The following is a 57,671-nucleotide window of genomic DNA, read 5'->3' as shown; positions in this document are numbered from 1 at the left end:
TAATCGCTGGCGTCGTATGCAACTTAACCCTGAGTTGCGTGCAGAAGTTACACCAAAAAATATTTTAATGATCGGACCAACAGGGGTTGGTAAAACTGAAATTGCACGTCGCTTAGCGAAACTAGCGAATGCACCTTTCATCAAAGTTGAAGCAACTAAATTTACTGAAGTGGGTTACGTCGGTAAAGAAGTTGATAGTATCATTCGCGACTTAACTGATGTTGCAATAAAAATGACGCATCAACAAGCGGTAGACAAAGTAAAATTCCGAGCCGAAGAACAAGCTGAAGATCGTATTCTAGACATTCTATTACCTCCTGCACGCGATGCATGGGGTAAAAATGAAGAAGGTGATAATGACTCTGGTACTCGCCAATCTTTCCGTAAAAAATTACGTGAAGGTAATCTAGACGATAAAGAAATCGAAGTCGATGTTGCTGCACCTCAAGTTGGCGTAGAAATCATGGCTCCTCCTGGTATGGAAGAGATGACAAACCAACTTCAAGGTATGTTCCAAAACCTATCTGGTGGTGACACAACTAAAAAGCGTAAGATGAAAATCAAAGACGCACTTAAAGCCCTAGCTGAAGAAGAAGGTGCTAAATTAGTTAACCCTGAAGAGCTAAAAGAACAAGCTATTTTCAATGTGGAAAATCACGGTATCGTCTTTATTGATGAGATTGATAAAATCTGTAAAGATTCCAACTCTCAATCTGGTGATGTATCTCGTGAAGGCGTGCAACGTGACCTACTTCCATTAGTAGAAGGCAGCACAGTAAGTACGAAGCATGGTATGGTAAAAACAGATCACATGTTATTTATCACTTCAGGTGCATTTCAAATGGCTAAGCCATCGGATCTTATCCCTGAATTGCAAGGTCGATTGCCTATTCGTGTTGAACTTGAAGCATTAACTGCGAACGACTTTAAACGTATCCTGACAGAACCAAATGCCTCGTTAACAGAACAATACATCGCTTTATTAGCGACAGAAAATGTTAATCTTGAGTTTACTGAAGATGGCATTACTCGTATTGCAGAATCAGCATTCCAAGTGAACGAAAGCACAGAAAACATTGGTGCACGTCGTCTACATACTGTAATGGAACGTCTAATGGAAGAGATCTCTTACGATGCATCTGAAAAAGACGGTGAAAGCCTAACTGTTGATGCAGCTTACGTTACCTCTCGCTTGGGTGATCTAGTCGCAGATGAAGATCTAAGTCGCTTTATTCTATAATGGACGACTAATACTCGTAATTATCAGTTCATTATTACGAGTTAAAAACAAAGCCTCATACATCAAAATGTGTGAGGCTTTTCTTTGCAAAGAATTATTTAAGCAATAATTTCCCAAGAATGCGTCACCTCAATGCCTTCACCTAGCATTAAACACACCGAACAATATTTCTGTAATGAATCAGCGGTGACTTGCTCAACCACCTTAGGATTGAGATTATCGCCACTCACTTCAAAGTGAATATTAATATGAGTAAACAGCTTCGGCGCAGTTTCACGACGCTCACTTGATAGCTTTGCAACACAACCAAGTACGGCTTGATTTGCGGATTTTAGACCATCAACAACATCAACAGAACTGCATCCACCAGCGGCCATTAACACTAATTCCATCGGACTTGGGGCTTTTTCTCCCCCATTACCATCCATAACAACAGAGTGACCTGATTGAGATTGACCTAAGAAAGTAAATCCATCAATCCATTTAACTTCAGCATTCATAAAAGCCTCTTTACTACATAAAAGGAAAACTCGTGATCCATTTCACTAAACTGTGCCCTTGGTCGCACTATTCATACGATCAAAGTCAAGAAATCGGTTGCGAAACAGGGTATGATTTTATCAATTATCTCAACGAACATGCAGCCTTGTTCCGATAACCATATTGTATAGGCCAAACTGATATTTGGCTCAGTTATTTTAAAATGGACATCGCCTACTTGGCAAACGCAGAGGAAGTATAAAGTATGGTTCTAGGTAAACCTCAGACAGATCCAACATTAGAGTGGTTCTTATCTCATTGTCACATTCATAAGTACCCATCAAAAAGTACTTTGATTCACGCGGGTGAAAAAGCTGAGACTCTTTACTACATCGTAAAAGGTTCTGTTGCTGTACTTATCAAAGATGAAGAAGGAAAGGAAATGATCCTTTCTTACCTTAACCAAGGTGATTTCATCGGTGAACTTGGCTTGTTTGAAGAAGGTCAAGAACGTTCAGCATGGGTTCGTGCAAAAAGCCCTTGTGAAGTAGCGGAAATTTCATTCAAGAAATTCCGTCAGCTTATTCAAGTAAACCCAGATATTCTGATGCGTCTTTCAGCTCAAATGGCAACTCGTCTACAAATCACTAGCCAAAAAGTAGGTGATTTAGCATTCCTAGACGTTACAGGCCGTATCGCTCAGACTCTATTGAATCTAGCTAAACAACCAGATGCAATGACTCACCCAGATGGCATGCAAATTAAGATCACTCGTCAAGAGATCGGTCAAATTGTAGGTTGTTCACGTGAAACTGTTGGCCGTATCTTGAAGATGCTTGAAGAGCAAAACTTGATTTCAGCACACGGTAAAACAATTGTAGTTTACGGTACTCGTTAATTTAACGCTTATCTTAAACGAATAAAAACGCAGCTCTTGAGCTGCGTTTTTTTATGCCTAAATTTTAGAATTAACTGTCTGTGCTTTCAAAAATTTTATCAGCAGATGCAGCGACAAAACCGGTATATATTTTTCCATTTGGTAAAGTGTATCGCTTAGCAAATTCATAAAAACCGCCAGGAACGATAAACTCTCCCTCGGTAAAACTGACGGTTACTTTATCCGCCATCGTTGATGACTGCTCTAAGTAAACCTCAGGAGAACCTTTCACTTCACCGCCCACTTCATTCATCGCAAAGCCTGAATCGCGTAAGTGTTGGTTCACATCAACCACCTCATCAAAAGATTCAAGTTGATTGACATAAACCGTAAAGTGATTCGCACCATAACCATGAGCCGCTAACCAAGACGCATACTCGCTCTCTTTTGCCAAGATTTGATATTCATCAAAACTTAAAAACCAAGGGCGACCCGATGAAAGAAAATCATTGGTAGCAAAATAATGCATAGGAACTTGCTCTACGAATGAATGAATAATCCTTTGAGCTTCAACAGATAACTCTTCAACCAATAACTCACTAATAAAGACTAATGGAGCATTAGGAGCTGGGTGTTCAAAATGCTGTGCTTTTAGTTTCTTCGCTTCAAAGTCATACGTCTCACACGCTTTATACCCTATTGCTAAAAATGGAGCAGCGAGAGTCTGTAATCCAACCTTAGGTAGATTAAAGGTACGTAAAGCTATATGATCATTAATTAACTCATCACCATTAGATAATAACTGATGCACCTTACCTGCCGATGGCGACAAGCGAGTGACATAGTCCTGCCATAGTGCAGAAAATAAAGAAGTAACGTTATTCATTCTGACCACCTTATAGAGTTAGACCCGGAGAAATTTGAGCTGGAATTTCACACGCATCGCCTTCCATTGATGCCATTGGGTATGCACAATAATCAGCAGCGTAATACGCACTTGGTTTCATGTTTCCTGATGCACCAGGACCACCAAATGGCGCGTCACCACTTGCTCCAGTCAATTGACGGTTACGATTTACAATACCTGCACGAATATGCTCAACAAAATATTCCCACTCACTATCATCAGTTGAAACAAGACCTGCCGATAATCCATAACGAGTATCATTAGCAAGCTCTACGGCTTCTTCTAATGTCTCGTAACGCACCACTTGTAGTAATGGTCCAAAGTATTCTTCATCCGGCAATTCAGCAACCTTAGTCGCATCAATAATACCGGGTGAAACAAAGGCATGACCTAAACTTTTGGCTTCAAGCAAAGATTCTCCACCCAAGTCTTGTAAATTCTTCTGAGCGTTTAGAATAAACTCTGCCGCTGCAACTGATATTTGCGAGCCCATAAACGGAGCGTTATCAGCAAACGGGTGGTCAACAACAATGCTTTTTGCCACCTCAACAAGGCGAACTAACAATTCATCGCCTGCTTTTCCAATAGGAACATATAAGCGACGAGCACACGTACAACGTTGACCCGCACTAATAAATGCCGATTGAATAATGGTGTAAACTGCCGCTTCTTGATCACCAAAATCTTTTGAAATAACCATCGGATTATTGCCGCCCATTTCTAGAGCCAGCATTTTTCCTGTGTCTCCTGAAAATTGGCGATGTAGGATATGTCCAGTATTCGCACTACCGGTAAATAACAGGCCATCAATACCTTTAGCGCCCGCTAACGCTTCACCTGTTGCACGAGCACCTTGTACTAGATTAATCACACCATTTGGCAAACCTGCTTTTTGCCATAATTTCATGATCACTTCACTGGTACATGGCGTCTGTTCTGAGGGTTTTAACACGACGGTGTTTCCGGCAAGCAGTGCTGGAACAATATGACCGTTAGGAAGGTGCCCTGGGAAGTTGTACGGCCCAAATACAGCCATAACACCTAAAGGTCGATGTCTAAGTACAATTTTATTTCCTGCGGCTTCACGCTCTTTATAGGGCGTTCTTTCATGATAAGCACGAATAGAAATTGCGATCTTACCAACCATCGCACCGGCTTCCGTTTTTGTTTCCCAAAATGGTTTACCGGTTTCTTTAGCAATCACTTCCGCTATCTGATCTGCATTTTGTTTTACTAACTCAGCAAAACGCTCAATGATCACTTGGCGCGCTTCAAAAGGCTGTTTTTTCCACTCAATAAAGGCACGGCGTGCCGCACTAACGGCTGACTCAACCTGTTCTTTGGTTGCGCTGTCCCCTTCCCACACCACTTCACTGTTGTACGGGCTTACTGATTGTATTGTTTCACCATTACCTGAAACCCAATCCCCTGCAATCCAATGTGTCATATCCTTTGTCCTCTATTGAGCTAATAAACGTACGTAATCATCAACATCTACTTGCAGTGCCGTTGCCGCTTCTTGTGTTAAATGAACGGTATCGGTCGCTTTATCATAAGCGGCGGTGGTTGCTGTTGCTCTGAAACTCTCAAACGATGTATTTGAAATTAAATACTGCTGCGAGCTGTTATGCTCCGTGATAATCACTTTGGCTTTGAATGAATTCCGCACCGATTCAATGCTGCGTAAATCACATTCAACCGTCGGGCCTGCATCAAAAATATCGACATAACCACGACACCGAAAGCCTTCATTTTCTAATAGCTTTAATGCAGGCTTAGTGTTGTCATGAACCTTACCGATAACTTCCTGTGCTTCTTTACTTAACAAGCTAACGTAAATAGGTAATTTAGGCATAAGATCAGCAATAAAACCTTTGTAACCAATACCTGTTAGATAATCAGCTTCGGTGAAGTCGATAGAAAAAAAGTGCTTCTGCAGCCACTTCCAAAATGGCGACTCTCCTTCTTTATCTGACACTCCACGCATCTCAGCAAAAATGGTGTCAGAAAAGCGATGAGGATGCTCAGCCATCATTAAAAAACGCGCTTTAGACATTAAACGTCCATTAAGACCTTCACGAAATTCCGGACGTAAAAATAAAGTACAAATTTCAGTACTACCAGTATAGTTACTACCAAAAGTCAGTACCTTCACGACATTATTAACATTGAGCTTACGTGAGAAATGAACGACTTTACTGATGTGATAATTATAAAAAGGTGAATCTAAACCAACCGCAGCTTCAATTCCTGTCGTACCGGTAACCTCACCAGAAACTGAATCTTCACCAACCATTAAGTAACCTTCAGTTCCAGGGACTTGAACCTCTTTTTGAAAGCTACCAATAGAGTGCTCTATTCGATTTCGTAACTGCTCTTCATTCACTGGTAGCGAAGTAAAACCATGACCAGATTCTACTGCACACTGATGAAGTGCAGGATAATCTTCCTGAGTGATAGGACGAATAACAAGCATCAATATTCCCTCCGATGCGATGTTTCATTGGCTGTGCTAAGTTCAATAAATATAACTTCAAGGCTATCTATTGGAATTAACACGGTAGAGTATTACGTTGATTTTTAGATAGATAAAAAGAGGGCAACTCAAACTCCTGAGCTGCCCAAATTCCAATTTGAATCTATTTTTCTAACGATGAAAGTGCTTTATCTAGACGTTCAAACCCTAGAGCTACGTCTTCTTTTGTAATAACAAGAGATGGAGTAAAACGAACAACATTGACACCAGCAACAAGGACCATTAAACCCTGCTCTCCAGCCGCAACAAGAACATCACGAGCGCGACCTTGCCATGCTTCGTTTAATGCCGCGCCAAGTAATAGGCCTTTACCACGGATTTCGGCAAACATATCATATTTTGTATTTAACGCTTCTAGTCCATCACGGAACCATTGCTCACGCTCTTTTACACCTGCCAATGTTTCAGGTTTTGATACCTCTTCCACAACGGCTTCAGCGATGGCACATGCTAACGGGTTACCACCATAAGTTGAGCCATGAGTACCTACTTTTAAATGCTGAGCCAATTCTGTCGTTGTTAACATTGCGCCGATAGGAAAACCACCACCCAATGATTTTGCAGTACTTAGAATATCAGGCGTAACACCTAAACCTTGGTAGGCATAAAAGTCACCAGTACGGCCATTACCTGTCTGTACTTCATCAAAAATAAGCAGCGCGTTGTATTTATCACATAGTGCTCTAACGCCTTCTACAAATTCAGACGTTGGCGAAATCAACCCACCCTCGCCTTGCAGTGGCTCCATCATAATTGCACACGTTTTTTCTGACATATGCGCTTCAAGCTCTGCAAGATTATTGTATTCAAGGTGAGAAATATCACCCGGCTTAGGACCAAAACCATCAGAATACGCCGCTTGGCCGCCAACCGTTACAGTAAAGAAAGTTCGACCATGGAAGCCTTGTTTAAATGCGATAATTTCACTTTTCTCTGCGCCGTGAACATCAACTGCCCAACGACGAGCAAGCTTTAATGCTGCTTCATTTGCTTCTGCACCTGAGTTAGCAAAAAATACTTTTTCAGCGAACGACACTTCCGTAAGCTTTTTAGCTAAACGAATAGCTGGCTCATTGGTCATTACATTACTTAAATGCCACAGTTTCTGAGATTGCTCTTGCAGTGCATTAACCATTACTGGATGGCAATGACCAAGACAGCTCACTGCAATACCACCTGCGAAATCAACGTATTCTTTACCCGCCTGATCCCACACTCGTGCACCTTGCCCTTTAACTGGAATCACTTCCATCGGGTTATAACAAGGTACCATTACATCATTAAAATCTTTACGTTCGACTTGTGAATTGGTCGTCATCACACTTTCCTTCTGCGTATGCCGTATTTCAGCATAATATTTACAAACCATTAACCTTTTCAATAGCACAAAATTCTTTTTTTGAACTAAAAAAGTTCCTTTCTCTATCGATAAATGACTGACAAGTCAGTTTATTAGAATAGTTATAATTCCAAGCTATCGCAGGCAACTAGATAAGTAAACGAATTTATAAGAATAGAAGACCTCAGCCTTATGCATAAATCATCAGATAAAAAACGCACTGAAGAGACAGAAGAAAAAGTAAGAAGGGTGAACTAGATCGCTCTAGGGAATTGAGGATATATTAATTATTTATTAATAAAATTAGCGAGGATATCGTGACCTTGCTCTGTCATTATCGATTCAGGGTGAAATTGTACCGCTTCAATCGGTAATTTTTTATGGCAAAAACCCATAATTTCATCCATATCTCCTACTTCATTTTCCGTCCATGCCGTGACTTCAAAGCAACTAGGTAAGGTCTCTGCTTTAACAACAAGAGAGTGATAACGAGTAACCGTAAGAGGATTATTCAAACCTTGAAATACACTTTGATTGGTATGAATAATTGGGGAAGTTTTTCCATGCATCACTTTTTTAGCACGTACAACATCACCACCAAATACTTGAGCAATAGCTTGATGACCTAAACACACACCAAGGATGGGTAATTTCCCTGCGAAATATTCAATAGCTTGCAAAGAAATTCCAGCTTCGTTAGGAGTACAAGGACCTGGGGAGATAACTAAGTGGGATGGATTAAGTGCTTCAATGCCTACAATGTCAATTTCATCATTACGTACGACTTTTACCTCAACACCTAATTCACAGAAATATTGATATAGATTGTAAGTAAATGAATCATAATTATCGATCATTAAAAGCATAAGAACTACTTAAGAAAATGAATAAGAAATAAAAATTGCCCGTAAGGAAACCCCCACGAGCAATCTATTTTATCAGAGCGAAAGACTATGGGCGAGTAACAAAACCTACCGCTTCAAACGCTTTTTTCAGTGTTACAGCAGCACGCTCAGACGCTTTCTCAGCACCCGCTTTCATTACTGAATCCATGTAAGCACGATCTTCGCGAATACGCTTGTATTCAGATTGGATAGGCTCAAGCATGGTAATAATTACTTCACCAACGTCTTTCTTAAATGGACCGTACATTTCAACACCTTGGTATTGAGATTCGATCTCTTCAAACGTTTTACCTGATGCTGCAGAGTACAGACCCATAAGATTTGAAATACCCGCTTTATTTTCCCAATCATGAGCAATACGTGGTGGCATTTCTGCATCTGTTTGTGCTTTATTAATCTTCTTAAGAATCGACTTCGGATCTTCTAACAACGTAATAACGTTCTTACGATTATCGTCTGATTTAGACATCTTCTTCTTCGCATCTTGCAAGCTCATTACACGCGCATTCACTTGTGGAATGTACGGTTCTGGAACCGTAAATAATGGCGCTTCAGGACAATAGAAATTGTTAAAGCGATTCGCAATATCACGCGCTAATTCTAAATGTTGCTTTTGATCACTACCTACAGGTACTTGATGTGCGCCATAAAGTAAGATATCCGCCGCCATTAATACTGGGTAACCAAATAAACCAACATTAACATCATTTGCATGACGAGCTGATTTATCTTTAAACTGAGTCATACGACTTAGTTCACCCATCTGGGTATAACAGTTAAGAAGCCAACCAAGTTGAGCATGCTCTGGTACGTGCGACTGAACAAATAGCGTGCTCTTCTTTGGATCAACACCAACCGCTAGACAAATTGCCAGTGCATCAAGAGTCGCTTCATGCAGCGCTTTAGGATCTTGACGAACCGTAATTGCATGAAGGTCTACTACACAGTACTGACAATCATAATCGTCTTGCATCTGTTGCCATTGACGTAGAGCACCCAAGTAGTTACCGATACTTAGTTCACCTGATGGTTGAACACCACTTAATACGATGGGCTTGCTCATGGTTATGATTCCTTGTTTAACTGTAAAAATTAAATGATCCACGATGGGATCATTTAATGGTTATTCTATTGTATTGATAGTCTTTATTTGTACTTATCAATGAATACTATCTTGCCACACTCATCACGGCTAATAAATGATTAAATTCATCACTCACCACATCAGGCTGACTATCTGCGATAGGCTCCCCATGGTTATAACCATAAGTTAAACCAAAGCTATGGCAACCGGCTGCTTGAGCTGCTTGAATATCATTTCTTGAATCGCCTACCATCAGCATCTCAGAAGGCGTTAATTGGTGCTTATCAAGCAACCAATTAAGTGCAAATGGATTCGGCTTTTTCTCAACAAAGGTATCGCCACCGATCACATCGACAAAAAGATGAGCAAGCTGATGTTGTTCAAGTAATTCAGGAACAAATTGCGCAGGTTTATTCGTCACTAAAGCTAAAGTGTATCCTTGCTGATAAAGCGCTTCTAGCGTCTCTTTCACATTTGGATATAAATGACTTAACTCATGACCACCATCATGGTAGTGATGATCTAAACGAGCTCGAGCTTGCTTAACCAATTCAGGATCTAAGCCTTCTTGAACCGCAACACTTTGACTTAGTGCCCGAGAAACAAGTACATCTGCACCATTACCAATCCAATGAGACGCTTGTTCTAGCGTTACTCTTGGGTAACCAACATCTTTCATCGCAAGGTCAACCGCACGAGCTAAGTCTGGAACGCTATCAAGTAGCGTCCCATCCAAATCAAAGGCGATCAGTTTGATATTTTCAAACATGGTTCTTAATTACCTTTTACTTTTTCTAGCTCTGCACGCATTTCATCAATCACTTCTTTGTAGTTTGGTTGATTGAAAATAGCAGAACCAGCAACAAACATATCCGCACCCGCTTCTGCGATTTCACGAATATTATCGACTTTTACACCGCCATCGATTTCAAGACGAATATCATAGCCTGACTCATCGATGAGTTTACGAACTGCGCGTAATTTATCTAACGTGCTAGGAATAAATGATTGACCACCAAAGCCTGGGTTCACAGACATAAGTAGAATCATGTCTACTTTATCTAGAATGTAATCAAGGCAAGTTAATGGCGTCGCAGGATTAAGAACAACACCCGCTTTACAACCGTGTTCTTTAATCAACTGAAGAGTACGATCTACATGTTCTGATGCTTCAACATGGAAAGTGATCATTGTTGCACCTGCTTTTGCAAACTCAGGAACAATACTATCAACCGGTTTCACCATTAAATGAACATCGATAGGAGCAGTAATACCATAGTCACGTAATGCTTTACAGATTGGCGCGCCAAACGTTAGGTTTGGTACGTAATGATTATCCATTACATCGAAATGAACAACATCAGCACCTGATGCTAATACTTTTTCAACGTCTTCACCAAGACGAGCGAAATCAGCTGAGAGAATAGATGGTGCGATCAAAAAGTCTTTCATGTTGAGCCTCAGGTTAATTATTTTATTATTTAGATACTGTTATAGTGATATAGCGCAATCGATTAACTCGACCGCGCAATTCTACCTGATAATTTTAAACCTGTCTTAGGCTCTGTTAACCTTTCGAGCGGATTTTTGAGGAGTGGTGTTTAATTTACTCTGTACATTTGGGTGCATAAAACAAAGCCATGAGTTCATCAACTTTATTTCGTCCAGCTCCATTTCGACTAATAGTGCGTTTTACTTTAATCGAATTTAGAGTTGCACCATGGTATAAACGACGAGTTAATATCGTGTCATGATTCGAGATTAATACTGGAATATCTCGTTCAAATGCCGCTTTCTCAGCAACATCTGCAAGAGCTGCCTGATCATCTAGCGAGAAACCATTTCCTGCATATGAGGTAAAGTTTGCTGTTGTTGATAATGGTGCATAAGGTGGATCACAATAAATAACACAACCTTTACGAGCTCGTTTAAAGGTCTCTAAATACCCTTCACACACAAATGTTGCTTTCTTTGCTTTTTCAGCAAAAAAATACATCTCTTTTTCAGGGAAATAAGGTTTTTTATATGAACCAAACGGGACATTAAAACCGCCCTTTTTGTTATAACGACATAAACCATTAAAGCCATGACGATTCATGTATAAAAAAAGCAGTGAACGACGATAAGTATCTGTACATTGATTAAATTCAATACGCAGTTCTAAATACACTTCTTTTTGATTATATTCGGGTTGAAACAACGCTCGAGCATCCTCAATAAAACGCTCTGGTTCACCTTTAAGGTGATTATAGAGATTGATTAAATCAGGATTAATATCGGCAAGAAGATAATGATCGTAATTTGTATTTAAAAATACTGAGCCCGCACCGACAAACGGTTCGATCAGTTTTCTAGCATCGGGAAGATGGCGTTGAATTTCCTCTACTAGGCTATATTTACCGCCAGCCCACTTGAGAAATGCGCGATGCTTTTTCATACGTCTTTTACGCCTTTTTACCTTAGTTCAGAAAGCGGGGGATTGTACCCTATTTTTTTACTAGGGTCTGTTTATCTTATCTCTTATTTTACTGAATCAATTTCACGGTGTACTTGTACTAAAGATTTAGCCCAAGGCCCTAATGTCTGTACTGAACTTGGTAACGTCTGTACTGCACCACGTGCCAATGAAATTGATGCATAGTCACCAAAGGTAACAATATACCAAATAGACCCATTTCGAAGCGCTTGATAAATACGTACTGATTTTTCAATTTTATATTCATCTAAGAACTCTTGAACCGCTTCTTCATTCGTTAATGCTGCTAACTGTAAGATATAATGCTTATCAGAAATAGTCTTCAACTCTTTATTTGCTAAAGTAAACGTTATTGTAGATGCCAATTCACTTTCAAGAGTAGAGCTATCTTTCGCGTTACCTTCTTTAGCAGTAGGCTTCACTTTTACCGATACTATTTGCTCTTCATTCTCTATTTTAGTTGGTTCTTTTTGTTCATTCTCAATAGATGCAGAATCACTAACCAATGAATCTACTAACTCTGAAGGTACAATAACTCGCTTACCTTTTTCTACACTTGTTTCTGCGATTACAGGTGTATCAATAACGTCCGGCGGAATAGTATGAGTATCATCTTCTGGTTCAAAGTGACTCATTGCACTGTCTATTCTCTCATCCATATCAAGCGCTAACTTTGAATCATGCTCTAACGTGGTATCCACAGAAGGAGAAACTGGCGTGGTTGATGATTGATTTAACCACCAATACCCTCCCGCTGCACCCAATAATAAAAGAGAGGCTAACGCTAAAACACCAACAGGTGAATTTGTTACAGAGCGAATAATTACTCGACGCTCGGTTTTCTTTTCGCCTAAAGCAATCAACTCAGCAGGAAAACGCTTCGTTTTCTCCACCAAGTTACGAATCCTAGCTTTCTCTTCTCTACTTGCTGCAAAACGAACCACTAGCATTTCAGAAAACGTCGCCGCTTCTTCTTGAGTTAATGGAACGATATCGATATCAACAGGCTTATTCTCTTGCCCATAAGAAACGCGAGATAACGCAGGTGTTAACTTACCCGCTTCCGAAAAGAGCAAAACATTAATCTGCCAATTAGGTGTCAATTGCGCTTTTTGAACTAAAAGCCATAATTCACTAAGTAATTCAGGAGGCAATAAATGAGCGTCATCAATCACTAAAACTAAATTACACTTTTCTCCAGCTAACATGCGCCCAATACTGTCTACTACAGTATCAAATTCATTGAATAGAGGATCTCGTACAACTTGTTTTAGGATAATACCGCGTTGTTGCTGTATTGATTGATTTGGATGGCACATAAGCAGAGCTTGATTAGCATCATCGCTCCACTTTTCGAGATAGCGCTGAGCAAGCCATGACTTTCCAGAGCCTTTAACCCCTTCAATATGTACTAAATTAGAACCAAAACGAGACACAAATTGAATGCGTGATAACACATCAATTTGGCTTTCTAATTCCAATACAGTTAAATCATGACCAATACTCATATTTTATGCCTTACATTGCTCAATTACTTCAGCAAGTACATCTTCAGAAACACCAGTGACAACTTCGGAACTGCCAATCGATGTTGGTAGAACTAAGCGTAACTTACCTGACAACACTTTCTTGTCACGCATCATGTGCTTCATAAATGCATCTACTGTCATTTCTTTTGGGGCTTTAAGAGGCAATTTCGCTTTTTCTAGTAGAGCACAAATACGCTCTACATCTTCTTGCGAAATTAACCCTTCTTTCTGAGCCGTAATCGCAGCCATTACTGTTCCTGCAGAAACTGCCTCACCGTGAAGCCAGTTACCATAACCCATTTCAGCTTCAATCGCGTGACCAAAAGTATGACCTAGGTTCAAGAGTGCACGCATTCCTGACTCTTTTTCATCTTTTGCTACAACGTCAGCCTTAATTTGGCAGCAACGTGAAATGGCATACACCAATGCATCATGATCGAGTGCATATAGCTTATCCATGTTTTCATCAAGCCAATCAAAAAAGTCACGGTCAATAATAATTCCGTACTTAATCACCTCTGCCATCCCTGCTGCGAACTCACGCTCAGGCAATGTTTTTAGGCAATTAATATCTATAATAACGGCTTTAGGTTGATAAAAAGCCCCTACCATATTCTTACCAAGCGGATGATTTATTGCGGTTTTACCACCAACAGATGAATCGACTTGAGAAAGAAGTGTTGTCGGTATTTGAATAAAATCAACACCACGTTGATAACACGCAGAAGCAAAGCCAACGACATCGCCAACCACTCCACCACCTAGAGCAACAATAGTTACATCGCGACTGTGATTTTCTTCAAGTAGGAAAGTAAGAATATTATTGAAGGTGTCTAAATTTTTATATTGCTCACCATCATCTAATTCCAGTAGTGATACTTGGCATTCAAACGTATGTAAAGTGTCGATGATTTGCTGAGCATATAGCGGAGCAACCGTTACATTACTGATAACGACAACACGTTTTTTGGCAGGTATTACAGATGAAAAATGCGCCGGGTTGCAAAACAACTCGGCGCCGATAGAGATGGGATAGCTACGTTCTGCTAAATCTACATGAATCCTTTCCATGATTCGTTCCCAGTATCTGTCTTAGTAAATAACTTGAATTAACGCTCTTCAAGCATTTGGATGATTTGATTTGCAACTACTTTTGCACTTTGATCATCAGTACGAACAACGTAATCAGACACTTCTTCATAAAGTGCATTACGCTCTTTCGCTAGTGCTTCTAGCACTTCTCGAGGTTCATCAGTTTGAAGCAACGGACGTTTTTTATCGCGTTGTGTGCGAGCTAATTGCTTCTCAATTGTAGTTTCAAGATATACAACGACACCACGAGCAGATAAACGATTACGACTCTCTTTACTAATTACAGAGCCGCCACCCGTCGCAAGTACAATGCCTTGCTCTTGAGTTAAATCGTTAATTACACCTTCTTCACGTATGCGGAAACCTTCCTCACCTTCAACGTCGAATACCCAAGCGATATCAGCGCCTGTACGTTCTTCAATTACCGTATCAGAATCAAGAAACTCCATGTGAAGTTGCTGTGCTAAGTGTCTACCAATTGTACTTTTGCCGGCGCCCATTGGGCCAACAAGGAAAATATTTCGTTTTTCAGCCATTTTTTAGAAATTATGCAAAGTTCATTAACGACATTGCCAACAGTTGTCTCTTCAATAGACATTCTCCTGTGGCACCATATTCCTCACAGATATTTCGTGATCAGACCAAAAATTATCTCAGTTTATAGCTAGTGATTGCAATAGCTAGATGAAAAGTTCAGCATAATTATTTTTTTCAAGTACTATTTTTAACGTATTTTGACCGCTTAGGTAACGCTATCTTATTACTGTATAACAACTTTTGGGGTAACGAAGATTAATAATTCTTTTTTACCTATATTTTCTGAGCTACGACGAAATAACACACCAAGCAGAGGTAAGTCACCTAATAGTGGCACTTTTTCTACACTATTTGATAGTGAATGTTGATAAATACCACCAAGAACGACAGTTTCACCATTATCAACTAATACTTGTGTACCAATACGTTGAGTATCAATAGCCACCGCTTCTCCAGTACCTGTTTTAACCACTTGTCCCGGTCTATCTTGAGTAACCGTCAAATCAAGAACCAAACGATTATCAGGTGTAATTTGTGGTGTCACCATTAAACTTAATACCGCCTTCTTAAATGAAACAGACGTTGCACCGCTAGAAGAGGCCTCTAGATACGGAATTTCGGTTCCTTGCTCTATATACGCAGGCTTCTTATTGGTTGTAATTAAGCGAGGACTTGAAATGATTTCTGCTTTAGATTCTGCTTGCAATGCAGAAAGCTCTAAATCTAATAATAAATTGGACCCCAACTTTGCAACCTGAAAAGCAATACTAGAAGCTGCAGGGTTTGCCAACCCTAAGTTTACATTTAAAAAATCATCCACAGGAAGTCCACCACCACTTGTACCTGAACCACCATCATACAAACCAACGGCAGCTAAATTACTTTCAATGGAGCCTCCCACAGTAGTGCTTCCATTGGTATTCGTAATCCCCCAACGAACCCCTAGTTCATCAAGGTTACCTTCATTAACAGTAACAATTCGAGCTTCAATTTGTACTTGTTTAATCGGAACATCAAGCGTATCAATAATATCTTTAATGACGATTATATTTTCAGGAAGATCACGCAGCAGCAATGAGTTTGTTCGTTCATCTACCGTAATGCTACCTCGGCTTGAGAGCATGGTAATCTCTCCTTCACCAACTAATAACTCAGCAATATCTGATGCTTTAGCGTATTTAATTGAAAGGATCTCAGAAGAGAGAGCACCCAGCTCTGATGCCATTTGAGCTTGCTCTAAAACTTGTTGCTCTTGTGCATCCAACTCTGATTTAGGTGCAATTAACACAACATTGCCTTCCACTCGCTTATCTAACCCTTTGACCTGCAAGATAATGTCTAAGACTTGCTGCCAGGGAACGCCATCTAAACGCAATGTTAAATTGCCTTGAACGGTATCAGCAACAACTAAGTTAAAATCATTATAATCAGCAATAAGCTGCAATACATGTCGGACAGGAATGTCTTGGAAGTTAATCGAAATAGGCTTGCTATCGTCATTCTCATTGCTGATTTTAGCGTTTTTATCTCTTTCTGGTTGAGATGAAATAACCACTTGTAGTGAACGATCTTTCAAAAAATAATCGTATTGATAATCTCCCTTAATATCCACCGAGAGAATAGTACTATTCGGCTCTCTAAACGTTTCAATTCTAGAGACTAACGTTGCAAAATCTTCAACATCTAAAATAACTAATTTATCATCGCTGACTTTTGTATCATGCAATTCAATGATTAATTTATCTGCCTCTTTTTTTAAATCAACCGTAGCAGCAGCGGAAGCGAGATCAACCGTGATCACTCCTTCTTTTTTCTGGCTCAATTGAAAATTCACACTCATCAGTTCATTTAAAGTCACTTCTTCAGCAGAAACGGTTAAATGAGTAGAAAAAAGCACAATAAGCGCACATAGTCGAAGACCGAATTGCTTGATGATTTTCTTGCGTCCTAGCAACATGAGATTTTTCCAATCCTTTTCAAAATTAATGTTTCAACGCCAATTTTACGTATCTTTTTTGCCAGCAACCCATACCATCAGGCAAGGTCTCTTTTAGTGTGATTTGCCTTGATTTAATATCGACAACCTGCCCATTGTTACTTCCCATATATTGCCCTTTACGCACCTTTACAACGCTTCCTTTTGGCGTTTGCACTAATGCAGTAATGTCTGAATCAGCCCCCATGATACCTTTTAACCGTAACCGATTAAGTGAATAGCGCTCTAACGCTCCTATCTTCTTCCGATATTTTGGCTGCCAACAAGTTTTTTTCTTTACTGACTGAGTCGCAATTTCCGGTTGCTTAGGCAACACAAAAGGAGAACGGCCATCCACTTGAGAATATGCTTCAACTTCAAAAGGAAGAACTCGAGAGAGTTTATCTACATCACTTTCTCCTTGTTGCTTTGCTTCAGCATAGAAAGTATCCAGAGGATCTTTGTTTGCCTTACACCCAACCATCACTAAAGCACCAATAACCAATATTAAAAATCGACTACTCATGTTTCCCCCTAAACTGGTAGGTATAAGCCATGACACGAAAGTGTAAGGTACTGCTCTCTCTACTCACTCGTTGAATATCTATATTTTCCAAGCTAACAATACGAGGCAGATCAGCAATCGCTTCTGAAAACGAACCGATATCATGGTATTGGCCCGTTAATTCAATATTTAGCGGTAACTTATAAAGAAATTCCTGATTCTGTTTTTCCCCCCAATCGATTCGGGTGAAGGTTAATTTATTTTGAATACCAACCTGATTAATGCCAGAAAGCATACTTGCTAATTCTTTTTGCGCAGGTAATTGCTGGGCTAAAAACTCATAACGTAAATTGAGTTCATTCAACTGATTTTCCATTTCTGGCATCGCTGCAACTTGGTTGTATTTATACTTCACCGTCGTTTTTAAGCTAATTTCATCTCTCTTTAATTGCTCAGTGTCTTCCATTATTGGTTGCAACCAAAACCAATATCCTGCTGCTTGTACAAAAACACAAAGTAATAAAATCATTAACAGTTGTGGTATCAATGGCCATTCTGTTATTTCATCGAGATCTAACTCTCGCCAATCTGTCATGATTTTTTCTCCTTCGTCGAAGGCAGAAGTCTAAATGACACATCAAAGCTACTAACATCATGACCAAATATCTTTTGTCCTGAAACGATAGAGTGCATCTCTACAGATGAAATAAGTGGTGAGTTCTCTAACTTATCGAGCATGGTGGCAAGGCGAGCATTACTGTCACTAAAACCTTTAATCTCAACTTGTTTCTTATGCAGACGCACTTTATTTAAGTAAATACCTTCCATGATCATATCTGGTAATACATTTAATAATTGTGTAGTGGTATTTCTATTCTGTTGCAGGTCTTCAACAACGTCCAAACGAGTTAAAATAGAATCATGCTGTTTTCCTATTTCGTTCAACTCTTTTAACTCATTGTTTAACCATCCTATATGGCTCTCTAAAGAATGGTTCCGCTCTACTTGTAATGCGCTTTGCTTCTCTAAATACTGTGCAATCCCCCATTGAACAACCACGGAGGCTATAACACCAAAACACAACATTAATATAAATCGACGTTGGTACTTCGCTCTTTCTTCTTCTCTCCAAGGCAATAAATTTATTTGGTAAGCCATTCAACACCTCTTAAAGCAAGACCTAAAGCAGATGCATATTGATTCGCTTGCGCACTAACAGGCATCACTTCTTGGCTCGATATTTTAAATAAAGAAGCAAGATTCAAATCCAAAACAGGTAATGACAATTCATAACTTAATGAATCAGATAGCCCAGGCAGAAGTGAGCCGCCTCCAGTAATCCAAATGCCTTCTATTTTGTGATTATGAATTGAAGAATATAACGTTACTTGACGACGGATATGATCTGATAATTGTGCGATAAATTGAGAATCAGAACCAAAATCAATGACTAATGACGGCTCACTTTTTTTTTCTTGATCCTGCTGTAACGCCCCAAAGACAATATGCTTTGTGTATGAGTTTTGATTTGGAGATGTCACGCAAAAAATAGTTTGTTGATGACCTATATCGACTAGCATCCAATTTTTTTTATCAGGAAATGTTGTTGTACTTCTCTGCCATAAAATAGATAACGCATGTGAGTGAACATCAGCCAATACAGGTGATAACCCTGCTGATTTAAAACACTCTTGTCGTGATTGAACAAGCTCTTTACGTGCAGCAAAAACTTGATAGGTTGTCGTTTTTAAACTACCCACCCCTCGCTGCTTTACTGCAACAAAATCAATATTCAGATCATCAACCAAAAACGAAGATTGCTGTTCAAAAGTATGAGAAATAGAAAACTCAGTTTCTTTGGCATCCAATCCACTATCAACTTGAATAACCTTAGTAATGATACTGCTATCGGGAATGGAAAATGCCACACGTTTTTGACTAAATTTTAGCTTTTTCTTTAAACGAGATAAGTACGGCTTTATTTTTTCAAGATGTAATGTGTTGGCATCTAAAAAGACAGCATCTGATAATAAGATTTCAATACAGCCAACTAACTCTAATTGACCTTTTTTTAACCTTACAGATACTGCTTTAATGCTATGATGCCCTATATCTAACCCCGTGACGGTGGGATAAATCATCTTGATTTAACTCCAAGTAATAAATAAATATCTCAAAATTAAGCGTTTATTTGCGTTATTTTTTGTTGTGTTATATTTATACTACTAAGTTATGGGTTGGAAACGACAATATAGATTAAAGTAAACGGGAAATATCAGGTGAAGTTCATAAAGGCACTGCTTATAGTTACATTGGTTTGCATTATTCTTGGGGTCACAACAATTTTTGGTTTTTACCAATATGTGAAGCCAGAATTACCAGATGTCGCTACATTGAAAGATGTTCAACTACAAACGCCAATGCAGGTATATAGCCGCGATGGAAAACTAATCGCTCAATTCGGTGAGAAACGTCGTATTCCTTTAAAATTGGAAGAGATGCCACCTCATTTGCTTGAGGCAATCATTGCGACCGAAGACAGTCGTTTTTATAGCCACTACGGGTTTGATCCTATCGGCATCACACGTGCTGCTTTTGCTGTCTTAGCATCAGGTTCTGCAAAGCAAGGTGCGAGTACCATTACTCAACAACTTGCACGTAACTTCTTCTTATCTAATGAGAAGAAAATTATGCGTAAGATTAAAGAAATCTTTATTGCCGTTCATATAGAGCAGTTACTGACCAAACAAGAGATTCTCGAACTTTACTTAAATAAGATATATTTAGGTTATCGCTCTTATGGTGTGGGCGCAGCAGCTCATGTTTACTTTGGTAAAGAAGTGAGTCAATTAACCCTTGGTGAAGTCGCTATTATTGCTGGTTTACCAAAAGCACCTTCAACTATGAACCCTATTTATTCAGTTGACCGTGCAACTACTCGTCGAAACGTAGTGTTATCTCGTATGCTTGATGAAGGTTACATCACAAAACAAGAATTTGATGACGCAAGAGCTGAAAAGGTTATATCTCAATATCACGGTGCAGAAATAGAGCTACAGGCACCTTATATTGCTGAAATTGCTCGTGCATGGATGGTAAATAAATACGGCGAAGAAGCTGCATATACTTCAGGTATGAGTATTTACACAACCGTTGACTCTAAAATGCAAGCGGCAGCAAATAAAGCATCGATTGATAACCTACTTGCTTATGACGAACGTCATGGATTCCGTGGTGCTGTTAAAACTGTATGGGAGCCAAAAGCAACTCCGCTTGACGAAGGTGCGATTACTAAACACCTAAGAAATGAACCTTCTTACGGGGAGCTAATACCCGCCGTTGTCACTAAAGTTTCAGGAAAAACAGTCACTGTTGATATTAAAAACAACGGTATAGCTACGATTCCATGGGATGGTTTAAAATGGGCTCGTCGCTTTAAAACAGATAAACGCCAAGGCCCTGCACCTCGCCGAGCATCTGACATTCTTTCAGTTGGTGAACAAATTTACGTTCGTCCATTAAGCGAAGAAACCAAAGATGACATTACGACAATCACTTGGAAATTAAGCCAAGTTCCAGCTGCCAATACGGCATTTGTTGCAATGGACCCAAATGATGGTGCAATTACATCATTAATTGGTGGTTTCAACTTTGTTCACAACAAATTTAACCGTGCAACCCAAGCTGTACGTCAGGTAGGTTCAAGTATTAAACCATTCATTTATTCTGCTGCGTTATACCACGGTAAAACACTAGCAAGCTTAATTAATGACGCACCAATTAATACATGGGATGCTAGTCAAGGTACGGCATGGAGACCAAAAAACTCGCCACCGACTTATGTTGGCCCAGCTCGTTTACGTATTGGTTTAGCCCAATCTAAAAACGTAATGGCAGTCCGAGTTTTACGTGAAGTAGGATTAGATGAAACCATCGATTATCTTACTCGCTTTGGTTTTAAAAAAGACGAGCTTCCTCACTCTGAAACCATTGCGCTTGGTGCTGGTAGCTTAACTCCTGTGCAGATGGCACAAGGGTTCTCTGTATTTGCCAATAACGGTTATTACGTTGAGCCTTACTATATCGACCACATTAATAGCCCATTTGGTGATGAAGTTTACAAAGCAACACCAAAGACTATTTGTCAAAGTGATTGCTCTAACCAAAATGATGAAGACTCTCCTTACGCTAAAAAAGTTATTTCAGCACAAAATGCCTTTTTAGTTAAACAGATGATGTATAGCAACATCTGGGGTGGTGGCATATGGAGTAAAGGAACTGGCTGGAATGGCACAGGTTGGCGTGCTCAAGTGTTAAAACGTCGCGATATCGGTGGTAAAACAGGAACAACTAATGACTCTGTTGATGCATGGTATAACGGTTATGGCCCTAATGTTGTTGCAACCGCTTGGGTTGGTTTCGATAATCCATCACATCACTTAGGTTATACAACTAAGAACGACAACATGACTAAAGAAGAAATGGCCTTTGGTGGTGAAGCGGGAGGTAAGACCGCTATCTACTCTTGGGTTAACTTTATGAAGGTTGCTCTTGATGGTGTCCCACAAACAGAAACTCGCCTTCCTGCTAATATCATCAAAGTAAAAATAGACCGTGAAACCGGTTTGTTAAGTAATAAAAATGATGAAACTAGCATGTGGGAATATTTTGCTGGTGGTACCGAACCAACTGAATACGTCAAAAAAGACTTCCAAGATACTATCTATTCATCAGGTGATGGTGAAGAGGACGAAAGCCTGTTCTAAATCAGTAATCTTGTAAATAAAAAGGGACGCTTAATTTGCGTCCCTTTTTATTTCATGTTGTGACTAAAAATCTAGCTAATAACATCTGTCATTTTAGTTTCTATCTCTTTTGCTAAAGCCTCATAGCGCACTTTTAATGGAGAGCCGGGACGATAAGCTAATACGATTTGACGATGTGGCACAGGCGCTTGTGCAGGCAAATAACAAACCCCATCTCGTTCTTTTTCTTTAGGTACTGACAAGTAAGGCATTAAGGTTATACCTCCTCCCGCAGCAACCATGTTTCTCAATGTTTCTAGACTGGTTGCTTTAAAATGGTCATCATCTTTTGCTCCTGCTGCAAAGCAAAAACCAAGCGCTTGATCTCGCAAACAATGACCATCGCCTAACATTAATACTGATTCACCATTAAGGCGAGACATGTCTATTGACTCTTCTTCTGCCCATTTATGATCTTTTGGAACCGCAAGTACCATGGGTTCATCATAAACAGGAACTTCAATAAAAGAACTCGTCTCATCAACTGATGCCAGAATCATACAATCAATTTTGCCTTCTTCTAACATTTTAACCAATTGATGAGTCTGCGCTTCATGAAGGTATAAATTTAAATCAGGAAATTGAGCCTTCAATGTAGGCACTATCCATGGCAGCACATAAGGGCCTACTGTTGGTATAAAACCAAGATGTAATGGCCCTGTCATTTCCTTTCCTTGTTGATTAGCCAATTCAGAAAATAACTTAACTTCAATCAAAATTCGTTTTGCTTGCTCAACTAACTGCAAGCCTGCTTCAGTAAATAAGACCTTACGACTAGTACGTTCCAATAAGGTTAATCCAACCTCTTCTTCTAACTTCTTGATTTGCCCACTTAAGGTCGGTTGACTAACAAAACAGGACTCTGCTGCCTTACGAAAGTGCTTATGCTCAGCAAGTGCGACCAAGTACTCAAAATCTCGGATATTCATGTATTACACTCCTGAAAGCTTTAAATCTCACTATGATAAGTATTTTAATAGTTTTTAACGATTGAAACGATAACACCAAACGATTAGAACTATCAAGTTAGCTTTTGCATAATAGCTACATCAACCGGGAAGACCCCGAAAAGAAATTCAAAATTACTCAAAATTAAAGGACATCATTATGTTTACATCTAAAGAAGGTCAATCAGTTCCTCAAGTTACTTTTCCAACACGTAAAGGTGATGCTTGGGTTAACGTAACAACAGAAGAACTATTTAAAGACAAAACAGTTATCGTATTCAGCCTTCCAGGTGCATTTACTCCAACCTGTTCTTCAAGCCACCTACCTCGTTACAACGAGCTTTATTCTGTATTTAAAGACAACGGCGTTGATGAAATTGTTTGTGTCTCTGTAAACGATACGTTTGTAATGAACGCATGGAAAGCAGATCAAGAAGCAGAAAACATTACTTTCATTCCAGATGGTAACGGTGACTTCACTGATGGCATGGGCATGCTAGTAGAGAAAAATGACATTGGTTTTGGTAAGCGCTCATGGCGTTACAGCATGCTAGTTAAAAACGGCGTAGTTGAAAAAATGTTCATCGAAGAGAATGTACCGGGTGACCCGTTCAAAGTTTCTGATGCTGATACTATACTGAACTACCTAGCACCTGAACACAAAGAGCAAGAGTCAATCACAGTATTCACTAAACCAGGCTGCCCTTTCTGTATGAAAGCGAAACAGAACCTAATCGATAAAGGTCTAAACTACGAAGAAGTGGTACTAGGTAAAGATGCAACAACTGTAAGTTTACGTGCAATCTCTGGTCGTACTACAGTTCCTCAAGTATTCATCGGCGGTAAACACATCGGTGGCAGCGAAGAACTAGAAGATTTCCTAGCTTAATATCGAACTCGATAGTTAATAAAAAATAGCCCACTACGCTGTGGGCTATCATTTCAAGACTCTTCTTCTAAAATAAATCTACGTGAGATATTAATTATGAAACAAGTCAATGTTGATGTAGCTGTTATCGGTGGTGGTACAGCAGGTTTAGGCTCTTACCGTGCAGCAAAAGCACATACTGACAGTGTTGTCATGATTGAAGGCGGCCCTTACGGTACCACTTGTGCTCGCGTTGGTTGCATGCCATCTAAGCTATTAATTGCTGCAGCAGAAAGCGTTCACCAAATTGAAAAAGCACCTAAATTTGGTATCCACCCTCAAGGTGAAATCGTAATTAATGGCCGTGAAGTAATGGAGCGCGTTAAGTTTGAGCGTGACCGTTTTGTTGGGTTTGTTTTAGAAGGCGTTGATGAAATTCCTGCTGAAGATAAAATCTCTGGCTACGCTAAATTTTTAGATGATAATACGCTACAAATAGACGATCACACTATCGTAACGGCTAAACGCATTGTAATAGCAACAGGCTCTCGTCCTGCTTATCCTGCAGTATGGAATGAATTAGGTGACCGTCTGATCATTAATGACGATGTATTTAACTGGGATGATTTACCAAAATCAGTGGCGGTATTTGGCCCTGGCGTTATTGGTCTTGAACTTGGTCAATCACTTCATCGCTTAGGTGTTGAAACCAAATTGTTTGGTTTAGGTGGTCAAGTAGGCCCAGTAACAGACCCTGAAGTAATGGCGTATGCTAATAAAGCCTTCAACGAAGAATTCTATCTTGATGCTGATGTAAAAGTAGAAAGCATGAAGCGTATCACCACTGAATCTGGTGAAGATCGTGTTGAGATTATATTCATCAATAAACAAGGTGAACTAGAAACTAATCTTGTTGAATATGTATTAGCAGCAACAGGTCGTCGCCCAAATACCGATAAATTAGGTCTAGAGAATACCTCTCTTGAACTGGATGCTCGCGGTGTACCAACGGCTGATCACTACACATTACAAACATCACAACCAACCATTTTCATTGCTGGTGATGCAAGTAACCAATTGCCACTATTACACGAAGCCGCAGACCAAGCCCGTATTGCTGGTGATAATGCAGGTCGCTTCCCTGAAATCCGAGCAGGCCTTCGTCGCTCAAAAATCTCAGCAGTATTCTCTGATCCGCAAATTGCAATGGTTGGCGAAACGTATAAAGAAATTACAACACGCCTAGGTACTTGTGGCTGTTTCGCAACGGGTGAAGTGTCTTTTGAAAATCAAGGTCGCTCACGAGTCATGCTACGTAACAAAGGGATACTTCATGTATACGGAGAACAAGGAACAGGCCGATTCTTAGGTGCTGAAATGATGGGACCAAATGCCGAGCATTTAGCACACCTATTAGCTTGGGCACATCAAAATAAGATGACGATATCAGACATGTTAGATATGCCTTTCTACCATCCAGTTATTGAAGAAGGCGTTCGTACTGCCCTTCGTGATTTAAATGCGAAATTACATTTAGGTCCTGAAATGATTAAACACTGTATGGATTGTGGCCCTGGCTGCTAATTTGTATAACGAACAAAAGTAATAAAATAAAAGTCGATGTGAAAACATCGACTTTTTTATTTCTATCTCACGATTCACTCGTTAAAATAACCGTACTAACCAATTACTTTTAAGTGAACCGCTATGGCTTGCCAATCTTGCCGAACTGATATTTTCAAACAAAAATTAGGTCGCTGTCAGCGTTGCATGAAACAACTCACGTTCTTATCTATAGGAGGATGGTTAACTTGGTTAGAGTTTTTTCAAGCCACTCCTTACCAAATAGAGGCAATAGCCACCTTCATGGTTAGCTTGGCATTTACAGGCTTACTTACTCTGCATCTATTGATGATGAGTTATTATCGCTTCGTAAAACCTTCAAAAAAGAATACGACGTATAAAAAATAAAACCCCAATATCAATCAAGATATTGGGGTCTCTTAGAATCTTTCTAAGAAAAAGCAGTATAAATAAGACTAGTACTTAATCAAAAAGTTCACCACTTTTTCTTTTTATTTCGGATGATTAGCTAACTGCATGCACCGCATAATCATTTTAACTTAAGCTACACTCGCTTTGATAATTACTTGTTCTTGCAGATTTACCTCTAATGCCACTTCATCACACGCATGCTGACGAGGGCATTGATCACAATCTTTCAATACTTTCTCGGGTAACAACGAACGAGAGGTTGGAATAAAGTCTTGTTTCATAAAAAACTCGGGAACACGAGTCAGTACAAACACTTTTTTAATCGCCATCTCTCGTGCTTTTTCTACCAAGTGTTGAACGATCGCTTTTCCTTGACCTTGGCTCTGCCAACCCGCCTCTACACCTAAAGAACGAATTTCAGCTAAACCAGAGTCATACACATACAAGGAAGCACAGCCAGTCACTTCTCCATGATGCTCTGACACGGCAAACGAACCAATATCTCGCACTAACTCATTACGATTACGAGGTAAGTTCTCACCAAGTCCCGCCCAATATGCAACCATGCCTTCTAGCGCATCTAAATCAGTTAAACGTGCAGGACGAACTTTAACTCCTGTTGAATCACGCTCTTGCAAACGCTTACCTGCTTGTTCAACAGCGTGAGCCACTTGCTCAGGAGCAACGCCACCGAGTGCACAACGTTTAGCTAAACAAGATTCAATCGTTAAGATTGCATACACATCATCTTCAATAACATCAGAAAATGCTTTTAATTCCGCAATTGAAAGCTCCTCTAAAGCACAGCCCTTTTCAATCGCCCCTACGACCGCAACCCCCACAATATGGTGTGCTTCACGGAATGGAATACCTTTGGCTACTAAATAATCGGCCAACTCTGTCGAGTTTGCGTAACCTTGTTTTGCCGCTTCAAGTGTACGCTCACTGTTAATTTTAATGTCTTCAAAACAAAGTGCAGCCATCTCAATACAATCAGACCAACTGTCTAACGCATCAAATAGACCTTCTTTATCTTCTTGCATATCTTTGTTATACGCCAATGGCAATGCTTTTACCGTCATCATCATGCCAGCTAATGCACCATATACACGGCCACATTTACCACGAATAAGCTCTAATGCGTCTGGGTTTTTCTTCTGGGGCATGAGTGATGAACCAGAAGTCACCGTATCTGCCAACTCGATAAAATTCGATTCGCCAGAGTTATAAAAAATCATATCTTCAGCAAGACGAGATAGGTGAACCATAGAAATAGACGCTATCGACATTAGCTCCATCACATGATCACGGTCCGATACTGAATCTAAGCTGTTACGAGTCGCACGTTGAAAACCTAGATTACGCGCCAATTTCTCACGATCCATAGGATAAGCGGTCCCCGCAAGAGCACCAGAACCTAACGGACAAGTATCTAAACGCTTAATAGCATCTTCAAGACGAGAATAGTCACGCTCTATCATCTCAACATACGCTAAACACCAATGCGCAAATGTCACTGGCTGAGCACGCTGAAGATGCGTATAACCAGGAAGTACCGTTGCTTGATGCTCACTAGCGACATTAACCAATTGATTAAGAAGTAAATCAAGCGTACGAAGAAGTTGATGTCCTTGTTGACGGCACCATAACTTTAAATCCGTCGCCACTTGGTCATTACGAGAACGACCAGTGTGTAATTTTTTACCTAAATCACCCACTTTGCCAATAAGCTGAGTTTCAACCCAACTATGAATATCTTCAGCATCAGAAAGTAATATTTGCTCAGGATCTTCCATCACTTCTAGCTTTAATTCATTCAATGCTAATTCAAGTTTTTGTTGCTCAAACTCTGAAATAACATTAACTGAAAGCAGTGATTTAGACCACGCAATAGAACCGACAATATCTTGTTCCGCAAGGCGATAATCGATACGAAGTGAATCGTTAAACTGTTTAAATCTTGTGTCTGCTGCCTGACTAAAACGTCCGCCCCATAATGCCATGGTGTATCTCCTAAATGGACAGTGCTCACTGCTTTTTACAAATATTAAGTCTGATTTAATTCAGTATTTTTCTTGATGGTTTAAACTTACGGCAATTCCAGATAAAAATAAAGAATTAAATTCATTATTTTTACATATTTATTCATTCAAAGCCTATTAACTCTATTGCTAATCATCAGGATAAAAAAAATCGAAGTTCATTTAATTATTAAATGAACTTCGATTAGTGTAAATCAAATTGTTTAACAGTTGTTATTAATTATATGCTAGCCACTGATGCCTGTTAGTCATTCACTTGAGTCTACTTACTATTTAGTGCACGAATACGGCTTGATAGTGAATAAAGACGAATGAAACCTTCAGCGTGACTTTGGTCATATACTTCGTCTGCACCAAAAGTAGCAAACTCTTCTGAATATAAGCTATTATCTGAACGCTTCTGAGTTACTGTTGCTTGTCCTTTATACAGCTTAATAACGACTTCACCGTTTACATCTTGAGCTAGCTCTTCTGTTGCCGCTAAGATTGATTTACATAAAGGAGTAAACCAACGACCGTCATACACAAGGTGAGAAGCTTTAATCCCTAACTCCTCACGGAACTCAAACGAGGCTTTATCTAGCACTAATTGCTCAACTGCACGTAGCGCTTCATTAATAATGGTGCCCCCTGGGGTTTCATAACAACCACGAGATTTCATACCCACTAAACGGTTTTCTACGATGTCAATACGACCAACGCCATGTTTAATACCTTTCTCATTAAGATAAACAACCACTTCATAAGGTGTCATTGCTTTACCATCAACAGCAACAACTGCGCCTTTTTCAACTTTTATTGATACTGTTTCTGATTCATTTGGCGCTTGCTCTGGATCAACTGTCCATGCCCAACAATCGTCATTTGGCGCATTCCATGTATCTTCTAGAACACCACCTTCTGTTGAAATGTGCCATGCATTCGCATCACGAGAATAGATCTTAGTAAGCGACGCGGAACAAGGGATATTACGCTCAGCAAGATAATCAAGACACTCTTCACGGCTCACTAAATCCCACTCACGCCATGGTGCAATTACGTGTAGATCTGGTGCTAACGCTGCGAATGCACCTTCAAAACGGATTTGGTCATTACCTTTACCGGTACAGCCATGACAAAGTGCATCAGCACCAACATTACGCGCTACTTCAACTTGTGCTTTAGCAATAATAGGACGAGCCATTGATGTACCAAGCAGGTATTTCCCTTCATAAAGTGCGCCTGTTTTAAGCGTAGGAAAAATGTAGTCTGAAACCATTTCTTCTTTTAGATCAGCGATATAACATTCGGTAGCACCTGATGCGATGGCTTTTGCTTCAATGCCTTCTAGCTCTTCAGCACCTTGACCAACATCAGCGACAAATGCGATAACTTCACAGTGGTAGTTTTCTTTTAACCACGGGATGATCACAGAGGTATCTAGGCCACCTGAGTATGCAACAACAACCTTGTTTACTTTTATTTTCTTGCTCATTCTATTCTCCTTGCTCCGCATACTCGCGGCGACTGTATTCTAAAAACTAAAAATTGAAACTCATTGCCTACTTAGGCTGAAACTGTGTGCCGATACTGTTACCAATAAACAACTCAGCTAATTTTTCTGGTGAGCGCCATGATGCTACCTCTATCGCTCGACCTAATTCTTGTGCCGCTTCTAATGCCGCTTTTACCTTGACAATCATGCCATCCGTAATCACTTCTTGTTGAATTAATGCTTCTGCTTGCTCTGAATCTAAACTGGTGATCAATTGCTTCTTGCTATCCAATACACCAGCGACATCTGACAATAAAACGAGATCAGCATCTAATGCCGTTGCCACAGCCACTGCTGCTTGGTCTGCATTAACGTTCATTAATTCACCTCCAGCAGTAATACCAATAGAACTAATGATCGGAGTTACCTTTGTTGCTAGTACTGCATTTAATATTGTTGCATCACCTACCGTTGCCAAGCCAACATTACCTAGTTCAGGATTAAGCTGTGTGATTTTACATAAACCGCCATCAGCCAAACTTAATCCCATCGCATTCACTCCACTTTTCATTGCTTGGCCTTGTAGCATTTTATTTGCCGTTCCAGCCAGAGCACCTGCGATATAGCCAATTTGGTCTTTTGGTGTCACACGCAAACCTTCTTTTTTAATAGTTTCAAGTTGAAGTTTAGCCATCAATTCATCCACTAAATAACCACCACCATGGACAATGACTAAAGCTCTGTTTGCTTGCTGTTGATAATTTGAAACCGTTTTAAATAATTGTGTTAACGTTTCGGTCGATGATAATACTTCACCACCTAACTTAATCACCAATGGACGCTGGTTCATACTAAACTCCATACTCTATATCAAAGAAGTTAACATTGGGAAACGAAAACGAATATTAATGCATTGCATTGCTTGGCTTGACGCACCTTTTAATAAGTTATCAATCGCAGAAACAACAATCAGATGTTCGCCTTGTACTTTCCAGCCTATATCGCAGAAAGGTGTTTTCTCAACCGATTGTAATTTCGGTATTTCATTCCCCAGTAAACGAACTACAGGTGTATGCGTGTAGGCATCATCAAACGCCTTTTTAATCAGCTCTTCTGTAACACCCTTCTCTAACTTCGTTGTAATCGTCGCTAAAATTCCACGCTTAAAATTACCAAGATGAGGCGTAAAGATAACATCACAGCCTAAATGCGCTGCAATTTCAGGTTGATGACGATGGTTAAATACGCCATAGGGTTGAAGGCTAACTTCACAGAAACTGCTTGTTAAACTCGCTTTACGCCCAGCGCCAGTTACTCCACTGGTTGCATTGATCACTGGCCATTGATTCTTATCTAATAAGTTAGATTCAACTAATGGTTTTAATGCTAATTGTGACGCAGTTGGATAACATCCAGGTACTGCGATTAGCTGTGCTTTTGCAATTGCTTCTTCATTCCACTCAGCTAATCCATAAACCGCTTTATCTAACCAACCTTCGTATTTATGTTCAAAACCATAGAATTCAGAGTAAAAGCCTTCTTTTTGAACGCGGAATGCTCCTGACAAATCAAAAACAACACAACCATTCTCTAAAAAAGTAGACGCTAAATCGTGACTGACTTCATGAGCTGTTGCGAGTAAAACAATATCGCTCTCTTTAGCCACTTGATTCACACTGACTAAAGGTTGTAGGGCATCATCTACAATTCCTTTTAATGAACCATGCAATTCACTGATTGCTTTTCCTTTGTCTAGGCTATTCTCAGAAACATATAAGCCTGATAAAGAAAGGTGTGGGTGCTTAAATACCATCAGTGCTAATTCTGCACCTGTGTACCCGCTTGCTCCGATGATGGTTGTTTTCAACATAAATACGTCCATTTATCTCTTCAACTATTGAAGGAAAAAGCCATTCAGGGTAACTTGAGAGTTACGTATATTAGATATTGCTTTTCCTTTTTAAAATTTAGTTTATTCATTAAAATTAAACTAAACTGTATTTCTATTCACTTTATGTGATTTAATATGTGTTTTACAGGGTTCTCTCTTTTCTGTCAACAGTGGATGTATGAATAAATGAAATTTCCAGAATTTAAAGATTATTACCAGCAACTCATTTCAACCTCTTCTATCAGTTCAACCGACCCGAGTTGGGATGAAGGTAATGCCGAAGTCATACATAAATTGGCTCAATGGTGTGAAGACTTAGGCTGTGAAGTTGAAATTGAAGAAATTGAAAAGGGCAAACTAAATCTATTGGCTAAACTAGGTTCAGGAGAAGGTGGGTTATTATTGGCAGGCCACACTGATACCGTGCCGTACGATCAAGGTCGTTGGAACTACGAACCTCACGCATTAACCGAAACGAATGATCGCTTCTATGGCTTAGGTACTGCTGATATGAAAGGTTTTTTTGCTTTCATCTTAGAAGCAATCAAAAATATCAATTGGAAAGACCAATCAAAACCACTGTATATTCTGGCAACCTGCGATGAAGAAACGACCATGTTAGGTGCTCGTCATTTCGCTTCAAATACACAAATCCAACCGGATTACTGCATTATCGGTGAGCCTACCAGCTTAAAACCTATTCGTGGTCATAAAGGGCATGTGGCTAATGCCGTTCGAGTAACGGGAAAATCAGGTCACTCTTCAGATCCTGCTCATGGTGTTAATGCATTAGAGATCATGAATGAAATCATGTTTGCCTTAATGAACTTAAAAAATAAGCTGGTTAAGGAATACCACAATCCTGGATTTTCCATTCCATACCCAACATTAAATCTTGGTCATATCCATGGTGGCGACAGTCCTAATCGTATCTGTGGCTGTTGTGAGTTGCATTATGATGTTCGTCCATTACCAGGGATCAGCCTTGATGGCTTAGATAATATGTTGCGTGATGCACTAACAGAAGTTGAAGCTAAGTGGCCTGGCCGTATTGATATCACCCCTCTTCATGAGCCGATTCCTGGTTACGAATGTAGCGCAGACAGCCCAATAGTGACTAGTACTGCTGAAATTTGTGGCCAAGAAGTAGAGACAGTGAACTATTGTACTGAAGCCCCTTTCTTGCAAGATCTTTGTCCAACACTCGTTTTAGGTCCTGGTTCAATTGAACAAGCACACCAACCTGATGAATTCTTAGCATTTTCTTTTATCGACCCGACCATCAGTGTATTAAGTAAATTAATGTACAAGCACTGTTTTGAGGTGAAATAAATTTACAAAAAGCGTCAACATCAAAATGAATATTCGATGATCTACGGCAATATATTGTTTAAAAAGTCATCGTTTATTCTTCAATATTTGACGAAGCGCCGTAAATTCGGATAGATTGGTTGTAGAAAAAATTTAGGATGTAACAAAATTACAGTATAGGAAGTATGTATGAATGAAAAGTACGCTGCTTTAAAAAGCAATGTCAGCATGTTGGGTCACTTACTTGGAAACACGATTCGAGACGCACATGGTGAAGAGCTATTAGCAAAAGTTGAAACCATTCGTAAGCTGTCTAAAACAGCACGCGCAGGAAGCGACGATGACCGTAATGCACTAATTGAAGAAATTAAAAGTCTTCCTGATGATCAACTGACTCCAGTTGCTCGTGCATTCAGTCAATTCCTAAATTTAACCAACATGGCAGAGCAGTACCATACTATTTCACGCCATTGTGAAGCGCATGTATGTGAACCTGATGCGATTAGTACTCTATTCTCTAAACTAAGCCAAAATGACGTTAGCAAATTAGATACGGCGCAAGCAGTTCGTGAACTCAATATCGAACTCGTATTAACTGCGCATCCAACTGAAATTGCACGTCGCACCATGATTAACAAGTTAGTTAAAATCAACGAATGTTTATCAAAACTTGAGCTTGGTGATATCTCTTTCTCTGAACGCGATAAAACTGAACGTCGCCTTGAACAACTAATTGCTCAAGCATGGCACTCTGATGTTATCCGCCAAGAACGACCAACACCATTAGATGAAGCGAAATGGGGTTTTGCGGTTGTTGAAAACTCTCTATGGCAAGGTATCCCTGATTTCTTACGCGAATTCGATCAACGTTTAGAAAGTCACCTTGGCGAAGGACTTCCAATTGATGCTCGCCCTGTTCATATGTCCTCTTGGATGGGCGGTGACCGCGATGGTAACCCATTTGTAACTCACACCGTGACTCGCGAAGTGATGCTACTTTCTCGCTGGAAAGCTGCTGATCTATATTTAAAAGACATTAATGAGCTAATCAGTGAACTTTCAATGGTGAAATGCTCTGATGAAGTTCGTGCTCTCGCGGGAGATCAACATGAACCTTACCGCGCGATCTTAAAACAACTTCGTGTACTTTTAGGCGACACACTTGAAAGCCTAGATGCACAAATGAAAGGCGAACGAGCACCTAATAACACAATTCTTACTGATGCTGACCAATTATGGGCACCGCTGTACGCCTGTTATCAATCACTGCATGCTTGTGGTATGGGCATCATTGCCGAAGGTTCTCTACTTGATACCCTTCGTCGTGTTAAAGCGTTTGGTGCGCACCTTGTTCGCCTCGATATTCGTCAAGAGAGTACTCGTCACTCAAACGTACTTTCAGAACTGACTAAATACTTAGGTATTGGTGATTACGATCAATGGAGCGAACAAGATAAGATCTCTTTCCTTGTGAACGAGTTAAGCTCTAAACGACCACTACTTCCTCGTAACTGGGAGCCATCTCCTGAAGTTCAAGAAGTTATCGATACCTGTAAAGTCGTCGCAGAACAGTCTCGTGAAGCATTAGGTTCTTATGTTATCTCAATGGCTCGAACGGCTTCTGATGTACTGGCTGTTCACCTTCTTCTTCAAGAAGCAGGCTGTCCATTCCGTATGGATGTATGTCCACTGTTTGAAACATTAGACGATTTAAACCGCTCTAAAGAAGTAATGGAGCAGCTGTTCTCTATTGATTGGTATCGCGGATTTATCCAAAACCACCAAATGGTGATGATCGGTTACTCCGATTCAGCTAAAGATGCCGGTGTTATGTCTGCAGGTTGGGCGCAATACAGCGCGATGGAAGCATTAGTTGAAGTGTGTGAAAAAGAGAACATTGAGCTTACTTTATTCCACGGCCGTGGCGGTACTATTGGCCGAGGTGGTGCTCCTGCACACGCAGCACTCCTATCTCAACCACCAAAAAGCTTAAAAGGCGGATTACGCGTAACTGAACAAGGCGAAATGATCCGCTTTAAATTGGGTCTTCCTGAAGTCGCAGTAAACAGCTTTAACCTATACGCAAGTGCAATACTTGAAGCTAACCTTCTGCCACCACCAGAGCCAAAACAAGATTGGCGTGATCTAATGGAAGTGTTGTCTGAAGTTTCGTGTGAAGCTTACCGTAATGTCGTTCGTGGCGAAAAAGACTTCGTTCCTTACTTCCGAGCAGCAACACCAGAACTAGAGCTAGGAAAACTGCCTTTAGGGTCTCGCCCTGCTAAGCGTAATCCAAATGGTGGCGTAGAAAGCTTACGAGCTATCCCATGGATATTCTCATGGAGTCAAAACCGTTTGGTTCTTCCAGCGTGGCTAGGCGCGGGCGAAGCGATTCAATATTCAATTGATAAGGGTCACCAAGAACTATTAGAAGAGATGTGTCGTGAATGGCCATTCTTCTCTACTCGCCTTGGTATGCTTGAGATGGTTTACACCAAATGTAATCCACAGATGTCTGAATACTATGACCAACGTTTAACAGATAAGTCTCTATGGCCTCTAGGTGAGCGTCTACGTAATCAATTACAAGCGGATATTAAAGCGGTATTGAACGTAGAGAACAGCGATCACTTAATGGAACGTGACCCATGGGGTTCTGAATCTATTAAATTACGTAATATCTATGTTGATCCACTAAATATGCTACAAGCTGAGCTTCTGTTCCGAACTCGTCAACAAAAAGAGACGTCACCAGAACTTGAAGAAGCATTAATGGTTACGATTGCTGGTATTGCAGCTGGTATGCGCAACACTGGCTAACCATAAGCGTTAAAACAACCTTCCTATAATTCAAAGGTCACCTCGGTGGCCTTTTCTTCTATCTTTTATCTTTTATCTTTTATCTTTTATCTTTTAAATAAATACTGGCATAAAAAAACCGCTACAGTGAGCGGCTCTTTATAAATAATATTTAGAAAAATCTTATCCTTTAGGGCGCACACCTAGAGTATGGCACAGTGCATAAGTATGCTCAGCACGGTTAAGAGTATAGAAGTGGAAATCCTTCACACCTTCACGACTTAGAATACGCGTCATATCAATCGCATGACTTGCCCCTACCATTTGACGGGTCACTGGATCATCATCCAAACCTTCAAACTGTTGTGCCATCCAACCAGGGATCTTCACATTATTCATTTTGGCAAAGCGAGAAGCTTGCTTAAAGTTTGATACAGGTAAAATTCCAGGAATGATTTCTACATCGATGCCAGCAGAGACACAACGGTCACGAAAGCGTAGGTAACTTTCTACATCAAAGAAAAATTGGGTAATCGCACGGTTAGCCCCTGCATCCACTTTACGTTTTAAATTAAGTAGATCTGCCTGTGCACTTTTCGCTTCAGGGTGAACTTCAGGGAATGCCGCTACTGAAATATCAAAGTCATGTTGAGATTTTAACAACTCAACCAAATCAGATGCGTACATATCAGGTACGCCGCCACCAGCAGGAATATCACCACGCAGTGCAACGATATCTTTAATGCCATTGGCCCAATAATCATTGGCGATATCAACAAGCTCTGAACGGCTTGCATCAATACACGTTAAATGTGGAGCCGCAATAAGACCCGTTTGCTCTTTAATCTCTTTGATAATGGAATGTGTACGATCACGTTCACCCGAGTTTGCACCGTAAGTTACCGATACAAATTTAGGTTTCAATGTTTTTAAGCGGTGAATAGAGTTCCACAGTGTTTCTTCCATTTTCTCCGAACTTGGCGGGAAAAACTCAAAAGATACGTTAATATTGCCATCTAACTCAGCAATATTTTGATTCAGTGACTCTAGGTGGCTTGCATGTGAATAGGCCATATCTTTCTCTCCCTGTGTAACACCTAAAATGGGTATTACAAAAAATCTATCATCCATGAGACGTTAATTTAGACGTCTATATGTCTACAGAATGTATGTTATAGAGTTCAAAGTCAAGGATCTGATTATGAATTTTTCTCAAGTAGTAATTGAGTTATTTTCAATATGAAATAAAGAAGATGAAAGAATTAGAGGAGGAATGGTACAGTTTGAAATACGGGTAGTCAGGCAAGCTAAATTAACAGATAAAAAAAACGCCAACACTAAGGCTGGCGTTTAAATTATTAGTTGGCTATTGATTACTCAGCAGCAACAACTTCTAATTTCAATGTAGCAAATACTTCAGAGTGAAGTTGGATGCTAACTTCGAAAGAACCAGTTGTACGTAGAGCGCCTTCAGGAAGACGAACTTCGCTTTTCGCGATTGCAACGCCAGCAGCTGTAGCAGCGTCAGCGATGTCACGAGTACCGATTGAACCGAATAGTTTACCTTCGTCACCAGATTTTGATGCGATAGTAACTTCTAGAGCGTTAACAGACTCAGCACGAGCTTCTGCAGCAGCTAGTTGCTTAGCAACGTTAGCTTCTAATTCAGCGCGACGAGTTTCAAACATCTCTACGTTAGCTTTAGTTGCCATAACAGCCTTACCTTGTGGGATAAGGAAGTTACGTGCGTAACCAGCTTTAACGTTAACTTGGTCGCCAAGGCTACCTAGGTTACCGATTTTATCAAGTAGAATAACTTGCATTATCTTAGTCCTCTATAAACTTATTTAAACCGCTATCGACTTACAGATGCTTATCTGTGTACGGTAGAAGTGCAAGGTAACGAGAACGCTTGATAGCGCGAGCTAGCTGACGTTGGTATTTAGCACGAGTACCAGTGATACGGCTAGGTACGATTTTACCAGCTTCAGTGATGTAGTTTTTTAGAGTTGCTACGTCTTTGTAGTCAATCTCTTGTACGCCTTCTGCAGTAAAACGGCAGAATTTACGACGACGGAAGAAACGAGCCATGGGCTATCTCCAGATCTAAATTAATTTAATATGCTCAGCATGTAACACTACTCTCGCCACGCCATTTCGGCCTGTCTGATAAGTGATAAAACCACCTACCGTAACGTTACTGCTTTGAGCCAAGTTTGCAGTTAAAGCTTGAGACCCTTGTCCACTAACTACCACGTTCATTCTGCAATAGACTTCACGTGATAAGCCAGCTTCCTGTTTAATCGAACGATGCTCAATGACAAAATGACAATGAGGTATGCCCGCAGGACTAAGACTTCGAACCGGAGTCTTGGCGATAATACCGCTCAACTCCAATCGATTGGTCATCAAATCAATTACTCAGCAGCAGCTTCTTCAGCGCGTGGTGCAGCGTCTTCACGCTTAGCAGAACGCTCTTCTTTAGCTTTCATCATTACTGATGGCTCAGTGATCGCAGCTTTAGTACGCATGATCATGTTACGTAGAACAGCATCGTTGTAACGGAATGCAGTTTCTAGTTCATCAATAATAGATTGCTCAGACTCAACGTTCATAAGAACGTAGTGTGCTTTATGCAATTTGTTGATTGGGTAAGCCATTTGACGACGACCCCAATCTTCTAGACGGTGGATAGTACCACCAGCTTCTGTGATTGAACCTGTGTAACGCTCGATCATGCCAGCAACTTGCTCGCTTTGATCAGGATGCACCATGAATACGATTTCATAATGACGCATTGGTTGCTCCTTACGGATTATTCAGCTTCCACGATTGGCTCAGTCATCCAAGGGAAGCAAGGAACTAAAAAAAAGACTGAGAATTAAGAACCGCGGATAGTATAGAAAAACAGCGTTATTGGCAAGAAAAAGATACCTAAATCACAAAAATATTTTCTTTAATTTAGTCCCAAAAAAGAAGGCAATGAAATAGTCATTACCTTCGCTCTTAGCCATTTGTTTTTATAGACTATTTAGCCTTGTAATGAACGCTGACGCACTGCCTCGAACAAACAGACACCTGACGCTACAGAAACATTTAAACTCGTTACAGAACCCGCCATAGGGATTTTAATTAGGTCATCACAGGTCTCTCGAGTAAGGCGACGCATGCCATCACCTTCCGCACCCATAACAATCGCTAGAGGGCCTGTTAGTTTAGCTTGATAAACATCATGCGTTGCTTCACCGGCAGTGCCTACGAACCAGACTCCTTTCTCTTGCAAAGCACGCATCGTACGAGCAAGGTTAGTTACACGAACCAAAGGAACGACTTCAGCTGCACCACAAGCGACTTTGCTTACTGTTGCAGTCATTGATGCCGATTTATCTTTAGGTACAATTACTGCTGCCACACCAGCACCGTCAGCATTACGTAGACAAGCACCTAAGTTGTGGGGATCGGTAACGCCATCAAGCACTAAGAACAATGGGTTCTCAGTTTTGTTCATGATGTCATCTAAATCATTTTCATTAAGCTGTTTAGCAGGAGTAACACGAGCAATAATACCTTGGTGGTTCGCACCGTTTGCTTTGTCATCCAACGTTTTACGTGGTAATTCTTGAATTTTAAACCCAAGATCAGTTAGCTCTTTGATAATAGGTAATAAGCGATCGTCTTCACGGCCTTTTAATACAAATATTTCAATGAAACGAGCAGGATCACGCTCTAATACAGCTTTGGTTGCGTGGATACCAAAAAGAAATTCATTACTCATGTTATCGCTTCTTTCTATTACAAATTAGTGGTTCTAATGAGGCAAGCTTGCCTCATTATCGAAGGGTTGCTTATTCCGCTTTTGGCTTAGGCTTTCTTGCGCGCACTTTTTTCTTGTGCTTAGGTTTTGGCTTTCTCTTTGCCTTCACCTCTTCGGCAGAACCGTCTGGACGTTTTGTAGGTTCAACCATGGCTTGAGCTTTCGATTTCACTTTGCTCTTACCTTTGGATTTACGATCACCTAATTGACCACGACCTTTTGGCTCCGCTTTATCCCCTTTTTTCTTCGCTTTGAAGTTTGGATCACGACGAGGTTCTTTTTTGCCATCGCGTTTCTTTGCATTATCTTTCGCTGTTTTACCGTGACCACGTGCTTTACGCATTGAACTGGTACATTCAAAGTCAATGTTGCGATCATCAAGATTTACCGCAACCACTTTAACCGTGACTTGATCACCAAGACGGAAAATTTGACCCGAGCTTTCACCCGTTAAACGCTGACCTGCAGCATCAAATTGATAGTAATCATTGGCTAGTGATGAAATATGGACTAAACCATCGATATGCAAATCATTTAATCGAACAAAGAAACCAAAGCCGGTGACATTGGCAATAACACCTTCTAACTCTTCACCGATATGATCTTGCATGTATTCACATTTAAGCCAATCAGCAACATCACGTGTAGCATCATCAGCACGGCGCTCAGTCATTGAACATTGCTCACCAAACACATCCATATCATCGAATGAATAGTGGTAACCACCTGTTGGTGTCCAACGATCGTTATTTTGGCCTTTCTCTTTGGCAATTAGATACTTAATTGCACGGTGTAACAGGAGGTCTGGGTAACGACGAATTGGCGACGTAAAGTGCGCATAACGCTTCAATGCTAGGCCAAAGTGACCTTGATTATCTGCGTTGTATACTGCTTGCTTCATTGAACGCAGCAGCATCGTTTGAATCAATTCTTTGTCAGGACGATCAGCAATCAAATGCACCAATTGACCATAGTCTGTTGGCGATGGTGTTAAGCCACCCGACAAGCTTAGACCAAGCTCGCCTAAGAAATCACGAAAACCTTGTAGACGTTCTTCACCTGGAGACTCGTGCACACGGTACAACGCAGGCTCTTTCGCTTTTTCTACAAAGCTTGCCGATGCGATGTTAGCTAAGATCATACACTCTTCAATGATCTTATGAGCGTCATTACGAATCACTGGTTCAATGCGGTCAATCTTACGATCGGCATTGAAGATAAACTTAGTTTCAATGGTTTCGAACTCAATTGCACCACGCGCTTCACGTGCTGTTTTTAGCACCTGATACATATTATGAAGCTCTTTAAGATGAGGTACTAATGGCTCATAACGTTGAGTCAGTTCTTCATCACCACCAAGAATGTCACTTACTTTGTTGTAAGTAAGACGAGCGTGTGAGTTCATTACCGCTTCGTAATGCTTAAAACCTGACAGCTTGCCTGATGCAGAGATAGTCATCTCACACACCATACATAGACGGTCAACTTGTGGGTTTAATGAACATAAGCCATTCGATAATACTTCTGGCAGCATTGGTACCACTTGCGCAGGGAAGTAAACCGAGTTACCACGCTGAATCGCTTCTTTGTCTAATGCGTTATCAGGACGAACATAATAACTTACATCAGCAATCGCAACCCATAAACGCCAACCACCAGAGGCTTTCGCTTGACAGAATACCGCATCATCGAAGTCTCGAGCATCTTCACCATCAATCGTTACTAATGGTAATTCTCGAAGATCAACACGGCCTACTTTTGCTTCTTCTGGCACTTCTTCTGCTAAACCTTCAACTTGTTTTTCAACCGCTGTAGGCCATACATGAGGAATATTGTGAGTACGCAGTGCAATATCAATCTCCATTCCTGGCGCCATATTCTCACCAAGAACTTCAATAACCTGACCTGACATGCCACGAGCACGGCCACCACGGTCAGTAATATTAATCACTACGACATTACCCATGCGAGCACCCATTTTGTGCTCAGTAGGAATGAAGATGTCTTGATTAATACGTGAATCATCAGGTACAACAAAACCTTGACCATCTTCAATAAAGAATCGACCAACAATGCCGTCATTATGAGGTTCTAATACTCGTACTACGCGGCCCTCTTTACGGCCTCGCTTATCTGTACCAGTTGGCTGAGCTAGTATCACATCACCATGAATGAGTTTCTTCATTTGATGGAAAGGTAAAAGTACATCATTGTCTTTACCTACACTGCCTTCAGGACGGATCCAACCGAAACCATCACGGTGCCCAAGTACGACACCTTTTAATACTTCAATGCGCTCTGGCAATGCATAACACTGACGGCGAGTGAAAACTAATTGTCCATCACGCTCCATTGCTCTTAAACGACGACGTAAGCCTTCATAGTTATCTTCACCAGATAAACCTAGGGCTTCGAATAAGTCATTACGATTTAAAGGCGCTTCTGCTTTTTGGAAAAATTCAAGAATGAACTCACGGCTTGGAATTGGATTCTCGTACTTTTCTGCTTCTCGATCTTTGAAAGGATCGTTTTGAATAATCTTAGACATAGGCTGACCTGCTTAGTCGGAGGAGATAATAAGGTAATTGTACCTGAGTATAGAAACAACAGATAGGAAAGGATCTGGAATTGCAATCTAAACTCGTTGTAACAAAATCAGTAATTCATTGTTATCCGTTAACATATCCTGAATGGTGTAATTATCCAACTCATCTAAAAATGCTTGTTTCGCTTTAGCGAGTGCACTCTTCAATCGACAAGCCGACGTAATATGACAAAACTCAGGAGCACAATTTACAACTTGTAGTGGCTCAATAGAACGAATGACATCACCAATAATAATTTGATGTGCGGGCTTCCCTAAACAGATACCACCGTTCTTTCCTCGAACGGTTTTCACATAACCTTCTTGACCCAGTTTATTGATAATCTTCACCATATGGTTACGCGATACATCAAACGTTTCAGTCACAATAGTAATGCTAGTCAATTCATCTTTCGGTAATGATGCTAGGTATATCAAGGCTCTCAAGCCAAAGTCAGTAAAATTTGTAAGTTGCATATCCTCTCCTTATCTCTTATTTATTGTAATTCTTCTCTTGACTAAAAGATATATTTTAGATACAACTTATAACATACATTATAAATACACCTTTAAAGGTACATCATATGCTCAGCAAAAACACTATCGATATTATTAAATCAACCATCCCATTACTTGCACAAACAGGTCCGGCATTAACCGCTCATTTTTACGATCGTATGCTTACTCATAACCCAGAGTTAAAAGATATTTTTAACATGAGTAACCAGCGTAACGGCGATCAACGTGAAGCACTATTCAATGCAATCTGTGCTTATGCGGGTAATATTGAAAACCTAGCGGCCTTACTGCCTGCTGTTGAAAAAATAGCCCACAAACACACAAGCTTTATGATCACTGCTGAACAATACAATATTGTTGGTGGCCACTTAATTGCGACGCTTGATGAAATGTTTTCTCCTGGCCAAGAAGTATTAGATGCATGGGGTGAGGCTTATGGCGTACTTGCTAATGTATTCATTCAACGTGAAGAGCAGATCTATCAAGATAACAACGCTCTTGATGGCGGCTGGCGTGGACTGCGCGAGTTTGAACTTATCGCGAAAGAAAAAGAAAGTGAATCCATCACTAGTTTCACTTTTATGCCAACAGATGACTTATCAGTATCTTCATTTAAACCAGGACAATATATTGGTATCTATTTAAATCCTGAAGAATTTGAAAACCAAGAAGTTCGTCAATACAGCTTATCTTCAGCCCCTCAAGATAAAACATACCGTATTTCAGTAAAACGTGAGGAAGGTGGTAAAGCATCAAATTACCTACACGCGTCACTTAATATTGGCGACAAAGTAAATCTTACCGCACCTGCGGGCGATTTCTTCTTAGAAGTTGAAGCATCAACACCTGTTACGCTTATTTCTGCTGGTGTTGGCTTAACTCCCACCCTTTCCATGCTGGAAACATTGACTGAGCATCAAGCACAAGTTAATTGGTTACACGCAACAGAGAATGGTTCTCAACACGCATTTAAACAACACATTTCTGCTTTAGCTGAGAAGCATGAGCATATCTCTGCATATACTTGGTACAACCAAGCACAAGAAACAGATACGCTAAATCAAGACTTCCAATTCAGCGGCTTAATTAACTTAGCTGAAGTTAAAACAGAGATAACTTCAGACAATGGTCATTACTACTTCTGTGGTCCTGTTGGCTTTATGCAATATGTTGCTAAACAGTTAATTGAACTAGGTGTCACTGAAGATCGTATTCATTATGAATGCTTTGGTCCTCATAAAGTTCTATAAATTGATAGGTACAAAAATGCAAAAACGCCCAGTGATAATTTATCACTGGGCGTTTTTTAGAGCTGATGAAATTACATATTTAACAAAAACAGTTAAATATTAAAAATTAGGTTCTACCAAAAGGTATCTCTTCTTTTTGCTCTAGCAATAACATTACCAGGCATACGCATTTCTAACCCGTTTCTTAAGTTAGCAATCCGTTTATGCTTACGTCCATCAGCAGTAACTGTATTGTATAACCACCGATATGCATCTTCGTAGTCTAGCGGACTACCGTAATCACTCAGAAGTAACTCCGCGAGGTGAATACGAGCATTTACATTTCCCATCCCTGCGGCTTCACGTAAGTATGGGATAGCTCGCTCTCTGTCTTGCTGCACTAATGTGCCCTTGGCATAATATCGACCAACCTGCTCTAGCGCAGCAGGTAACCCCTGCCTCGCTGCATTTTCCATGTAATAGAGACCCAACTCTACATCACGGTCAACACATACCCCCCATGCAAGCATATCTCCATAAAGAAATTCATAAGCAGGGGAATCAATTTTAGTTGCTCGTGCAACGATATCTTCAACTAATTGACAATTATCCACGTTCTTCACACGGTTTAAGTGTGAATTAGTATCAAACAATCGAAATAGTTGGTTTTCGGTATAGATTGGGATCGGATCTCCGATCTCTTCGCTAGCAGCATGCATAGGCACAAGAGCCACCATACAAGCTGCTACGAAATGTCGTAGTTTCATAATTCATCAACTCTTTTATAACTGTATTTATTATATCGACGTCAACGGCAAGTTCTTTAGACAAAATTTGCCCTAAGTGGCAATTTTTTGCCCATACTTTATAAGTTATTGATTAAATGAAATTTAGAGACTTAATGAGGAAGAAGTAGGGACTAGGGACTAAATACCAGATATAAAAAAACCAGCTACATAAGCTGGCTTTTATCATTCTCTAAGCTATTAAGCTTGGAATGGGTGTACTTTGATGATTGTCTCGTTACGGTCAGGACCAGTAGAGATAATATCAATAGGCACGCCTGTTAACTCTTCGATACGCTTAACGTAATTTAGAGCAGCTTGTGGAAGCGCTTCAATTGTTTTCGCACCAAATGTATTTTCAGACCAACCAGGCATAGTTTCGTATACTGGCGTTGCTTCTTCAAACGCTTCAGCAGCCATTGGAGAAACTTCTAATACAGAACCATTATTCATCTTGTAACCAGTACAGATTTTAAGTTCTTTTAGGCCATCTAATACGTCTAGTTTAGTTAGACACATACCAGACAGTGAATTGATTTGAATTGCGCGACGCATAGCAACGGCATCAAACCAGCCTGTACGACGTAGACGACCAGTTGTTGCGCCAAATTCATGGCCAACATCGCCTAAATGCTTACCTACTGGATCTTGCTTCTCTAAACCATCGTATAACTCAGTAGGGAATGGACCTGAACCCACACGAGTACAATATGCTTTAGTAATACCTAGGATGTAACCTAAATGACGAGGACCAAAACCAGAACCCGCGGCAACACCACCAGCAGTAGTGTTAGAAGACGTTACATAAGGGTAAGTACCGTGGTCGATATCTAGAAGTGTACCTTGAGCACCTTCAAACATAATCTTGTCGCCACGCTTACGTGCAGCATCAAGAGTATCAGTAACATCAATAACCATTGAAGTAAGTAGATCAGCATAGCTCATTGCTTGCTCAAGAACTTCTTCATAGCTTACTGCATCTACTTTGTAGTAGTTAACTAATGCAAAGTTATGGTATTCCATTACTTCTTTTAGTTTTTCAGCAAAAGCAACTTTATCAAACAGATCGCCAACACGTAGACCACGACGAGATACTTTATCTTCGTACGCTGGACCGATACCACGACCAGTTGTACCAATTGCTTTATTACCACGTGCGATTTCACGCGCTTGGTCTAGCGCTACGTGATAAGGAAGAATTAGAGGACAAGCTTCAGAAATGAATAGGCGTTCACGAACTGGAATACCACGCGCTTCAAGTGGCGCCATTTCTTTTAGTAAAGCATCAGGTGAAAGCACTACGCCATTACCAATAATGCATTCAACATTATTACGTAAGATACCTGATGGAATTAAGTGTAGAACGGTTTTTTCACCGTCGATAACTAGAGTATGGCCTGCATTGTGACCGCCTTGATAGCGAACCACATACTTTGCATCTTCAGTTAAAAGGTCTACTATTTTACCTTTACCTTCGTCACCCCATTGGGTGCCCAGAACGACTACGTTATTTCCCATCTTTCCAAAGTCTGCTTGTTAGTTAAAAATGGATTCTAGCATTGATAGAAAAATCTTTCAGTTATTTTTAAACGAAATCTCACTTTCACAATAAAGCGCTGTCAATATAAACAATTCTATTATTTATTTTCTCAATAAAATCAAAAATAAGCTTACGGTTTTGCCTTTTCGCTGAAATTCAAAGCATCACACTGCAAATAACAACACCAGCGACAACTAAACACCCACCAATACGGCGCAGAGTATTATCAGGCTGTTCACTTAAGTTAGCGACCATGTTACGCCACCCATTAGGCGCAATTAATGGACCTAAACCTTCAACAATAAGTACACCACCAATCGCTAACCATATTGCATTACTCATCATAAACCCTATCAGTATCTATCAAGCAGAAACAAAACAAGGTCCCGAAGGACCTTGTTAATTAAAATGAATCATAATCTACAAGAGATTATTTTCCACCTTTTGGATCATTCATGTATTTGAAGAAATCAGTCTTAGGATCAAGTACCAAGATATCATTCTTACTATTAAATGATTTTTCATACGCGCGTAAAGAACGAATAAATCCAAAGAACTCTGGCTCTTTATTAAATGTATCTGCATACAGTTTTGCTACTTTCGCATCTGCATCACCACGAGTGATTTGTGCTGTTTTATCTGCTTCTGCAATGATCGTTGCAACTTCAAGTTCTGATTGAGCACGAATAACTTCCGCTTTCTCACGACCTTGAGAACGAAGTTTACGAGCAACAGCTTCACGCTCTGCACGCATACGACGGTATATCGATTCAGAGATCTCTTCAGGTAAGTTGATTTTCTTGATTCGTAAATCAATCACTTCAATACCTAAATCGCCAGTTCCTTCTTGAGAATCTAAAAGTACTGTTGCCATTACTTGTTCACGTTTCTCAGAAACAATTTCTTTAACCGTTTTACTACCAATCTCAGCTCGTAAGCCATCAGACACACGACGTTGTAGTAAAGACTCTGCCGTTAAGATATTACCACCACCTGTTGCTAGGTAGAATTGACCGAAATCTTTAATTCTCCACTTAACGTATGAGTCGATAATAACGTCTTTTTTCTCTGACGTTACGAAACGGTCTGATTGATCATCCATTGTCTGAATTCGAGCATCTAGCATATTTACACGATCGAACATTGGCATTTTAAAATGCAAGCCAGGCTCATAAATACGTGTAATGTTGCTGTCATCTTTAATTAAACGACCAAATCGAGTAACAATACCGCGTTCGCCTTCAGGGACTACAAACAGTGACATTAAGAAAATAGCGATAACAACGATAAGCGTTGGGATCATTAACTTACGCATGATTAATATCTCCCTTCACGAGTTGAGTTACGACCAGTTGTAGTAGTCTTTGAATCAGGCTGTCCACTCTTCTCTAACTCAAAATCATAATTTTTAGATGATGATGTTGATGTTTTAGGAGACGACTTAACAAAACCTTGTTGGTTACCTGTAATTTTATCTAATGGAAGATATAACAAGTTACCGTTTGATTCAGAATCAATCAGAACCTTACTTGTATTGCTGTATACACGTTCCATCGTATCAAGGTACAAACGAGTACGAGTGACTTCAGGCGCTCTATTGTATTCAGGCAATAGTTTCTCGAACTGTGCAATTTGACCAATCGCTTCGTTGACAGTGCGTTCAGTATAACCTTGAGCTTCTTTTTTCAGACGCTCCGCACGACCAGTCGCTTTAGGAAGAATGTCATTGCTGTACGCTTCTGCTTCACGAATGAAACGTTCTTCATCTTCTCGAGCTGCGATGGCATCATCGAATGACGCTTTCACTTCTTCTGGTGGACGAGCTAACTGGAAGTTGACATCAACAACGATTAAACCCATATCATACTTATCAATAATACGGTTCAATGTTTCTTGTGTACGTTGACGAATAACTTGGCGACCACTCGTTAGGATATCATCCATCTTTGCGTCACCAATAACGGCACGTAATGCAGAATCAGTCGCTTGACGTAAGCTGTCATCGGCATTCGTCACTGTATATAGGTATTTTCTTGCATCAGCAACACGATACTGAACACCCATTTCTACAGTTACTACGTTTTCATCTTTCGTTAACATTAAGCCTTTTGAGTTTAATGAACGAATTGATTGAATATTTACTGGTGTTACTTGGTCAATAAATGTTGGTTTCCAGTTTAGACCGGGATCTACCATACGATCATATTTACCTAAGCGTAAAACGACACCTCGCTCACTTTCACCAATCGTATAGAAACCAGAGAAAACCCAAATACCAATAGCGACAACAGCAATAAGACCTAAGCCAACTGCGCCCCCATTACCAAATGAAGGTAGACCACTGCCTCCTTTATTGTTCCCGCCTTTATTGCCACCACCGAACTTACCGCTCAGTTTTTGACTTAGCTTGTTAAATACTTCATCAAGATCTGGTGGACCTTGATCACGACCGCCACGATTTTTATTACCCCAAGGGTCTTTATTATCGCCACCGCCATTATTATTGTTGTTATTTCCAGGCTCATTCCACGCCATTAGAAAACTCCAAGGTAATTATGAAGATAAAGAATTCTGTGTACTCTCATTAGTAATTAAAAAATTACTTAATGGAGTCTCTTCACGTTTTTCTAACTTAGACCAATCAACTTGCTGCATACGTACATCGATAAGCAAGCTGCCATCATCCTGATATTCTTCTTTTATAATGCTTTGCATTTGAAAGAACTTACTTCGAAGACGTCCAACCAAATCAGGTGGCAGTAACAGCGTATGCACTACCATTTGACCAGCTAATCGTTCCGTTAATGCTTGAAAGAGTAATTCAATGCCTTGGCCTTCCATTGCTGAAACCCAAACACATCGAGGAACTCCCTCCTCATCACGTTCAATTCGCGGTTGTTGATCTTCTAAGTTATCAATCTTATTCATTACGAGAAGATAAGGTACCTCATGGGCATCTATTTCTTCTAGAACAATATCTACTGCTTCAATGTTCTCACGAAAACGTTCATCACTCGCATCAACAACATGTAACAAGATATTAGCTTCTTGCGTTTCTTGTAATGTTGCTTTAAAAGCAGCAACAAGATCATGTGGTAAATGACGAATAAAACCTACCGTATCAGCAAGAATTGAAGCACCAACATCTGCAACTTCAATCTTACGTAATGTAGGATCAAGCGTAGCAAATAATTGGTCAGCGGCATAAACTCCAGCTTCAGTAATTCGGTTAAATAACGTAGATTTCCCTGCGTTGGTATATCCGACTAATGAAATAGTTGGAATTTCAGCACGAAGCCTTGCTCGGCGACCTTGCTCACGCTGCTTTGCAACTTTACCTAATCGACGTAAAATTGCTTTGATTCGATCTCGCAATAGTCGTCTATCAGTTTCTAATTGAGTTTCACCAGGACCACGTAAACCAATTCCGCCTTTCTGGCGTTCAAGGTGCGTCCAGCCACGGATTAATCGAGTAGATATGTGACGTAATTGTGCTAATTCAACTTGCAACTTACCTTCATAGGTTCGTGCTCGTTGAGCAAATATATCAAGTATTAACCCTGTTCGATCGATTACTCTACATTGACATATTTGTTCTAAATTTCGCTCTTGAGCTGGAGACAAAGCATGATTAAAAATCACGATGTCCGCATTATTCGCTCGAACAGCATCGGCAATTTCTAGTGCCTTACCCTCACCTACATAATATTTAGGGAGTGGAGATTGACGGGTTCCCGTCACAACAGCCAATGTGTTTACCCCCGCAGAAGAAACCAACATCTTACATTCGTCGAGATCTTCCAACTCCCCTTCATAAGTGAAGTTAATATGCACAAGAATAGCCTGTTCACCGGATTCATAACGGTCAAACAAGCATTAACTCCTTAATAGGCCATCTATTCAATAATAGAATAGGACTATTCTTCAGTTGTTTCTTGTGGACGCTCGCCTTGTGGGCGATCACTTGCAGTGTGATGGCTTACAGCACGAGCGGGAACTACAGTAGAGATCGCATGCTTATATACCATCTGATTTACTGTATTCTTCAATAGGATAACAAATTGATCGAATGACTCGATTTGCCCCTGTAATTTAATCCCATTAACTAAATAGATAGACACTGGAATCCTTTCACGACGCAGCGCATTCAAAAATGGGTCTTGCAAAGATTGCCCTTTAGCCATTTTTTTTTCCTTTTTGGTTTGTAATTGTAATTTTATTTAGCTATTAGCCTTTAGCTTATGACTAAACGCTCTGAAGTTAAACAACATTGATACATTATTGTGCTTATTTTTTCTCTAAACGATCAGAGATCGTCTGTAGGGCACCATCAATGTCATCACTATCCAGCCAAGTGAGATCTTTCCAGCTACGTAGCCAGGTAATTTGCCTCTTGGCTAATTGACGAGTCGCACAAACTCCGCGAAAAATTGCGTCATCTAATGTGCCTTCCCCATCAAAATAGTCCCACATTTGTCGATAACCTACGCATCGAATAGAAGGCAAATCAGCATGAAGTTCTTCTCGTTCGTATAACGCTCGAGCTTCTTCCTCAAAACCAGCTTCCATCATATTCTCAAATCGTAGTTCAATACGACGGTGAATTTCAGCTCTCTCTTTCGGTGCAATAGCAAATTGATGCACTTCATAAGGTAGAGGTTCACCTTTTATTTGGGTTAATTCTGTTAACGTTTTACCCGAAATTCGAAATACTTCCAACGCTCGGGAAAGTCGTTGTGGATCATTTGGATGAATTCTCTCAGCTGATACAGAATCAATTTGTTTTAATTGATCATGCATAGCCTCCCACCCAAGATTCTCCGCTTCTTGCTCAATTTGAGCTCTAATGTCAGCATCCGCTGCTGGTAATGGCGAAAGACCTTCAAGTAGCGCTTTGTAGTACAACATGGTACCACCGACTAATAACGGTATCTTTCCTTGAGCAACAATATCTTCCATCTCTTTTAGCGCATCACGACGAAATTCTGCTACTGAATAACTTTCCGTCGGTTCTAGAATATCAATAAGACGATGAGGAGCTTGTAAAAGTTCCGCTTCATTTGGTTTTGCTGTACCAATATCCATACCCTTATAGATAAGGGCTGAGTCTACGCTTATCAACTCTACAGGAAAACGTTTTCGCAATTCAATTGCTAAGCTTGTTTTTCCTGACGCAGTCGGTCCCATTAAAAAGATGGCTTGTGGTAATGCTTTATTCATGACTAAATGCTTGTATCGCCTGAGTAATATCGATGTTTTTTAGCAGCTTTTGATTAAACTGAGGGAGTTTCTCTCCCCATAGCTGCTCTAATTCCATCACTAATTGTATCGCTTGAGCGGTACTATAATTTGCTTCTTCATGTTGAACCTGATGAGCAAGCCAAGTTATTACCTGTTCAAGTGACGGATTGATGCCGTTTAGATACCTTAACAGATTCGGGATCAATTGTTGTAAATTCTGCTGTCTGATCGGCTGACAAACCGCCATAACGATCACGTTAGTACTATTTTTAACTTTAAGATCAATACCGAGAGGTTTCAAGAAAGAAACGTAATCCAATACTTTATTACATATTCCTTCTTCCACACCGACCGAAAGTGGGATTAATAAAGGCTGAGCTTTTAATGGTTCAATATGAATACTATTAAGTTGACCGTAACTTTTTAAAAATTCAGCATAACGTAAATCAACCAATTGCAATTGAGTCCCTTGCTGCAATAAAGCAAAGACCTTTTCTACCACACTTAGTACCTTCCCTAATGATGCATTATTATCTAAAACAACACTCATTGTTGGAACATATTTTTCTATGGCTGGAATATCAGTAACCGTATTTAATTGAGCTTCATTAACTTGATGAAATGGTGGACCGCTCTCTCTATCTTTTGTTGTTAATAAAGCCTTATATTGATTAAGCTCTTTTTGAGACGGCTTGTCATTTTGAAAAGAACGAGAGGTATTTTTCATTGTCGCAGAAGAGTCAGTTCTTAAAGAAGGCGCAGAATTTGAAACCCAAGAACCTGATGGTGCTTTATTTGGATAACTAGGTGTTGAGTCCACCGCATTTCTTAATTGCTCAGCCTTATTTTGATGAGGAGTTAGCGACTCTTGTTGAGGCTGACGAACATACTCTTTCATGGGGGGGAAATACACCTCCTTCTCGTCAATTAGAGCCCTCTCCTTTTCATCAGAATTAAGCAAAGGCAATGCCGCCCCTTGTTGTAATGCACCATAAATTGCTTGATAGATAAAATCATGAACTAAACGTGCTTGATGAAAGCGAACTTCATGCTTTGCTGGATGCACATTTACATCAACATCATGTGGGTTTATCTCAATAAATAAAATATACGCCGCGTATTGATTTGCTAATAATGAAGATTCATAACCTTGTCGAATCGCATGATTAATGAGCTTATCCTTCATCATGCGTCCGTTTACATAGCAATATTGGATATCACCTTGCGCACGAGCACCTTCTGGAGAAGATATCCAACCATGAAATTTTAGCTCCCCATGCTCTAATTCAACCTCTAGCGCATGCTGCAAGAAATTAGAACCACATACTGCAGCTAAGCGCTTTTCAACTTGCGCTTTTGTTTGAGCCCCTCGATATTGACGAACTTGTTTCCCGTTATGACGTAAGTTGATTGTAATATCCAATCGACTCAACGCAATACGCTTAAGTAACTCATCAATATGAGTAAATTCTGTTTTCTCAGTACGAAGAAATTTACGACGAGCAGGCGTATTAAAGAAGAGATCAACCACATCTATCGTAGTGCCAATAGGGTGTGCGGCTGGTTTCAGTTTAACATCCATGTCTCGCCCTTCAGCGTGTGCCGACCATGCTTCTTCTTGAGCTATCGTTCGAGAGGTTAATGTAAGACGGGAAACTGAACTTATCGAAGCAAGTGCCTCACCACGAAACCCTAAACTGACAATCGCTTCAAGGTCATCAAGCGTGGTAATTTTGGAAGTAGCATGACGACTCAAGGCTAGAGTCAATTCATCTTTAGCGATACCAGAGCCGTTATCTCGAATACGAATTAACTTACTTCCGCCTTTCTCAATATCAATATCGATGCGAGTCGCTCCCGCATCGATACTGTTCTCTACCAATTCTTTAACAACGGACGCAGGCCGCTCCACAACCTCACCCGCCGCAATTTGGTTGGCTAATCGAGCTGGTAAGATTTGAATTGGCATGATCTTATCCTTGTTAACTGTTTGGTATAATAAGTACCTGTCCTACAGCCAATTTATCTGAACGTAATTTATTGGCTGTTCGAATACTAGAAACGGTAACTCCATATTTAGTCGCAATTTTACCTAAGAATTCACCGCGTTTCACTGTATGCTTTTGAATTGGAGCAACAATGCTTACTTTTAGTTTTTGACCGACAAATAAAGTATCTGATTTAAGTCTATTCAATGAACGAATACTACTTGTCGATACTTTATATTTCGATGCTATCTTTCCTAAATACTCGCCAGAGCGGACCGTGTGGGTAATCGTTTTACGCGATTTCCTCACTGACGGCTTCGCTTTTTGCATCGATGCTTTAGGAGCAACATAAACGGGTTTATTACTTGGAATTTTTAATACTTGTCCAACCGCTAAACTTGTACTTTTCAGTTTATTTGCGCTCTTAAGTTTTGCTGTTGTTGTTCCATATTTTTGTGCGATACGTGACAGTGATTCTCCAGAACGAACTTTATGCGTTGTTTGCTCTTTCTTGCTTGCCAGTAACGTTCCCTGAGGTGGATTATCATTAAGGTAGCGAATAATCGCTTTTGAAATCGCTCGAGCAATCTTATCTTGATGTCCGCGTTGGAAAAGCTGCTTCTCCTCTGTCGGATTCGATATAAAGCCTGTTTCAATCAAAATAGAAGGAATATCAGGTGATTTTAATACCGCTAGACTCGCATTTACAGGCGCTTTTTTATGAAGCTTAATCACTTTACCCATTTCAGATAAAACATCTGTCGCTAGCTTATAGCCTTCTTTTTGCGAATGGCTAAACTGTAAATCCAATAACGTTTGACTTACGTTTCGATCATTACTATTTTTTGCCAGCACATCACCTGCACCACCAAGTAATTCAGATTGCTTTTCATGTTGCTCTACCCAACGACCAATCTCTGTATTCGCTCTACGTGTATTAAGAACAAAAACAGACCCCCCTCTTGGTTGTGGCGTTCTAAAACTGTCCGCATGAATTGAAACTAATAAGTGAGACTTATTTTTACGAGCAATATCAGTACGTTTATTTAGATTAACAAAGTAATCACCACTACGAGTCATGATAGCTCTCATGCCTGGTTGTGCATTTATCTGAGCAACCACCTTCTTAGAAATAGCAAGAGTCGCATGCTTCTCGTATTTTCTTGTTGGGCCAATCGAACCAGGATCTTCACCACCATGCCCTGCATCAATGGCAATAATAATTTCTCCGTTACCAACAATATGGTTGGTATTCGAATTTATTACTGATTTTGAAGGCTTCGCAGGCTTACTCGCTGTAGGTTTAGAGGCACTGGACCCTGAATGAGGTAAATCCATCACTAAGCGATGTCCATACTGCCCACCTGGCGTTGGCGATAACTTAAAGACTTCCGCTGTAACTGCATACTTTAATTCGAAGACAAGACGCGTCGTTCCCTTTGAAGGAGAAGAACTTTTTCTTATATTAGTAAGAACTTTACTGTCTTTCACACTTAGGGGCAGCTTTGCTTTTACATTGGTATTTTTAAGATCTACCACCAAACGGTAAGGACTACTCAACGTAAAATAGCTGTAATTTGCTTCCGAATTTAGATCGATAACAACACGGGTTTCATCTGGCGAGGGCCAGACTCGTATACCCTTAAGCGTATTAGCAGAGACAAAAAAACCACTTGTTGATAGAACAACAAATAACGAATACCAAATAACTCGAAAATATTTACCGATTAACACAAATCCAACCGCTGCACTAAACTACATCCATACTCATTATTGCCAGTAATCACAACATGACGAGCTTCACCATCATAGCGAATATCAATATCAATATCGGGATTAGGCAATAACCCTTGTCCTCTCTCAGGCCATTCAACTAAACAGATTGCATCATCAGTAAAGTAATCACGAATACCCATGAACTCTAATTCTTCAGGGTCAGCTAAACGGTATAGATCAAAGTGATATACTTGCCACTGATCCAATTCATAAGGTTCAACTAGAGTATATGTGGGGCTTTTTACATTGCCGACATGACCTAATGAACGAATAAATCCTCGGCTAAAGGTCGTTTTACCAGCCCCAAGATCACCATGCAGAAAGATGGTAGTTTGTTGATTACAAGCTTGAGAAAGCTGTCTACCAAATTCAACAGTATCGTCTTCAGTAGCTAAATTAAATTCAAAGCGTTCCATTATTCACTAGTTTCACTATTTTAATTGTCTAAATTAATAGACTTGGTATCAGATTCACAATTTAATATGGCGAATGTTTATACACAAGCTATCTTCTATATTTATATCTATCACTCAATAGTGCTTTTACTAGCAGTATCAAATTACGAGTTATCTTGGCTATATGATAAACTTTTACTCATTATACTGTAATAAAAAAATGTAATCTCCTTGTGAAAATTGACTATCAAGAACTCGCGAATAACATCAAACTTTGGGCGCAAGAACTCGGCTTTCAAAAGGTCGGGATCTGTGACATCGATTTATCTCAACACGAAGCTGCTTTAGAGCAATGGCTTGATGCTGGCTATCATGGCTCTATGGATTGGATGGCTCGCCATGGCGTAATGAGAGCAAGACCAGATGAACTTCACCCTGGAACTATCCGAGTCATTAGTGCTCGTATGGATTATCTTCCTCCGGAAGCTGGATTTGCTAGCAATTTAAGTGATTCAACCCAAGCTTATATCAGCCGCTACGCTCTTGGTCGTGACTACCATAAACTTATTCGCAACCAATTAAAAAAGCTAGGTCAAAAAATTGAAGCTGAAGTTGAAGAACTCGGTTATCGACCTTTTGTGGATTCTGCCCCTATTTTAGAAAGACCATTAGCAGAAAAAGCGGGGCTTGGTTGGACAGGTAAACACTCACTGTTATTAGATAAAGATGCAGGGTCATGGTTCTTTTTAGGTGAGCTGTTAGTTGATATTCCACTCCCCGTTGATACTCCTCTTGAAAATCAATGTGGAAAATGCACCGCTTGTGTTACTTCATGCCCAACGAATGCGATATTAGATAACGGAGTTATTGATGCTCGACGTTGTATCTCTTATCTCACGATTGAAAATAGCGATGTCATTCCAGAAGAGTTTCGATCTTTAATGGGGAATCGCATTTATGGCTGCGATGATTGCCAACTTGTTTGCCCTTGGAACCGAGAAGCAGACATCACACAACAGAACGACTTTCACCGCAGAGATTCACTAAATAATGCAGATTTGCTTTCTCTGTTTGCTTGGGATGAATCAACATTCTTAAAAAATATGGAAGGTTCCGCAATTCGTCGTATTGGTCACTTGCAGTGGCTGCGCAATATTTCTATTGCGATGGGAAACGCCCCTCATTCTGAACTCATTATTTCAGCACTAAACGATAAACTTGGTTTAGATACTAATTTAGATATTCATTTAAATTGGGCGATAGAGCAGCAAAAATCTGGACAAATAAACCAAAATAGAAAAGAACAACGCCTTATCCGTATTATTGAAAAGGGTTTACCAAGAGATGCTTAAATAAGTAATCATTTTATATAGTACGAGATTACGGTTCACAAAGTTTGAGGTGGATCGTAATAAATGTGGAAAACATTACTAGATGAGGTAAACAATTCAAAAGATAGAAAAGTTAAACACAAGGCAGGAATATGATTAGGATCAAAGAAGTCAAGCAAAAAGATCTTTAAAAATTGAAAGAATAATGCATGCAAAACATTAAATCCTTAAAAATCATATAGATAAAAAAACCCTAAAAAGCCCTCGATCATTAAATAAAAATAAGATCTTTATTTGCTCTCTTTTTTTTAGGGCAATTACCAAACAACTAACAGAGTTATCCACAAAAATAAATATGTGGATAACTCTGTTAGTTATATGGGAATTAACGTACATAACTATCCCTCTGTAGCTATAACTCATTGAGAGATACAGTAAATACAGATAGTTCAATAGACGGTTTGATTCTTGTTCAGTATTTGAATCAGAATGTTCTAAAAGAGCAGAATTTTTCGTGGGGTTAATGCTTCACAGCATTAATTTTAAAGAAAATAAAAGCGCTGAATATAATTCAGCGCTTTTATTTTGTTTGGAGCGACACACGAGGCTCGAACTCGTGACCTCAACCTTGGCAAGGTTGCGCTCTACCAGCTGAGCTAGTGTCGCATGATCAACGCATAAAGCATTCAATCTAAATGTGGTTGCGGGAGCAGGATTTGAACCTACGACCTTCGGGTTATGAGCCCGACGAGCTACCAAGCTGCTCCATCCCGCGTCCGGATGCCATTGTTCAAAGTACAATGGGAACTTTTACCCAATATCTCTTTTCGAGAAAGAACCAAATGGCTCTTAAGG

Annotated in this window: 52 protein-coding genes and 2 tRNA genes (1 of these 54 running past the window's edge); 10 read left to right on the top strand and 44 right to left on the bottom strand. The window is 40.1% G+C overall.

Going from position 1 to position 57,671, the window contains the following annotated elements:
- A protein-coding gene (hslU, locus tag BTO22_RS00755; RefSeq protein WP_105053891.1) for an HslU--HslV peptidase ATPase subunit crosses the window boundary here: on the top strand, window positions 1-1,240 show its 3' portion. 95 nt of this gene lie to the left of the window's left edge; the window shows 1,240 of its 1,335 coding nt (coding positions 96-1,335); its start codon lies off the left edge, out of view; it ends in the stop codon at window positions 1,238-1,240.
- Between the two features lie 98 nt (window positions 1,241-1,338).
- Here hslU and BTO22_RS00750 read toward each other — a convergent pair whose 3' ends face one another.
- Window positions 1,339-1,740 carry an OsmC family protein gene (locus tag BTO22_RS00750; protein WP_105053890.1) on the bottom strand — a complete coding sequence of 134 codons (402 nt, stop codon included), beginning with the start codon at window positions 1,738-1,740 and terminating at the stop codon, window positions 1,339-1,341.
- Between the two features lie 245 nt (window positions 1,741-1,985).
- Here BTO22_RS00750 and crp point away from each other — a divergent pair, with 245 nt between their 5' ends.
- Window positions 1,986-2,618 carry a cAMP-activated global transcriptional regulator CRP gene (gene crp / locus BTO22_RS00745; RefSeq protein WP_005421074.1) on the top strand — a complete coding sequence of 211 codons (633 nt, stop codon included), beginning with the start codon at window positions 1,986-1,988 and terminating at the stop codon, window positions 2,616-2,618.
- Between the two features lie 70 nt (window positions 2,619-2,688).
- Here the strand turns inward: crp and BTO22_RS00740 are convergent, their stop codons facing one another.
- The 17 genes from BTO22_RS00740 to pilM form a co-directional block, all read right to left on the bottom strand.
- The gene (locus BTO22_RS00740; protein ID WP_105053889.1) at window positions 2,689-3,483 is read right to left on the bottom strand and encodes a DUF1338 domain-containing protein; all 795 of its coding nucleotides are present in this window, start codon (window positions 3,481-3,483) and stop codon (window positions 2,689-2,691) included.
- A gap of 10 nt (window positions 3,484-3,493) precedes the next feature.
- Window positions 3,494-4,951 (bottom strand): succinylglutamate-semialdehyde dehydrogenase, encoded by a 1,458-nt coding sequence (gene astD, locus BTO22_RS00735; protein ID WP_105053888.1) that lies wholly within the window; start codon window positions 4,949-4,951, stop codon window positions 3,494-3,496.
- 12 nt (window positions 4,952-4,963) lie between these two features.
- Window positions 4,964-5,980 (bottom strand): arginine N-succinyltransferase, encoded by a 1,017-nt coding sequence (gene astA / locus BTO22_RS00730; protein ID WP_105053887.1) that lies wholly within the window; start codon window positions 5,978-5,980, stop codon window positions 4,964-4,966.
- A 163-nt stretch (window positions 5,981-6,143) separates the two neighbouring features.
- A complete protein-coding gene (locus BTO22_RS00725) occupies window positions 6,144-7,358 on the bottom strand; it encodes an aspartate aminotransferase family protein (RefSeq protein WP_105053886.1) in 1,215 nt (404 codons plus the stop codon).
- Window positions 7,359-7,666: 308 nt separating this feature from the next.
- A complete protein-coding gene (locus BTO22_RS00720; RefSeq protein WP_105053885.1) occupies window positions 7,667-8,245 on the bottom strand; it encodes an aminodeoxychorismate/anthranilate synthase component II in 579 nt (192 codons plus the stop codon).
- 85 nt (window positions 8,246-8,330) lie between these two features.
- Entirely contained in the window at window positions 8,331-9,347 is a 1,017-nt protein-coding gene (gene trpS, locus BTO22_RS00715; protein WP_105053884.1) for a tryptophan--tRNA ligase, read from the bottom strand.
- A 106-nt stretch (window positions 9,348-9,453) separates the two neighbouring features.
- Complete coding sequence (locus BTO22_RS00710; RefSeq protein WP_105053883.1) at window positions 9,454-10,137, bottom strand: phosphoglycolate phosphatase; 684 nt, start codon at window positions 10,135-10,137, stop codon at window positions 9,454-9,456.
- 5 nt (window positions 10,138-10,142) lie between these two features.
- Window positions 10,143-10,820 carry a ribulose-phosphate 3-epimerase gene (gene rpe, locus BTO22_RS00705; RefSeq protein ID WP_105053882.1) on the bottom strand — a complete coding sequence of 226 codons (678 nt, stop codon included), beginning with the start codon at window positions 10,818-10,820 and terminating at the stop codon, window positions 10,143-10,145.
- A gap of 154 nt (window positions 10,821-10,974) precedes the next feature.
- Complete coding sequence (locus BTO22_RS00700) at window positions 10,975-11,805, bottom strand: Dam family site-specific DNA-(adenine-N6)-methyltransferase (protein ID WP_105053881.1); 831 nt, start codon at window positions 11,803-11,805, stop codon at window positions 10,975-10,977.
- An 83-nt stretch (window positions 11,806-11,888) separates the two neighbouring features.
- Entirely contained in the window at window positions 11,889-13,352 is a 1,464-nt protein-coding gene (locus BTO22_RS00695) for an SPOR domain-containing protein (RefSeq protein ID WP_105053880.1), read from the bottom strand.
- 3 nt (window positions 13,353-13,355) lie between these two features.
- Complete coding sequence (gene aroB, locus BTO22_RS00690) at window positions 13,356-14,444, bottom strand: 3-dehydroquinate synthase (protein ID WP_105053879.1); 1,089 nt, start codon at window positions 14,442-14,444, stop codon at window positions 13,356-13,358.
- A 38-nt stretch (window positions 14,445-14,482) separates the two neighbouring features.
- Complete coding sequence (gene aroK / locus BTO22_RS00685; RefSeq protein ID WP_012551169.1) at window positions 14,483-15,001, bottom strand: shikimate kinase AroK; 519 nt, start codon at window positions 14,999-15,001, stop codon at window positions 14,483-14,485.
- A gap of 224 nt (window positions 15,002-15,225) precedes the next feature.
- On the bottom strand, window positions 15,226-16,959 hold the full coding sequence (locus tag BTO22_RS00680) for a type IV pilus secretin PilQ (protein WP_105053878.1): 1,734 nt from the start codon (window positions 16,957-16,959) through the stop codon (window positions 15,226-15,228).
- Between the two features lie 25 nt (window positions 16,960-16,984).
- On the bottom strand, window positions 16,985-17,503 hold the full coding sequence (locus BTO22_RS00675) for a pilus assembly protein PilP (RefSeq protein WP_105053877.1): 519 nt from the start codon (window positions 17,501-17,503) through the stop codon (window positions 16,985-16,987).
- A complete protein-coding gene (locus tag BTO22_RS00670; RefSeq protein ID WP_105053876.1) occupies window positions 17,496-18,077 on the bottom strand; it encodes a type IV pilus inner membrane component PilO in 582 nt (193 codons plus the stop codon). Before BTO22_RS00670 ends, BTO22_RS00675 begins: the two co-directional genes overlap by 8 nt.
- On the bottom strand, window positions 18,074-18,640 hold the full coding sequence (locus BTO22_RS00665; RefSeq protein ID WP_105053875.1) for a PilN domain-containing protein: 567 nt from the start codon (window positions 18,638-18,640) through the stop codon (window positions 18,074-18,076). The genes BTO22_RS00670 and BTO22_RS00665 overlap by 4 nt, the downstream gene beginning before the upstream one ends.
- On the bottom strand, window positions 18,625-19,623 hold the full coding sequence (pilM, locus tag BTO22_RS00660; protein ID WP_105053874.1) for a type IV pilus biogenesis protein PilM: 999 nt from the start codon (window positions 19,621-19,623) through the stop codon (window positions 18,625-18,627). Before pilM ends, BTO22_RS00665 begins: the two co-directional genes overlap by 16 nt.
- A 138-nt stretch (window positions 19,624-19,761) precedes the next feature.
- On the opposite strand from pilM, the gene BTO22_RS00655 reads away from it, so the two are divergent.
- Window positions 19,762-22,248 (top strand): penicillin-binding protein 1A, encoded by a 2,487-nt coding sequence (locus tag BTO22_RS00655; protein WP_105053873.1) that lies wholly within the window; start codon window positions 19,762-19,764, stop codon window positions 22,246-22,248.
- Window positions 22,249-22,319: 71 nt separating this feature from the next.
- On the opposite strand, the gene oxyR is transcribed toward BTO22_RS00655, so the two are convergent.
- Entirely contained in the window at window positions 22,320-23,216 is an 897-nt protein-coding gene (gene oxyR, locus BTO22_RS00650) for a DNA-binding transcriptional regulator OxyR (protein WP_105053872.1), read from the bottom strand.
- Between the two features lie 178 nt (window positions 23,217-23,394).
- Between oxyR and BTO22_RS00645 the strand changes: the two genes are divergently transcribed.
- The 3 genes from BTO22_RS00645 to BTO22_RS00635 all read left to right on the top strand — a co-directional run bounded on the left by BTO22_RS00645 (window position 23,395) and on the right by BTO22_RS00635 (window position 26,073).
- Window positions 23,395-24,123: a glutathione peroxidase gene (locus BTO22_RS00645; RefSeq protein WP_105053871.1), complete on the top strand. Its 729-nt coding sequence runs from the start codon at window positions 23,395-23,397 to the stop codon at window positions 24,121-24,123.
- Window positions 24,124-24,219: 96 nt separating this feature from the next.
- Window positions 24,220-25,686, top strand: a complete 1,467-nt coding sequence (locus BTO22_RS00640; RefSeq protein WP_105053870.1) for a dihydrolipoyl dehydrogenase — start codon at window positions 24,220-24,222, stop codon at window positions 25,684-25,686.
- A 123-nt stretch (window positions 25,687-25,809) separates the two neighbouring features.
- Window positions 25,810-26,073 carry a DUF3624 domain-containing protein gene (locus BTO22_RS00635; RefSeq protein ID WP_105053869.1) on the top strand — a complete coding sequence of 88 codons (264 nt, stop codon included), beginning with the start codon at window positions 25,810-25,812 and terminating at the stop codon, window positions 26,071-26,073.
- A gap of 152 nt (window positions 26,074-26,225) precedes the next feature.
- On the opposite strand, the gene argH is transcribed toward BTO22_RS00635, so the two are convergent.
- From argH to argC, 4 genes are all read right to left on the bottom strand, one after another.
- Complete coding sequence (gene argH, locus BTO22_RS00630) at window positions 26,226-28,100, bottom strand: argininosuccinate lyase (RefSeq protein ID WP_105053868.1); 1,875 nt, start codon at window positions 28,098-28,100, stop codon at window positions 26,226-26,228.
- Window positions 28,101-28,401: 301 nt separating this feature from the next.
- Complete coding sequence (locus BTO22_RS00625) at window positions 28,402-29,613, bottom strand: argininosuccinate synthase (protein WP_105053867.1); 1,212 nt, start codon at window positions 29,611-29,613, stop codon at window positions 28,402-28,404.
- 67 nt (window positions 29,614-29,680) lie between these two features.
- Window positions 29,681-30,463: an acetylglutamate kinase gene (argB, locus tag BTO22_RS00620; protein ID WP_105053866.1), complete on the bottom strand. Its 783-nt coding sequence runs from the start codon at window positions 30,461-30,463 to the stop codon at window positions 29,681-29,683.
- Between the two features lie 15 nt (window positions 30,464-30,478).
- A complete protein-coding gene (argC, locus tag BTO22_RS00615; protein ID WP_105053865.1) occupies window positions 30,479-31,483 on the bottom strand; it encodes an N-acetyl-gamma-glutamyl-phosphate reductase in 1,005 nt (334 codons plus the stop codon).
- A gap of 207 nt (window positions 31,484-31,690) precedes the next feature.
- Between argC and argE the strand changes: the two genes are divergently transcribed.
- Both argE and ppc read left to right on the top strand, forming a co-directional pair.
- Complete coding sequence (gene argE / locus BTO22_RS00610) at window positions 31,691-32,836, top strand: acetylornithine deacetylase (protein ID WP_105053864.1); 1,146 nt, start codon at window positions 31,691-31,693, stop codon at window positions 32,834-32,836.
- Window positions 32,837-33,004: 168 nt separating this feature from the next.
- Complete coding sequence (gene ppc, locus BTO22_RS00605) at window positions 33,005-35,635, top strand: phosphoenolpyruvate carboxylase (protein WP_105053863.1); 2,631 nt, start codon at window positions 33,005-33,007, stop codon at window positions 35,633-35,635.
- A 162-nt stretch (window positions 35,636-35,797) separates the two neighbouring features.
- On the opposite strand, the gene metF is transcribed toward ppc, so the two are convergent.
- The 8 genes from metF to nsrR form a co-directional block, all read right to left on the bottom strand.
- Window positions 35,798-36,688: a methylenetetrahydrofolate reductase gene (gene metF / locus BTO22_RS00600; protein ID WP_060992648.1), complete on the bottom strand. Its 891-nt coding sequence runs from the start codon at window positions 36,686-36,688 to the stop codon at window positions 35,798-35,800.
- Between the two features lie 299 nt (window positions 36,689-36,987).
- A complete protein-coding gene (rplI, locus tag BTO22_RS00595) occupies window positions 36,988-37,437 on the bottom strand; it encodes a 50S ribosomal protein L9 (RefSeq protein ID WP_060992649.1) in 450 nt (149 codons plus the stop codon).
- A gap of 40 nt (window positions 37,438-37,477) precedes the next feature.
- Window positions 37,478-37,705 (bottom strand): 30S ribosomal protein S18, encoded by a 228-nt coding sequence (gene rpsR, locus BTO22_RS00590; RefSeq protein WP_005421136.1) that lies wholly within the window; start codon window positions 37,703-37,705, stop codon window positions 37,478-37,480.
- A gap of 15 nt (window positions 37,706-37,720) precedes the next feature.
- On the bottom strand, window positions 37,721-38,023 hold the full coding sequence (gene priB, locus BTO22_RS00585) for a primosomal replication protein N (RefSeq protein WP_060992650.1): 303 nt from the start codon (window positions 38,021-38,023) through the stop codon (window positions 37,721-37,723).
- 8 nt (window positions 38,024-38,031) lie between these two features.
- Complete coding sequence (gene rpsF / locus BTO22_RS00580) at window positions 38,032-38,412, bottom strand: 30S ribosomal protein S6 (RefSeq protein WP_105053862.1); 381 nt, start codon at window positions 38,410-38,412, stop codon at window positions 38,032-38,034.
- A gap of 233 nt (window positions 38,413-38,645) precedes the next feature.
- Complete coding sequence (gene rlmB / locus BTO22_RS00575) at window positions 38,646-39,389, bottom strand: 23S rRNA (guanosine(2251)-2'-O)-methyltransferase RlmB (protein WP_060992651.1); 744 nt, start codon at window positions 39,387-39,389, stop codon at window positions 38,646-38,648.
- A 70-nt stretch (window positions 39,390-39,459) separates the two neighbouring features.
- Window positions 39,460-41,976 (bottom strand): ribonuclease R, encoded by a 2,517-nt coding sequence (gene rnr, locus BTO22_RS00570; protein WP_060992652.1) that lies wholly within the window; start codon window positions 41,974-41,976, stop codon window positions 39,460-39,462.
- Between the two features lie 87 nt (window positions 41,977-42,063).
- On the bottom strand, window positions 42,064-42,489 hold the full coding sequence (gene nsrR, locus BTO22_RS00565) for a nitric oxide-sensing transcriptional repressor NsrR (protein ID WP_060992653.1): 426 nt from the start codon (window positions 42,487-42,489) through the stop codon (window positions 42,064-42,066).
- Between the two features lie 107 nt (window positions 42,490-42,596).
- On the opposite strand from nsrR, the gene hmpA reads away from it, so the two are divergent.
- Window positions 42,597-43,781 (top strand): NO-inducible flavohemoprotein, encoded by a 1,185-nt coding sequence (gene hmpA / locus BTO22_RS00560; RefSeq protein ID WP_060992654.1) that lies wholly within the window; start codon window positions 42,597-42,599, stop codon window positions 43,779-43,781.
- 113 nt (window positions 43,782-43,894) lie between these two features.
- Here the strand turns inward: hmpA and motX are convergent, their stop codons facing one another.
- From motX to tsaE, 11 genes are all read right to left on the bottom strand, one after another.
- Window positions 43,895-44,527, bottom strand: a complete 633-nt coding sequence (gene motX, locus BTO22_RS00555; RefSeq protein WP_105053861.1) for a flagellar protein MotX — start codon at window positions 44,525-44,527, stop codon at window positions 43,895-43,897.
- 219 nt (window positions 44,528-44,746) lie between these two features.
- Window positions 44,747-46,063, bottom strand: a complete 1,317-nt coding sequence (locus BTO22_RS00550) for an adenylosuccinate synthase (RefSeq protein ID WP_105053860.1) — start codon at window positions 46,061-46,063, stop codon at window positions 44,747-44,749.
- 178 nt (window positions 46,064-46,241) lie between these two features.
- Window positions 46,242-46,427 carry a DUF2065 domain-containing protein gene (locus BTO22_RS00545; protein ID WP_105053859.1) on the bottom strand — a complete coding sequence of 62 codons (186 nt, stop codon included), beginning with the start codon at window positions 46,425-46,427 and terminating at the stop codon, window positions 46,242-46,244.
- An 88-nt stretch (window positions 46,428-46,515) separates the two neighbouring features.
- Window positions 46,516-47,400 (bottom strand): protease modulator HflC, encoded by an 885-nt coding sequence (gene hflC / locus BTO22_RS00540; protein WP_105053858.1) that lies wholly within the window; start codon window positions 47,398-47,400, stop codon window positions 46,516-46,518.
- A gap of 2 nt (window positions 47,401-47,402) precedes the next feature.
- A complete protein-coding gene (gene hflK, locus BTO22_RS00535; protein ID WP_105053857.1) occupies window positions 47,403-48,620 on the bottom strand; it encodes an FtsH protease activity modulator HflK in 1,218 nt (405 codons plus the stop codon).
- An 18-nt stretch (window positions 48,621-48,638) separates the two neighbouring features.
- Window positions 48,639-49,958, bottom strand: coding sequence for a ribosome rescue GTPase HflX (gene hflX, locus BTO22_RS00530; protein WP_105053856.1), 1,320 nt, complete (start codon window positions 49,956-49,958; stop codon window positions 48,639-48,641).
- 44 nt (window positions 49,959-50,002) lie between these two features.
- Complete coding sequence (hfq, locus tag BTO22_RS00525) at window positions 50,003-50,269, bottom strand: RNA chaperone Hfq (protein WP_017022675.1); 267 nt, start codon at window positions 50,267-50,269, stop codon at window positions 50,003-50,005.
- Window positions 50,270-50,372: 103 nt separating this feature from the next.
- Window positions 50,373-51,305 (bottom strand): tRNA (adenosine(37)-N6)-dimethylallyltransferase MiaA, encoded by a 933-nt coding sequence (gene miaA / locus BTO22_RS00520; RefSeq protein ID WP_105053855.1) that lies wholly within the window; start codon window positions 51,303-51,305, stop codon window positions 50,373-50,375.
- Entirely contained in the window at window positions 51,298-53,295 is a 1,998-nt protein-coding gene (mutL, locus tag BTO22_RS00515; protein WP_105053854.1) for a DNA mismatch repair endonuclease MutL, read from the bottom strand. The genes miaA and mutL overlap by 8 nt, the downstream gene beginning before the upstream one ends.
- Window positions 53,296-53,308: 13 nt before the next feature.
- Entirely contained in the window at window positions 53,309-55,048 is a 1,740-nt protein-coding gene (locus BTO22_RS00510; RefSeq protein WP_105053853.1) for a LysM peptidoglycan-binding domain-containing protein, read from the bottom strand.
- Window positions 55,042-55,506 (bottom strand): tRNA (adenosine(37)-N6)-threonylcarbamoyltransferase complex ATPase subunit type 1 TsaE, encoded by a 465-nt coding sequence (gene tsaE / locus BTO22_RS00505; RefSeq protein WP_105053852.1) that lies wholly within the window; start codon window positions 55,504-55,506, stop codon window positions 55,042-55,044. Before tsaE ends, BTO22_RS00510 begins: the two co-directional genes overlap by 7 nt.
- 218 nt (window positions 55,507-55,724) lie before the next feature.
- Between tsaE and queG the strand changes: the two genes are divergently transcribed.
- Complete coding sequence (gene queG, locus BTO22_RS00500) at window positions 55,725-56,837, top strand: tRNA epoxyqueuosine(34) reductase QueG (RefSeq protein WP_181044600.1); 1,113 nt, start codon at window positions 55,725-55,727, stop codon at window positions 56,835-56,837.
- Between the two features lie 569 nt (window positions 56,838-57,406).
- Here queG and BTO22_RS00495 read toward each other — a convergent pair.
- Together BTO22_RS00495 and BTO22_RS00490 are read right to left on the bottom strand one after the other, a co-directional pair.
- Window positions 57,407-57,482, bottom strand: a tRNA-Gly gene (locus BTO22_RS00495).
- 32 nt (window positions 57,483-57,514) lie between these two features.
- Window positions 57,515-57,591 (bottom strand) — tRNA-Met (locus tag BTO22_RS00490).
- Window positions 57,592-57,671 lie beyond the last annotated feature (80 nt).

This window comes from Aliivibrio sifiae (assembly GCF_002954705.1).
Taxonomy (GTDB): domain Bacteria; phylum Pseudomonadota; class Gammaproteobacteria; order Enterobacterales; family Vibrionaceae; genus Aliivibrio; species Aliivibrio sifiae_A.
The sequence above is the reverse complement of the archived record's forward strand: the minus strand, read 5'-3'. Positions and strand labels throughout refer to the sequence as shown.

Excerpts from the sequence above, each read along its gene's own strand:
- hmpA (WP_060992654.1), top strand. The coding sequence starts at position 42,597 with ATGCTCAGCAAAAACACTATCGATATTATTAAATCAACCATCCCATTA.
- crp (WP_005421074.1), top strand. The coding sequence starts at position 1,986 with ATGGTTCTAGGTAAACCTCAGACAGATCCAACATTAGAGTGGTTCTTA.
- BTO22_RS00725 (WP_105053886.1), bottom strand. The coding sequence starts at position 7,358 with ATGACGACCAATTCACAAGTCGAACGTAAAGATTTTAATGATGTAATG.
- tsaE (WP_105053852.1), bottom strand. The coding sequence starts at position 55,506 with ATGGAACGCTTTGAATTTAATTTAGCTACTGAAGACGATACTGTTGAA.
- trpS (WP_105053884.1), bottom strand. The coding sequence starts at position 9,347 with ATGAGCAAGCCCATCGTATTAAGTGGTGTTCAACCATCAGGTGAACTA.
- BTO22_RS00635 (WP_105053869.1), top strand. The coding sequence starts at position 25,810 with ATGGCTTGCCAATCTTGCCGAACTGATATTTTCAAACAAAAATTAGGT.
- hflK (WP_105053857.1), bottom strand. The coding sequence starts at position 48,620 with ATGGCGTGGAATGAGCCTGGAAATAACAACAATAATAATGGCGGTGGC.
- BTO22_RS00670 (WP_105053876.1), bottom strand. The coding sequence starts at position 18,077 with ATGACAGATTGGCGAGAGTTAGATCTCGATGAAATAACAGAATGGCCA.
- argB (WP_105053866.1), bottom strand. The coding sequence starts at position 30,463 with ATGAACCAGCGTCCATTGGTGATTAAGTTAGGTGGTGAAGTATTATCA.
- BTO22_RS00550 (WP_105053860.1), bottom strand. The coding sequence starts at position 46,063 with ATGGGAAATAACGTAGTCGTTCTGGGCACCCAATGGGGTGACGAAGGT.
- BTO22_RS00680 (WP_105053878.1), bottom strand. The coding sequence starts at position 16,959 with ATGTTGCTAGGACGCAAGAAAATCATCAAGCAATTCGGTCTTCGACTA.
- BTO22_RS00695 (WP_105053880.1), bottom strand. The coding sequence starts at position 13,352 with ATGAGTATTGGTCATGATTTAACTGTATTGGAATTAGAAAGCCAAATT.
- motX (WP_105053861.1), bottom strand. The coding sequence starts at position 44,527 with ATGAAACTACGACATTTCGTAGCAGCTTGTATGGTGGCTCTTGTGCCT.
- pilM (WP_105053874.1), bottom strand. The coding sequence starts at position 19,623 with ATGATTTATCCCACCGTCACGGGGTTAGATATAGGGCATCATAGCATT.
- hfq (WP_017022675.1), bottom strand. The coding sequence starts at position 50,269 with ATGGCTAAAGGGCAATCTTTGCAAGACCCATTTTTGAATGCGCTGCGT.
- BTO22_RS00720 (WP_105053885.1), bottom strand. The coding sequence starts at position 8,245 with ATGCTTTTAATGATCGATAATTATGATTCATTTACTTACAATCTATAT.
- rpe (WP_105053882.1), bottom strand. The coding sequence starts at position 10,820 with ATGAAAGACTTTTTGATCGCACCATCTATTCTCTCAGCTGATTTCGCT.
- astD (WP_105053888.1), bottom strand. The coding sequence starts at position 4,951 with ATGACACATTGGATTGCAGGGGATTGGGTTTCAGGTAATGGTGAAACA.
- BTO22_RS00675 (WP_105053877.1), bottom strand. The coding sequence starts at position 17,503 with ATGAGTAGTCGATTTTTAATATTGGTTATTGGTGCTTTAGTGATGGTT.
- argC (WP_105053865.1), bottom strand. The coding sequence starts at position 31,483 with ATGTTGAAAACAACCATCATCGGAGCAAGCGGGTACACAGGTGCAGAA.
- oxyR (WP_105053872.1), bottom strand. The coding sequence starts at position 23,216 with ATGAATATCCGAGATTTTGAGTACTTGGTCGCACTTGCTGAGCATAAG.
- rplI (WP_060992649.1), bottom strand. The coding sequence starts at position 37,437 with ATGCAAGTTATTCTACTTGATAAAATCGGTAACCTAGGTAGCCTTGGC.
- BTO22_RS00750 (WP_105053890.1), bottom strand. The coding sequence starts at position 1,740 with ATGAATGCTGAAGTTAAATGGATTGATGGATTTACTTTCTTAGGTCAA.
- ppc (WP_105053863.1), top strand. The coding sequence starts at position 33,005 with ATGAATGAAAAGTACGCTGCTTTAAAAAGCAATGTCAGCATGTTGGGT.
- astA (WP_105053887.1), bottom strand. The coding sequence starts at position 5,980 with ATGCTTGTTATTCGTCCTATCACTCAGGAAGATTATCCTGCACTTCAT.
- priB (WP_060992650.1), bottom strand. The coding sequence starts at position 38,023 with ATGACCAATCGATTGGAGTTGAGCGGTATTATCGCCAAGACTCCGGTT.
- argE (WP_105053864.1), top strand. The coding sequence starts at position 31,691 with ATGAAATTTCCAGAATTTAAAGATTATTACCAGCAACTCATTTCAACC.
- rpsF (WP_105053862.1), bottom strand. The coding sequence starts at position 38,412 with ATGCGTCATTATGAAATCGTATTCATGGTGCATCCTGATCAAAGCGAG.
- BTO22_RS00700 (WP_105053881.1), bottom strand. The coding sequence starts at position 11,805 with ATGAAAAAGCATCGCGCATTTCTCAAGTGGGCTGGCGGTAAATATAGC.
- BTO22_RS00640 (WP_105053870.1), top strand. The coding sequence starts at position 24,220 with ATGAAACAAGTCAATGTTGATGTAGCTGTTATCGGTGGTGGTACAGCA.
- BTO22_RS00645 (WP_105053871.1), top strand. The coding sequence starts at position 23,395 with ATGTTTACATCTAAAGAAGGTCAATCAGTTCCTCAAGTTACTTTTCCA.
- rlmB (WP_060992651.1), bottom strand. The coding sequence starts at position 39,389 with ATGAGTAATGAATTTCTTTTTGGTATCCACGCAACCAAAGCTGTATTA.
- BTO22_RS00665 (WP_105053875.1), bottom strand. The coding sequence starts at position 18,640 with ATGGCTTACCAAATAAATTTATTGCCTTGGAGAGAAGAAGAAAGAGCG.
- BTO22_RS00710 (WP_105053883.1), bottom strand. The coding sequence starts at position 10,137 with ATGTTTGAAAATATCAAACTGATCGCCTTTGATTTGGATGGGACGCTA.
- rnr (WP_060992652.1), bottom strand. The coding sequence starts at position 41,976 with ATGTCTAAGATTATTCAAAACGATCCTTTCAAAGATCGAGAAGCAGAA.
- argH (WP_105053868.1), bottom strand. The coding sequence starts at position 28,100 with ATGGCATTATGGGGCGGACGTTTTAGTCAGGCAGCAGACACAAGATTT.
- hflC (WP_105053858.1), bottom strand. The coding sequence starts at position 47,400 with ATGCGTAAGTTAATGATCCCAACGCTTATCGTTGTTATCGCTATTTTC.
- BTO22_RS00740 (WP_105053889.1), bottom strand. The coding sequence starts at position 3,483 with ATGAATAACGTTACTTCTTTATTTTCTGCACTATGGCAGGACTATGTC.
- nsrR (WP_060992653.1), bottom strand. The coding sequence starts at position 42,489 with ATGCAACTTACAAATTTTACTGACTTTGGCTTGAGAGCCTTGATATAC.
- rpsR (WP_005421136.1), bottom strand. The coding sequence starts at position 37,705 with ATGGCTCGTTTCTTCCGTCGTCGTAAATTCTGCCGTTTTACTGCAGAA.
- metF (WP_060992648.1), bottom strand. The coding sequence starts at position 36,688 with ATGGCCTATTCACATGCAAGCCACCTAGAGTCACTGAATCAAAATATT.
- aroK (WP_012551169.1), bottom strand. The coding sequence starts at position 15,001 with ATGGCTGAAAAACGAAATATTTTCCTTGTTGGCCCAATGGGCGCCGGC.
- aroB (WP_105053879.1), bottom strand. The coding sequence starts at position 14,444 with ATGGAAAGGATTCATGTAGATTTAGCAGAACGTAGCTATCCCATCTCT.
- miaA (WP_105053855.1), bottom strand. The coding sequence starts at position 51,305 with ATGAATAAAGCATTACCACAAGCCATCTTTTTAATGGGACCGACTGCG.
- BTO22_RS00625 (WP_105053867.1), bottom strand. The coding sequence starts at position 29,613 with ATGAGCAAGAAAATAAAAGTAAACAAGGTTGTTGTTGCATACTCAGGT.
- mutL (WP_105053854.1), bottom strand. The coding sequence starts at position 53,295 with ATGCCAATTCAAATCTTACCAGCTCGATTAGCCAACCAAATTGCGGCG.
- BTO22_RS00545 (WP_105053859.1), bottom strand. The coding sequence starts at position 46,427 with ATGAGTAATGCAATATGGTTAGCGATTGGTGGTGTACTTATTGTTGAA.